The organism is Cupriavidus alkaliphilus, assembly GCF_014191175.1.
GTDB classification, from domain to species: domain Bacteria; phylum Pseudomonadota; class Gammaproteobacteria; order Burkholderiales; family Burkholderiaceae; genus Cupriavidus; species Cupriavidus alkaliphilus.
The window spans coordinates 222,976-280,319 of record NZ_JACHWE010000002.1; the positions used below are offsets into that span (position 1 = coordinate 222,976).

Annotated in this window: 47 protein-coding genes and 1 pseudogene (1 of these 48 running past the window's edge); 27 read left to right on the forward strand and 21 right to left on the reverse strand. The window is 65.3% G+C overall.

Going from position 1 to position 57,344, the window contains the following annotated elements:
• Positions 1–149: 149 nt before the first annotated feature.
• The gene (locus tag FHX60_RS07665) at positions 150–824 is read right to left on the reverse strand and encodes an SOS response-associated peptidase (protein ID WP_183282977.1); all 675 of its coding nucleotides are present in this window, start codon (positions 822–824) and stop codon (positions 150–152) included.
• A gap of 233 nt (positions 825–1,057) precedes the next feature.
• Here FHX60_RS07665 and FHX60_RS07670 point away from each other — a divergent pair, with 233 nt between their 5' ends.
• Entirely contained in the window at positions 1,058–2,722 is a 1,665-nt protein-coding gene (locus FHX60_RS07670) for an AMP-binding protein (RefSeq protein ID WP_183282978.1), read from the forward strand.
• A gap of 178 nt (positions 2,723–2,900) precedes the next feature.
• Positions 2,901–3,632, forward strand: a complete 732-nt coding sequence (locus FHX60_RS07675; protein ID WP_112775149.1) for a BON domain-containing protein — start codon at positions 2,901–2,903, stop codon at positions 3,630–3,632.
• A gap of 18 nt (positions 3,633–3,650) precedes the next feature.
• On the opposite strand, the gene FHX60_RS07680 is transcribed toward FHX60_RS07675, so the two are convergent.
• On the reverse strand, positions 3,651–4,751 hold the full coding sequence (locus FHX60_RS07680) for a GlxA family transcriptional regulator (protein ID WP_183282979.1): 1,101 nt from the start codon (positions 4,749–4,751) through the stop codon (positions 3,651–3,653).
• Positions 4,752–4,935: 184 nt separating this feature from the next.
• On the opposite strand from FHX60_RS07680, the gene FHX60_RS07685 reads away from it, so the two are divergent.
• Together FHX60_RS07685 and FHX60_RS07690 are read left to right on the forward strand one after the other, a co-directional pair.
• Positions 4,936–6,195, forward strand: a complete 1,260-nt coding sequence (locus FHX60_RS07685; protein ID WP_183282980.1) for a M20/M25/M40 family metallo-hydrolase — start codon at positions 4,936–4,938, stop codon at positions 6,193–6,195.
• A 125-nt stretch (positions 6,196–6,320) separates the two neighbouring features.
• A complete protein-coding gene (locus FHX60_RS07690) occupies positions 6,321–6,584 on the forward strand; it encodes a hypothetical protein (protein ID WP_092312685.1) in 264 nt (87 codons plus the stop codon).
• Between the two features lie 26 nt (positions 6,585–6,610).
• On the opposite strand, the gene FHX60_RS07695 is transcribed toward FHX60_RS07690, so the two are convergent.
• Entirely contained in the window at positions 6,611–8,188 is a 1,578-nt protein-coding gene (locus FHX60_RS07695) for a phospholipase D family protein (RefSeq protein ID WP_183282981.1), read from the reverse strand.
• Positions 8,189–8,608: 420 nt separating this feature from the next.
• On the opposite strand from FHX60_RS07695, the gene FHX60_RS07700 reads away from it, so the two are divergent.
• Positions 8,609–9,607 (forward strand): isopenicillin N synthase family dioxygenase, encoded by a 999-nt coding sequence (locus FHX60_RS07700; RefSeq protein ID WP_183282982.1) that lies wholly within the window; start codon positions 8,609–8,611, stop codon positions 9,605–9,607.
• Between the two features lie 67 nt (positions 9,608–9,674).
• On the opposite strand, the gene FHX60_RS07705 is transcribed toward FHX60_RS07700, so the two are convergent.
• Positions 9,675–10,247: a superoxide dismutase family protein gene (locus tag FHX60_RS07705; protein ID WP_112775154.1), complete on the reverse strand. Its 573-nt coding sequence runs from the start codon at positions 10,245–10,247 to the stop codon at positions 9,675–9,677.
• Positions 10,248–10,418: 171 nt separating this feature from the next.
• Positions 10,419–11,354, reverse strand: a complete 936-nt coding sequence (locus tag FHX60_RS07710) for a LysR family transcriptional regulator (RefSeq protein WP_092312674.1) — start codon at positions 11,352–11,354, stop codon at positions 10,419–10,421.
• A gap of 418 nt (positions 11,355–11,772) precedes the next feature.
• Here FHX60_RS07710 and FHX60_RS07715 point away from each other — a divergent pair, with 418 nt between their 5' ends.
• The 7 genes from FHX60_RS07715 (at position 11,773) to FHX60_RS07745 (ending at position 20,941) form a co-directional block, all read left to right on the forward strand.
• On the forward strand, positions 11,773–12,681 hold the full coding sequence (locus FHX60_RS07715; RefSeq protein WP_112775252.1) for an alpha/beta hydrolase: 909 nt from the start codon (positions 11,773–11,775) through the stop codon (positions 12,679–12,681).
• Positions 12,682–12,927: 246 nt separating this feature from the next.
• Positions 12,928–14,169: an efflux RND transporter periplasmic adaptor subunit gene (locus tag FHX60_RS07720; RefSeq protein ID WP_112775155.1), complete on the forward strand. Its 1,242-nt coding sequence runs from the start codon at positions 12,928–12,930 to the stop codon at positions 14,167–14,169.
• Positions 14,170–14,365: 196 nt separating this feature from the next.
• On the forward strand, positions 14,366–17,551 hold the full coding sequence (locus tag FHX60_RS07725) for an efflux RND transporter permease subunit (protein WP_183282983.1): 3,186 nt from the start codon (positions 14,366–14,368) through the stop codon (positions 17,549–17,551).
• 92 nt (positions 17,552–17,643) lie between these two features.
• Positions 17,644–19,161: an efflux transporter outer membrane subunit gene (locus FHX60_RS07730; RefSeq protein WP_112775156.1), complete on the forward strand. Its 1,518-nt coding sequence runs from the start codon at positions 17,644–17,646 to the stop codon at positions 19,159–19,161.
• A gap of 106 nt (positions 19,162–19,267) precedes the next feature.
• Positions 19,268–19,834 (forward strand): SRPBCC family protein, encoded by a 567-nt coding sequence (locus tag FHX60_RS07735; RefSeq protein ID WP_183282984.1) that lies wholly within the window; start codon positions 19,268–19,270, stop codon positions 19,832–19,834.
• Between the two features lie 72 nt (positions 19,835–19,906).
• Entirely contained in the window at positions 19,907–20,386 is a 480-nt protein-coding gene (locus FHX60_RS07740; RefSeq protein ID WP_112775158.1) for a YbhB/YbcL family Raf kinase inhibitor-like protein, read from the forward strand.
• 87 nt (positions 20,387–20,473) lie between these two features.
• Positions 20,474–20,941, forward strand: coding sequence for a DUF2127 domain-containing protein (locus FHX60_RS07745; RefSeq protein ID WP_183282985.1), 468 nt, complete (start codon positions 20,474–20,476; stop codon positions 20,939–20,941).
• On the opposite strand, the gene FHX60_RS07750 is transcribed toward FHX60_RS07745, so the two are convergent.
• The gene (locus tag FHX60_RS07750; RefSeq protein WP_183282986.1) at positions 20,893–22,704 is read right to left on the reverse strand and encodes an ExeM/NucH family extracellular endonuclease; all 1,812 of its coding nucleotides are present in this window, start codon (positions 22,702–22,704) and stop codon (positions 20,893–20,895) included. The two genes, FHX60_RS07745 and FHX60_RS07750, sit on opposite strands and share 49 nt — an antisense overlap.
• Before the next feature lie 164 nt (positions 22,705–22,868).
• Here FHX60_RS07750 and FHX60_RS07755 point away from each other — a divergent pair, with 164 nt between their 5' ends.
• Complete coding sequence (locus FHX60_RS07755; RefSeq protein WP_025581601.1) at positions 22,869–23,159, forward strand: antibiotic biosynthesis monooxygenase family protein; 291 nt, start codon at positions 22,869–22,871, stop codon at positions 23,157–23,159.
• A gap of 9 nt (positions 23,160–23,168) precedes the next feature.
• Positions 23,169–23,807 (forward strand): CDP-alcohol phosphatidyltransferase family protein, encoded by a 639-nt coding sequence (locus tag FHX60_RS07760; RefSeq protein WP_183282987.1) that lies wholly within the window; start codon positions 23,169–23,171, stop codon positions 23,805–23,807.
• Positions 23,808–23,819: 12 nt separating this feature from the next.
• On the opposite strand, the gene FHX60_RS07765 is transcribed toward FHX60_RS07760, so the two are convergent.
• Together FHX60_RS07765 and FHX60_RS07770 are read right to left on the reverse strand one after the other, a co-directional pair.
• Positions 23,820–25,124, reverse strand: coding sequence for an MFS transporter (locus tag FHX60_RS07765; RefSeq protein ID WP_112775162.1), 1,305 nt, complete (start codon positions 25,122–25,124; stop codon positions 23,820–23,822).
• A 109-nt stretch (positions 25,125–25,233) separates the two neighbouring features.
• Positions 25,234–25,827, reverse strand: coding sequence for a TetR/AcrR family transcriptional regulator (locus FHX60_RS07770; protein ID WP_112775163.1), 594 nt, complete (start codon positions 25,825–25,827; stop codon positions 25,234–25,236).
• A gap of 276 nt (positions 25,828–26,103) precedes the next feature.
• Between FHX60_RS07770 and FHX60_RS07775 the strand changes: the two genes are divergently transcribed.
• Positions 26,104–27,444, forward strand: a complete 1,341-nt coding sequence (locus FHX60_RS07775) for an MFS transporter (RefSeq protein WP_183282988.1) — start codon at positions 26,104–26,106, stop codon at positions 27,442–27,444.
• A 21-nt stretch (positions 27,445–27,465) separates the two neighbouring features.
• Here the strand turns inward: FHX60_RS07775 and FHX60_RS07780 are convergent, their stop codons facing one another.
• Positions 27,466–29,304 (reverse strand): bifunctional metallophosphatase/5'-nucleotidase, encoded by a 1,839-nt coding sequence (locus tag FHX60_RS07780; RefSeq protein WP_221209944.1) that lies wholly within the window; start codon positions 29,302–29,304, stop codon positions 27,466–27,468.
• A 127-nt stretch (positions 29,305–29,431) separates the two neighbouring features.
• Here FHX60_RS07780 and FHX60_RS07785 point away from each other — a divergent pair, with 127 nt between their 5' ends.
• Positions 29,432–29,863, forward strand: coding sequence for a hypothetical protein (locus tag FHX60_RS07785; RefSeq protein ID WP_260163719.1), 432 nt, complete (start codon positions 29,432–29,434; stop codon positions 29,861–29,863).
• 485 nt (positions 29,864–30,348) lie between these two features.
• Here the strand turns inward: FHX60_RS07785 and FHX60_RS07790 are convergent, their stop codons facing one another.
• The 12 genes and pseudogenes from FHX60_RS07790 to tssJ all read right to left on the reverse strand — a co-directional run bounded on the left by FHX60_RS07790 (position 30,349) and on the right by tssJ (position 43,339).
• Positions 30,349–31,350 carry a PoNe immunity protein domain-containing protein gene (locus tag FHX60_RS07790; protein WP_183282989.1) on the reverse strand — a complete coding sequence of 334 codons (1,002 nt, stop codon included), beginning with the start codon at positions 31,348–31,350 and terminating at the stop codon, positions 30,349–30,351.
• 321 nt (positions 31,351–31,671) lie between these two features.
• On the reverse strand, positions 31,672–31,842 hold the full coding sequence (locus FHX60_RS27975) for an Imm72 family immunity protein (RefSeq protein ID WP_375790533.1): 171 nt from the start codon (positions 31,840–31,842) through the stop codon (positions 31,672–31,674).
• Between the two features lie 152 nt (positions 31,843–31,994).
• Positions 31,995–32,354: pseudogene (locus tag FHX60_RS27980) on the reverse strand (Imm71 family immunity protein); the annotation flags it as partial.
• A gap of 126 nt (positions 32,355–32,480) precedes the next feature.
• Complete coding sequence (locus FHX60_RS07800) at positions 32,481–33,560, reverse strand: Imm71 family immunity protein (RefSeq protein ID WP_183282991.1); 1,080 nt, start codon at positions 33,558–33,560, stop codon at positions 32,481–32,483.
• Between the two features lie 126 nt (positions 33,561–33,686).
• Positions 33,687–34,496 (reverse strand): PoNe immunity protein domain-containing protein, encoded by an 810-nt coding sequence (locus FHX60_RS07805; protein ID WP_221209945.1) that lies wholly within the window; start codon positions 34,494–34,496, stop codon positions 33,687–33,689.
• A 236-nt stretch (positions 34,497–34,732) separates the two neighbouring features.
• Positions 34,733–34,927 carry a PoNe immunity protein domain-containing protein gene (locus tag FHX60_RS27680; protein WP_311728733.1) on the reverse strand — a complete coding sequence of 65 codons (195 nt, stop codon included), beginning with the start codon at positions 34,925–34,927 and terminating at the stop codon, positions 34,733–34,735.
• Positions 34,928–34,984: 57 nt separating this feature from the next.
• The gene (locus tag FHX60_RS07815) at positions 34,985–36,007 is read right to left on the reverse strand and encodes a PoNe immunity protein domain-containing protein (RefSeq protein ID WP_260163721.1); all 1,023 of its coding nucleotides are present in this window, start codon (positions 36,005–36,007) and stop codon (positions 34,985–34,987) included.
• A complete protein-coding gene (locus FHX60_RS07820; RefSeq protein WP_183282993.1) occupies positions 36,004–37,431 on the reverse strand; it encodes a hypothetical protein in 1,428 nt (475 codons plus the stop codon). The genes FHX60_RS07815 and FHX60_RS07820 overlap by 4 nt, the downstream gene beginning before the upstream one ends.
• The gene (locus tag FHX60_RS07825; RefSeq protein WP_260163723.1) at positions 37,428–40,394 is read right to left on the reverse strand and encodes a type VI secretion system Vgr family protein; all 2,967 of its coding nucleotides are present in this window, start codon (positions 40,392–40,394) and stop codon (positions 37,428–37,430) included. Before FHX60_RS07825 ends, FHX60_RS07820 begins: the two co-directional genes overlap by 4 nt.
• 78 nt (positions 40,395–40,472) lie before the next feature.
• Positions 40,473–41,267, reverse strand: a complete 795-nt coding sequence (icmH, locus tag FHX60_RS07830) for a type IVB secretion system protein IcmH/DotU (RefSeq protein WP_183282994.1) — start codon at positions 41,265–41,267, stop codon at positions 40,473–40,475.
• A complete protein-coding gene (tssK, locus tag FHX60_RS07835; protein ID WP_092312620.1) occupies positions 41,264–42,610 on the reverse strand; it encodes a type VI secretion system baseplate subunit TssK in 1,347 nt (448 codons plus the stop codon). The genes icmH and tssK overlap by 4 nt, the downstream gene beginning before the upstream one ends.
• 39 nt (positions 42,611–42,649) lie before the next feature.
• Positions 42,650–43,339, reverse strand: a complete 690-nt coding sequence (gene tssJ / locus FHX60_RS07840; protein WP_260163725.1) for a type VI secretion system lipoprotein TssJ — start codon at positions 43,337–43,339, stop codon at positions 42,650–42,652.
• A gap of 302 nt (positions 43,340–43,641) precedes the next feature.
• Here tssJ and FHX60_RS07845 point away from each other — a divergent pair, with 302 nt between their 5' ends.
• The 11 genes from FHX60_RS07845 to FHX60_RS07895 all read left to right on the forward strand — a co-directional run.
• Positions 43,642–44,232 carry a tetratricopeptide repeat protein gene (locus FHX60_RS07845; protein WP_183283419.1) on the forward strand — a complete coding sequence of 197 codons (591 nt, stop codon included), beginning with the start codon at positions 43,642–43,644 and terminating at the stop codon, positions 44,230–44,232.
• A 36-nt stretch (positions 44,233–44,268) separates the two neighbouring features.
• Entirely contained in the window at positions 44,269–44,784 is a 516-nt protein-coding gene (tssB, locus tag FHX60_RS07850) for a type VI secretion system contractile sheath small subunit (RefSeq protein ID WP_012355842.1), read from the forward strand.
• Positions 44,777–46,267, forward strand: a complete 1,491-nt coding sequence (tssC, locus tag FHX60_RS07855) for a type VI secretion system contractile sheath large subunit (protein ID WP_062803262.1) — start codon at positions 44,777–44,779, stop codon at positions 46,265–46,267. The genes tssB and tssC overlap by 8 nt, the downstream gene beginning before the upstream one ends.
• A 94-nt stretch (positions 46,268–46,361) precedes the next feature.
• Positions 46,362–46,865, forward strand: a complete 504-nt coding sequence (locus FHX60_RS07860) for an Hcp family type VI secretion system effector (protein ID WP_012355844.1) — start codon at positions 46,362–46,364, stop codon at positions 46,863–46,865.
• 60 nt (positions 46,866–46,925) lie between these two features.
• Entirely contained in the window at positions 46,926–47,399 is a 474-nt protein-coding gene (gene tssE / locus FHX60_RS07865) for a type VI secretion system baseplate subunit TssE (protein ID WP_012355845.1), read from the forward strand.
• 89 nt (positions 47,400–47,488) lie between these two features.
• A complete protein-coding gene (tssF, locus tag FHX60_RS07870; protein WP_183282995.1) occupies positions 47,489–49,336 on the forward strand; it encodes a type VI secretion system baseplate subunit TssF in 1,848 nt (615 codons plus the stop codon).
• Complete coding sequence (gene tssG / locus FHX60_RS07875; protein WP_183282996.1) at positions 49,300–50,391, forward strand: type VI secretion system baseplate subunit TssG; 1,092 nt, start codon at positions 49,300–49,302, stop codon at positions 50,389–50,391. The genes tssF and tssG overlap by 37 nt, the downstream gene beginning before the upstream one ends.
• A gap of 80 nt (positions 50,392–50,471) precedes the next feature.
• Positions 50,472–53,201: a type VI secretion system ATPase TssH gene (gene tssH, locus FHX60_RS07880; RefSeq protein WP_183282997.1), complete on the forward strand. Its 2,730-nt coding sequence runs from the start codon at positions 50,472–50,474 to the stop codon at positions 53,199–53,201.
• A gap of 40 nt (positions 53,202–53,241) precedes the next feature.
• On the forward strand, positions 53,242–56,031 hold the full coding sequence (locus FHX60_RS07885) for a type VI secretion system Vgr family protein (RefSeq protein WP_183282998.1): 2,790 nt from the start codon (positions 53,242–53,244) through the stop codon (positions 56,029–56,031).
• Between the two features lie 7 nt (positions 56,032–56,038).
• The gene (locus FHX60_RS07890; protein WP_183282999.1) at positions 56,039–56,968 is read left to right on the forward strand and encodes a DUF4123 domain-containing protein; all 930 of its coding nucleotides are present in this window, start codon (positions 56,039–56,041) and stop codon (positions 56,966–56,968) included.
• A gap of 2 nt (positions 56,969–56,970) precedes the next feature.
• Positions 56,971–57,344 carry the beginning of a toxin VasX gene (locus FHX60_RS07895; RefSeq protein ID WP_311728176.1) on the forward strand. The gene runs 2,866 nt beyond the window's last position, so only the first 374 of its 3,240 coding nucleotides appear in the window; it begins with the start codon at positions 56,971–56,973; the stop codon falls past the right edge of the window.

The following is a 57,344-nucleotide window of genomic DNA, read 5'->3' on the forward strand; positions in this document are numbered from 1 at the left end:
GGCGCAAAGAATCGAGCCCCCGGCCGGGGTGGTCGGGGGCCCGATCAGCAACCAGACGCCCGTCGGCGTCCAGCAACGAGTGTAGTCCGGAAAATCGCCATGGCAAGGGCAGCGGCGGATCGGGCATGCCGCCGCTTGCGCCCGTCGTGCTAATCCGCGTCGGGAATGGGCGCTCCCTGCACTTTGGGCGCCGGCTCGGACTGCATGGCATGGGCCGGCAACAGGCGCAGGAAGGTGCGTGCGATCTCCGGGTCCCGGCACGTCAGCCAGTCGTCCCACTGTGCGCGCGGCACGATGACCACGGCGCGCTTCTCGTCGCCCGGCTTGTGGAAGCGCTGCAGCAGCGGGTGCTGTGCCGAGCTGACGGTCAGCATGGTGAAGGACAGCGCCTGGTCCGGCCAGCCGCGCCACAGCCCGGCAATGCCGAAGGCCGGCTCGCCGGGCAGCCAGACGCGCCAGCGCACCGGCTTGCCCGGCGCCGCACCGTCCGCCGCATCGTCGGGGTACGCAAACTCATAGAACGCCGTGGCCGGTATCAGGCAGAACTGGCCCTGGCGCCAGTAGCGCGCGAAGGCGGGTCGCTCGCCCACGGTTTCGCTGCGGGCATTGGTGGTGTCGTAACGCCGTGCGCCCGGTGGAATGCGCGCGCGCGGCACCATGCCGAACGAGGCCAGGTCGGCGCTGCGTGCACCGCCGTCATCGGCGCGCACGATCGGCGCTGCATAGTCGGGGTAGGTCTCGGCCTTGTACACGCCCGCGGGTGGCTCAACGCCGAAGATTTCCCGCAGGATGCGGCGCTGGACCGGGGCATAGTTGGTGCACATGCGCTGTCTCCCGAAGGTGATGCCCGTATCGTGTGGGGCCGGGGGCGCCGCGTCAAGGTCGCTGCGGCGCCCCGTTGATCCGCATGGCAGGGATGGCAAAAACCGTCAGCCGCGCTGGCGGAATCGGTTATTGCCGGATCGGCGCGCCGTGGCGCACACTCTTGCGGCAGCCGTGGCGCGGCCACCGCGCACGGCCACCGACTACAAGGCACAAGCCGGATTCAGGAGACTTCATGCGCGACTACGCCCAAGCTTTCGACGGATTTTCCTATGACGACGCCGTGGCCCGGCAGCTGCACGGCAGCCTGGCGGCGATGAACGCCTGCGTCGAATGCTGCGACCGGCACGCACAGCCCGGCCGCATTGCACTGAACTGGGAAGGGCGCAACGGCGATGCGCGCAGCTGGACCTTTGCCGAACTGCAGGCGCTGTCGGCACAGTTCGCTGGCTTCCTCAAGGCGCAGGGCGTGCAGCCGGGCGACCGCGTCGCGGGCCTGCTGCCGCGCAACGCCGAACTGCTGGTGACGATCCTCGGCACGTGGCGCGCCGGGGCCGTATACCAGCCGCTGTTTACCGCCTTTGGCCCCAAGGCCATCGAGCACCGGCTCAATGCGTCGGGCGCAAAGGTGGTGGTCACCGATACTGCCAACCGGCCCAAGCTGGACGAGGTCGCGGGATGTCCTGCCATCGTCACCGTGGCCGGCACCCAGGGCGGCACGGCGCAACACGCCGTGAGCGCGGGCGATTTCAGCTTCTGGGCGGAGTTGGCACGCCAGCCGGCATCGTTCGCGCCGGTGATGCGGCGCGGCGACGACCCCTTCCTGATGATGTTCACCTCCGGCACCACCGGCCCGGCCAAGCCGCTGCTGGTGCCGCTCAAGGCCATTGCGGCGTTTGCCGGCTATATGCGCGACGCGGTCGACCTGCGCGACGACGACGCGTTCTGGAACCTGGCCGACCCGGGCTGGGCCTACGGCCTGTACTACGCCGTCACCGGACCGCTGTCGCTGGGCCATGCCACCACGTTCTACGACGGCTCGTTCACCGTCGACAGCACTTGCCGCGTGATCCGCAAATACGGCATCACCAACCTGGCCGGATCGCCCACGGCGTACCGGCTGCTGATCGCGGCGGGCGACGCCGTGTCCGGCCCGCTGCGCGGGCAGCTGCGCGCCGTGAGCAGCGCCGGCGAGCCGCTCAACCCCGAAGTGATCCGCTGGTTCGCCAGCGAGCTGGGCGTCACCATCCATGACCACTATGGCCAGACCGAGCTGGGCATGGTGCTGTGCAACCACCACGCCCTGGCCCACCCGGTACGCATGGGTGCGGCCGGCTTTGCCAGCCCCGGGCACCGCGTGGTGGTGGTCGACGACGCACTGCGCGAACTGCCGGCCGGCCAGCCGGGCACGCTGGCGCTGGACCTGAAGCGCTCGCCAATGTGCTGGTTCGGCGGCTACCACGGCACGCCTACCAGCGCCTTTGCCGGCGACTATTACCTGACCGGCGATTCCGCCGAGCTCAACGACGACGGCAGCATCAGCTTTATCGGCCGCGCCGACGACGTCATCACCACCTCGGGCTACCGGGTCGGGCCGTTCGACGTGGAAAGCGCGCTGATCGAGCACCCGGCGGTGGTCGAGGCCGCGGTGATCGGCAAGCCAGACCCCGAGCGCACCGAGCTGATCAAGGCCTTCGTGGTGCTGGATCCGCAGCACCCGGCCTCGCCCGAACTGGCCGAGACCCTGCGCCTGCACGTGCGCCAGCGCCTGGCCGCCCATGCCTACCCGCGCGAGATCGAGTTCGTCGCCGAACTGCCCAAGACCCCCAGCGGCAAGGTCCAGCGCTTTATCCTGCGCAACCAGGAAGTCGCACGCGCGCGCGAGGCCGCGGGCGCCTGAGCCTTGCCGTACCGGCTGGCGGGGGCAGGGCCCGCCGGGCCCGCGGCGGACCGCTTCCTATAATGAGGAAGCGGTTGCCGGGGTCCCGGGGGTGAAGGAGGCCGCGGCGCCGCTCCCGCGCGCCTGCAGGCAGGGGCGCGCATCCCTCCATCTCCAGACCAACCGGCGAGGCGACAACATGCAGAGTAGCGAAGCGGTGCTGACGCAGGCGCGCGCAGCCCTGGCCCATGTGCCCTATCAGGGCCATGTCCTCCATCCCACCATCCATCTGCGGCTCTCGGACGGGGCGCTGATCCTCGAGGGCGAGGTGGCCGATATCGTCGACAAGACCCGGGCCGCGGCGACGCTGCGGCGCGTGGACGGCGTCACCAGCGTGATCGACCACCTGCGCGTGGCCGACGGCGGCGCCCCGGTCGGCGACGGCGAACTGCGCGACGCGGTTTGCGAGCGCCTGCTCAATGCCGTCGAATTCCACAATTGCAAGATTTGCGCGCGCGTCAAGGGCAAGCCGGAAGCCATGCGCGAACCGGTGAACGAACGCAACGGCTGGATCGAGGTCGCGGTGCAGGACGGCGTGGTGACGCTGTGGGGGCAGGTGATCAGCCTGTCGCACATGCGCCTGGCCGGCGTACTGGCATGGTGGTCGCGCGGCTGCCGCTGCGTGGTCAACGAACTGGTGGTGGCGCCCGCCGAGACCGACCGCGACGATGAAATCACCGAGGCGCTGATGCTGGTGCTGGAGACCGATCCCTTCGTGAATGCCGCCCAGGTCAGCGCGCATACCCAGGACCGCGTGGTAACGCTGGAGGGCTGCGTCAACAGCGAGCGCACGCGCCGCCAGGCCGAGCGCGATGCGTGGTACGTGCAGGGCGTCGAGGACGTGGTCAACCACATCTCGCTGCGCCCCTGAGCGCGGGCGCGGGACCGGCTACCGGTGCGCGCCGCGCTGCGCGGCGGTGTCTTCCATGCGCCAGTAGCGCCGCCGCGCCCGCAGCGCGAAGCGGGCGCGGTAGTCCGACATCGACATGCCGGTGGCGCGCTGGAACAGCCGGCGGAACGCCGCGGCGTCGCTGTAGCCGCACGCCTCGGCAATGGCATGGGTGCCGTGCAGCGTGACTTCCAGCAGCATGCGTGCGCGTTCCACGCGCAGCGTGTGCAGGTAGTCCAGCGGCGTCATGCCGGTGACCTGGCGGAAATGCCGCAGCAGCGTGCGTTCGCTGACCGCCGCCGCCTGTGCCACCGCGGCCAGCCGGTAGGGCTCGGACACATGGTCGCGCAGCCATTGGATGGCGCGGTAGACCGGGCTGTCGGCGGTGCGGCCGAGCCAGCGTTGCGACGCCAGCGCCGGCACGCTGCGCTGGCGCTCGGGCTGGTACAGCATCAGCCGCGACGCCGCCTGCGCCAGGTCAGGGTCGTGCAGGTGTCCCAGCACGCGCAGCATGAATTCCACCTGCAGCGCGGGCGCCACGCAGGAAAACACTTGCCCATGCACGCTCATGGCTGCGTCGCTGGCCAGATCGCAATGCGGGTACTGGCGCGCCATCCAGCTCTGGAACATCCACGGCGCCCCCACGCTGGCGCCATCCAGCAGGCGCAGCTGCAGCGGCAGGGCCATCCCCGATGCACAGGCGGCAATCCAGCCGCCGGCGCGCGCATGGCGCTCCACCAGGCGCAGCGCCGCGGCATCGCGCAGCACCAGTTCGCCCAGCTGCGGCGCATTGCTCGCCAGCAGCGCGGGAATGACCAGCAGCGTGCGGCTGCCGGGCGCACGCGCGCGCCGCGTCGACGACACCAGCCCGGGCAGCTCCGTGGCCAGCGTGCGGCCGTTGGCGCCGCACAGGTGCCAGCTCAGCGTCGGCGCGGCGTCGGGGCGCTGCAGGCTGGCCACGCCTGCCACCGTGCGCAGCACGTCGAGCGTGGTGAACAGGCTGCCGGGCATGGCTTGCGGCAGCCACAGCAGGCGCACGTGCAGCGGGACGTTCTGTGACGATGGCGCGATGGAGGTGGCGGAGGCGGTGGGGGCTGGCATGCCTTAGGGCGGTTCGCATGGTTGGGGGTGGCCGGGGCGGCGGGACGCCTTGGCGGGATCGGCATCCGGATTGGCGATATTGAACCTCCCCATAGTGGCTGGCAAGGACTAGCATCGTGCCGTTGTGCCGCGGCGAACGGCCAGGACCGCGGCGCCCCCAACAAGACCACACCGAGGAGATTCCATGCCGTTTTCCGTTCGCCACGTTGCCATTGCCGCTGCCCTGACGCTTGCCGGGGCCGGCACGGCGGCCAGTGCCGCGCAGCCCGATGCCGCGCTGCTGTCGGCCGCGCAGGCCGCACAACCCAGGGTCGTGCAGTCGCTCAAGGAGATGGTGTCGATCGAATCCGGCAGCGCCAATGCCAGGGGGCTGGCGCAGATGGCCAGCTATACCGAGAAGCGCCTGCAGGCGCTGGGTGCAAAGGTGGAGCGCCTGCCCGTGACCAAGGGCCCGGGCACCATGGTCAAGGCTACCTTTACGGGCACCGGCAAGCGCCGCGTCATGCTGATTGCCCACCTTGACACGGTGTACCCCGACAACACGCTGGCGACGCAGCCGATCCGCGAGGAAGGGAACCGGCTCTATGGCCCGGGCATTGCCGACGACAAGGGCGGCATTGCCGTGATCCTGCATTCGCTCGAGATCCTGAAGCAGCAGGGCTGGCGCGACTACGCGCAGATCACGGTGCTGTTCAACCCGGACGAGGAGGTCGGCTCGGTCGGTTCGGCCGAAACCATCGCCACGCTGGCGGCGCAGCATGACGTGGTGCTGTCGTGCGAGCCCACCGCGGCCAAGGACGTGGTCAAGGCCGAGGCCCTGCTGCTGGGCGCCTCCGGCACCGCCACCGCCACCATGCAGGTCAAGGGCCGCGCCTCCCACGCCGGCGCCGCGCCGGAGCGCGGCCGCAATGCGCTGATCGAGCTGGCCCACCAGCTGCAGCAGACGCGCGACGCGGCCAGCCTGGTGCCGGGCTCGCAGCTGAACTGGACCCAGGCCCAGGCCGGCACGGTGCGCAACCAGATCCCGGAAAGCGCCGTGGCCTACGGCGACGTGCGCACCACGGCAGCCGGTGCCGCCGAAAAGCTGAAGGTGGCGCTGCAGGACAAGGTCAAGTCCAGCCAGCTGGTACCCGACACCCACACCACGGTGACGATGGAAGAGGGCCGCCCGCCGTTCGTGGCCGACGCGCGCGGCCGCGCGCTCGCCAAGCGCGCGCAGGAAATCTATGCCGAACTCGATGGCCGCACGCTGGCGCTGGCCGAGGGCACCGGCGGCGCCACCGACGCCAGCTACGCGGCCCGCTCGGGCAAGCCCGCGGTGGTGGAAAGCTTCGGCCTGGCGGGCTTCGGCTACCACGCACGCGACGAATATATCGAACTGGATTCGATCGTGCCGCGCCTGTACCTGATGACGCGGATCCTGCAGGATATTGGCCGCAACTGAGCCGTCGCCACCGAGCCCGCCCCCGGGCTTTCCCCCATCCCGGCAAAGGCCAGCCACAGGCCTGCTACAGTGTCATGGCCGCCTGCCTGGCGGCCATGACAAAAGAGCATCCGGGGAGACAGCAGATGAATCGCAAAGGCCTGGTCGACGCCGCCATGGCGCTGGAAGACCTGGCGGCCGGCAACACGCCCGCGCCCGCCCAGGTGGCGGCGGGCGCCGCCGCACTGGAGAAGATCCATGCCGATTTCCCGGCCTGGCGCGACGTAGGCGATGCGCTGTTCGGCCTGAAGGCGCTGGCCGGCGGCAGCGGCATGGGGCTTGACGCGAAGGGGCGCCAGCGTGCCGGCCGGCTGGCCGATGTGGTGCGCAGCCTGATCGACCAGATCTGACCGCCCGCACCTGAGCGGCCGCGCGGCTACAGCATCGACTCGATCGGCAGGATCGACAGGAACCAGATGCCGAGACGGCGCCACCAGCTGGTGTTCGGCTCGGTATCGTGGCGGATGACTTCATCGCCGCGCCGTTCCAGCCAGTAGAGCTGGCCGGACTCGTCCAGCCTGACCTGGTAGGCCGCTTGCGGGACCACGCTGGCGAAGGTGGATTCGATCCGGCCCGCCAGGTCTGGACTGTCGATGATGAAGCCGAGTTCGGTGTTGAGCATGGCCGAGCGCGGGTCGAAATTGAACGAGCCCACGAAGACCCGGCTGCCATCGACCGCAAAGGTCTTGGCGTGCAGGCTGGAGCCCGAGCTGCCGAAGGGTCCGGCGCGCTCTTCCTTCTTGCGGGGCGCCGCCGCGCGCCGCAGTTCGTACAGGTCCACGCCGGCCTCGAGCAGGGCCTTGCGCCGCTTGGCATAGCCCGAATGCACGGCGGCCACATCGGTGGCCTCCAGCGCATTGGTCAGCACGCGTACCGCGACGCCGCGCCCGGCCATATCGGCGAAAAAGGACGTGCCGCCGGTCGACGGCACGAAGTAGGGCGAGACCAGGTCGAGCTCGCGCTGCGGCTCGCCCAGGATTTCGCGCAGCTGGTGCGCCACCAGCGTGCTGCGCGAGGCCTCGCCCAGCGCCTTGGCGGGGTTGTCGCTGACCATGCGCGTGCTTGCCCACTGGAACTGCAGCGTGCCGTCCAGCATCCGCTGTACGTCGGGCAGTTCGCGCACCGCGGCCAGGTAGGCCGCCGCGGCCGGGTTGCGCTCGACCTCGCGGGCGTGCCCGGCCAGCGCCTGCAGCCGCTCCACGCTGACCGGCGGCAGCAGCCGGTCGACCGGGTAGGCCGACGCGCTCGACCAGTAGCGGTCGAAATCCTGCGCCACGTCGCCGGCCGCGGGCCCGACGGCGATCACGTCGAGGTCGGCGAACAGCACGCCGTCGGTGGCGCCGAAGTATTCGTCGCCGACATTGCGCCCGCCGATGATGGTGGCGACGCCGTCGGCGGTGAACGACTTGTTGTGCATGCGCCGGTTCAGGCGCCGGAAATCGGTCAGGAAATTGAGCGCCTTGGGGTGGCGGATCACGAACGGGTTGAAGATCCGCACTTCGACATGGGGGTGCGCATCCAGCGCGGCCAGCAGTTCGTCCATGCCGGCAATGCCGTTGTCATCGAGCAGCAGGCGCACGCGCACGCCACGATCGGCGGCCTCGTGCAGGGCCTCGAGCAGCAGCGTGCCGGTCAGGTCATCGCGCCAGATGTAGTACTGCACGTCGAGCGTGCGCTGCGCGGTGCGTGCCAGCTGCACGCGCGCGGCAAAGGCGGCGTAGGCGTTCTCCAGGGGGTGGATGCCGCTCAGCCCCGGATGCCGCGCCGCTTCGCCGGCCAGCGCCTGGCCCAGCGGCGTGGCCCGGGCTTCGGCCGGCGTCAGCGCAGACGATTCGGTGCGGGGATCGAGCGGTGGCAGCGCGCAGCCGCCGAGCAGGGCGGCGCAGCACAGCATCAGCGAACTGGCGCGCAGGCGGCGGTGGGGGACGAATGCGGCGTCGGTCGGCAATGGCATTGGGCGTCGGGGCGGCCCCGTTGCGGGGCCCTGGGGTGGCGGCGATGGCGCCATGTTGCCATGGCGCGCCGCGCGCGTCGCGATTCCGGCAGTCGGAATGCGGCTGCGCCATGCACCAGTCTGCGCCCTGGCGTGCGCCATGGCGAAGCATGGCAGGGCAAAAGCCGTCGAGTCGTGGGGTACGGCGCTGGCCCGGAACCTGCATAAGCCGCGGCAAGAGTAGAAGCGTTCACCAGCCGCGTGCCAGATCGACGCGCATGCGGGCTGGCCGGGAATTGCTCTTGAAGTCCGTGCCCCGCGCCGTTGCGCAGGCTGGCACCGTCGACCTCAGGAGCGCGCTGTCCCGGCGCGCATTGTCGTTGGCGGCCATGCCTGGGCCGGCGCGGGGCCACTCCTGACCCGCCTGCCACTAGGAATGCCATGACCCAGCCAGACCAAGCCAGCACCCTGGACGAACTCCGCCGCGAATCGCGCATGGGCGCGTTCGGTTCCGAAACCCGCCAGCGCGAGATCCGCCGCATCGACCTGTCCGACTACGCGCGGCGCAAGCCGCAGATTGCCGACGCGCTGTGGCAGGCATCGGTAGACGTCGGCTTCTTCCAGCTCGCCAACCACGGCATCGACCTGGCCAGCGTGCGCCATGCCTTTGCCATGACCGAGCGCTTCTTTGCGCTGCCCGATGAAGTGAAGGCGCAATACCCGCTGCAGAAGGCCAACAACGCCGGCTGGGAAAGCCGCGCGCAGGTCCGGCCCTCCACCGGCACGCCGGACCAGAAGGAGTCCTACCAGATCACGCGCCCGCACATGGACGGCCTGTGGCCGGGCGAGGACGAACTCGCGGGCTTCCGTGAGACCATGCTTGCCTTCGAGGCGCAATGCTGGGAAGTCGGCATGAAGGTGCTGTCATGCTTTGCCGACAAGCTGGGCTTCGCCAGCGACTTTTTCACGCAGGCGCATGATCCGCGCGCGCCGGACTACCAGAGCACCTTGCGGCTGCTGCACTACTACGCGATCCCGCCCGAGCTGCGCGACGGGCTGGGGCTGTGGCGCGCCGGCGCGCATACGGATTTCGACTGCCTGACGCTGCTGTTCCAGCGCCCGGGCCAGGGCGGCCTGCAGGTGTGCCCGGGCAAGGAGATGGCGGCGCAGGCATGGACCCCGATCGAGCCGGACGAGACCGTCATCACGTGCAATATCGGCGACATGCTGATGCGCTGGAGCGATGACCAACTGCCGTCGAACTTCCATCGCGTCCGCAATCCCGCGCCGGGCGAGTACATGGGGCCGCGCTACAGCATGGCCTTCTTCTGCCAGGCCAACCGCGGCGCAACGATCGCAGGGCCGGCCGGCAAGTATCCGCCGATCAGCGCAGGGGATTACCTGCGCCAGCGGGTCAATGCGAACTTCAAGGGGTATTGAGGAGCGCGCGGCAGCGCGGCGAGCCCGGACACGCGTGGTTCAGGCCCGCCCGCCCGGCGCGCGGCGCTCAGGACGCCGCCACCACGCCGCAGGCAATGCGGCCGCCGGCATTGCCGGTGGGCTGCGTCTTGTAGTCGTCCGGATCCTTGTGCACCACCACCGCGCGGCCGATCACGCTGTTGGCGCCCGTGCCCACCGACAGCGACGGCAGCAGCATGCTGACGCGCACGTTGCCGCTGGCATCGGCGGTGACGTTGTTCATGTCGCCCGCATGGTGGTCCGGCATGGTCATCTGCCCGTGGGGCTTGCCGGTCGGGTTGAAATGGCCGCCCGCGCTCATGGCGTCAGGCGCGGAACAGTCGCCTTTCTCGTGGACGTGGAAGCCGTGGACCGAATTGGGCGGCAGCCCGGTAATCGCGGCGGTCATCATCACGCCGCCGGGCTGCTGCTGGAAGGTGACGGTGCCCGCGGTGTTGGAGCCGCTCTTGGGCTGCAGCGTGGCCGACGCCCGGGCACCGCTGGTGGCGCCGGTGGCGGATGGCTGGGCCGCGGACGACGAAGGCATGCCGGAGCCGGCGCAGCCGGCCAGTGCCAGGGTTGCGGCAATGCACGCCGCCAGGGGGAGAAGCACTTGTTTCATCGGAATCCTCTTCTTGTCGTGATTTCGGAAGAAACAGTATAGGTCGGCGGCCGCTGAACCGATTTCCGGTTTTGTCCTACATGCCGCCAGGCATACGCGCCGCTGGCGAATCGCGCCAGCGAAGCGCAGAGGCTCGGGCCAGCCCCTCAGGACAGCCCCTCAGACAGCCCCTCAGGCCGCCACGGGCAGCGGCTGCTGTGCCGCACCAAAATGCGGATGGCGCGAGAACAGCTCGGCCGCCCAGTTCACGAATACCCGCACCTTGGCCGACAGGTGCCGGTTCTGCGGATACATCGCCGAGATCGGCAGTTCATCGGTCTGCCAGTCGGCCAGGATTTCCACCAGCCGGCCGCTGGCCACATAGGGCTCGGCCATGGCGCGCGAGATGCGGGCGATGCCATGGCCTTCCAGCGCGCAGCCGAGGTAGACATCCGCGTCATTGGTGGAAATGGCGGAGGGCAGCAACACCTCGCCGCGCTCGGTGCCGCGCGCCAGCGGCCACGGCATTTCCCGGCCGGTGCGGTTGGACAGGAAATTGACCGCCTTGTGCTGCGCCAGTTCGGCCAGGTCGCGCGGCGTGCCGCTGCGCTTCAGGTAGATCGGCGAGGCGTAGAACGCCAGTTGCACATGGCCGATGCGGCGGGCCACCATGGCTTCGTCCAGCGGAATGCCGACGCGCAGCACTACGTCGACACCCTCCTGCAGCAGGTCGATCGGCTTGCCGTTGATGGTCAGCTCCAGCTTCAGGTCCGGATAGGCCTGGAAGAATTCATGCAGGTGCGGCACCAGCACCAGTTGCGCCAGACCGGCGGTGGTATCGACCGACAGCGTCCCGCGAGGAGAATTGTTCTGGCGCGTGAGCGACTGCTCGGCCTCCTCGACATCGGCCAGGATGCGCACACAACGCTCGTAGTAGGCGGCGCCGTCGTTGGTCACGCTGATGCGGCGCGTGGTCCGGTGCAGCAGCTTCACGCCGAGGTGGGTCTCCAGGTTCTGGATCAGGCGGGTCAGCGTGGCCTTGGGCAGGTCCATCGATTCGGCGGCACGCGCAAAGCTGCCGACGTCGACGACCCGGGTGAATGCCTGCATTGATACGAGACGGTCCATGATGAGGTTCCGACGATAGATCCGAACGGCGTGCCGCCCGCGCTCGTGGCGCACGCGGCCTGTCTTGTTGTTGTGATGGGGAGTCTGCCGGCTGCTGGCACTGATGCGCGCTGGCTGGGCGCGATGCCGGCCTGAATTCAGTCAGGCGTCCGGCGCCGCGGGGAGTCCAACCGGCGGGCCGGGCGCGCAACGGCCTGGCCAACCGCCGCGCGTGCCGAGAGCGGGAGTGAATCACAAAATCCAAGACCTTGTCATGCGTGGGGATTTCGTTTTGCAGACGGATGACAGGCCGGTTTGCGATTATTCCAATCCCGGAACAGTGCATTGGCGATCTCTCGCTTTATCCCATCCTCGTCAATCACCATAATCCGTTGCATCGCAACACTCAAGCGCATTGTCCATGCCGTGCGCCGATGCCATGTCACAGAAGCCAGGCCAACGCTCCGCAGCCGCCAGCGCCGCCACTGCCCCCACGGCAGCCGGGCCGGGACAGGCGCGCGTGGCCGAGCACACGGTGACCAGCGACGGCCGCGAGATCCTGGTGCGGGTGTGCTATCCGCCGGGTTACCCGGCACCGGGCATCGACAGCGCTGCGCTGCTGCCCTGGCTGGTGTACCTGCACGCCGGCGGCTTCGTCGACGGCGGCCTGGAGCACGCCTGCCACCTGGTGCAGGACCTGGCCACGACGGTGCCCGCGGTGGTGGTCACGCCGGCGTATTCGCTGGCGCCCGACCACCCGTTCCCGGCGGCGCCCGAGGACGCGCACAGCACGGTGCAATGGGTGTTGCGCAATGCCCGGCGCCTGAAGGTCGACAAGACCCGCTTCGCGCTGGTGGGCGAGGAAGCCGGCGGCAACCTGGCGATCGCGCTGGCGCAGATGCTGCGCGACCGCGGCACCGCGCAGCCGCGCGGCCAGTGGCTGATCCGCCCGGTGACCGACCCGTGCCTGCAGCATGCCTCCTGCGCGGGTTTTGGCGGCGGCACGGTGCCGATGGAAACGCTGCGCCGGCTGGCCGACAACTATCGCGACTACCTGCCGACGCCGGCCGATACGGTGCATCCGTACGCCGCCCCGGCGCTGGCCTCGCGCCTGGCCGGGCTGCCGCCCACGCTGGTGCAGGTGGCCGAACACGACGCGCTGCGTGCCGAAGGCGAAGCCTTCGCCGGGCGCCTGGGCAAGGCCGGTGTGCCGGCCCAAGCCATGATCATGCCCGGCGCCTGCGGCGACGGCGTGGAAGAGGCCCATGACAGCTGTCAGGCATGGGTCGACGAAGGTGCGCGGTTCCTGCGGCGATGTCTGGCCGTGGCCGACGCTACCTCACCCTGACTGAACGCCGCGCTGGCGCCAACGCCAGCCGGCCTGGAGCCAAGCCCGCCGGCTGAGCCGCTCCAGACAACCGCCAGCCGGCTCTGTTTCGGCCAGAGCCAGGACCGCAGCGCGCGCCGTGATGCGCGCGGTCCCAAGTCCGACCATCAGTTTGACCATGGTTCCGATCCGCCCGCGCGGACCGGCAGGCGGCGTTCGGCCATTTGCTTTTCCGGTTGAAGAAAACCCGATCCAGGAGTTTGAGAAATGCAGCAGCAGAAGCGACGTACCCTGATTGCCCTCGCCATCGTCGTAGTGCTCGGTGCCGGCGTGGCCGGTTCGATCCTGCGCCCTTGGCACAGCGGCGAAGCGCACGCCAACACGCCGCCGCCGGCGCCCGCCATCGAGGTGGCCGCGGTGGTCGGGCAGACCATCACCGAGTGGGATGAATTCTCCGGCCGCCTGGAAGCGGTGGACCGGGTGGAGATTCGCCCGCGCGTCGGCGGCACCATCGATGCCGTGCACTTCCGCGAAGGCGCGCTGGTGAAGAAGGGCGATCCGCTCTTCACCATCGACCCGCGGCCTTATGCCGCGGAGGTGGCACGTGCCGAGGCCGCGCTGGCCGCGGCGCAGGTGCGCGCGGCCCACGCCAAGAGCGAGGGCGAGCGCGCCCAGCGCCTGCTGGACGACAACGCGATCTCGCGGCGCGAGTTCGACGAGCGCATCCATGCCGCGCGCGAAACCGGCGCCAACGTGCGCGCCGCGCAGGCGCAGCTGGAAACCGCGCGCCTGAACCTGGCCTACACCCGCATCACCGCACCGGTGTCCGGCCGCGTGTCGCGCGCCGAGATCACGGTGGGCAACCTGGTGGCGCCCGGCGTGGCGACGCCGCCGCTGACCACCGTGGTGTCGGTGTCGCCGATCTACGCCAGCTTCGAGATCGACGAGCAGAGCTACCTGCGCTACACCGCTCCCGGCGCCGGCGGCGGACAGGCCAACCTGCCGGTCTTCCTGGGCCTGGCCAATGAAGACGGCCATCCGCACCAGGGCAAGATCCAGTCGGTCGACAACCGGCTCGATACGCGCAGCGGCACCATCCGCGTGCGCGCGGTGTTCGACAACGAAGGCGGCCGCCTGCTGCCGGGCCTGTACGCCAAGGTCAAGATGGGCGGCGGCGCGCCGCATGCGGCGGTGCTGGTCAACGACCGGGCGGTTGGCACCGACCAGGGCAAGAAGTTCGTGCTGGTCGTCGACAAGGCCAACAAGCTGGTCTACCGCGAAGTCGAACTCGGGCCCAACTATGAAGGCCTGCGTGTGATCCGCAAGGGGCTGAAGCCGGGCGAGAACATCGTGGTCAATGGCCTGCAGCGTGTGCGCCCGGGCGACACGGTGCAGCCCAAGGTGGTGGCCATGGCATTCCGCAGCGAACTGGAGCCGCGCGGCACCGCCCCCGACCGCAAGCAGGCCGCGAGCGAGAAGGGTGAGGCAGACATGAAGCCGGTGAGTTAAACCATGCGCACCGATGGCTTGCTCCCCTCTCCCGCTGAGGGGAGCGGGGGGCCGCCTGAGCGATGTCTGATCGCGTCGTGAATGGCAACCACCTGAGCCCGCACACCCAGCGCCCCTAGTTTGCATCGTTTCCCAGGCTGTTGATGGTGCCCGCCACAAGCGGGCCGCCAGGGGAGCGCTTTTAGCAGAGACCAAGATGAATCTCTCAAAATTCTTTATCGACCGCCCCATCTTCGCGGGGGTGCTGTCGGTGCTGATCTTCCTGATCGGCGCCATCTCGATGTTCAAGCTGCCGATCTCGGAGTACCCGGAGGTGGTGCCGCCGTCGGTCGTGGTGCGCGCGCAGTATCCGGGCGCCAACCCCAAGGTGATCGCCGAAACCGTGGCGTCGCCGCTGGAAGAGCAGATCAACGGCGTCGAGGACATGCTGTACATGTCGTCGCAGTCCAACAGCGACGGTCTGCTCACGCTGACCGTGACCTTCAAGCTGGGCACCGATCCGGACAAGGCGCAGCAGCTGGTGCAGAACCGTGTCTCGCAGGCCGAGCCGCGGCTGCCGGAAGACGTGCGGCGCCTGGGCATCACCACGGTCAAGAGCTCGCCGGACCTGACCATGGTGGTCCACCTGGTCTCGCCCAACGACCGCTATGACATGACCTACCTGCGCAACTACGCGGTGATCAACGTCAAGGACCGGCTGGCGCGGCTGCAGGGCGTGGGCCAGGTGCAGCTGTTCGGCTCGGGCGACTACGCCATGCGCGTGTGGCTCAACCCGGAAAAGATGGCCGAGCGCCAGCTTGCCACCGGCGACGTGATCAAGGCCATCCGCGAGCAGAACGTGCAGGTGGCGGCCGGCGTGATCGGCCAGTCGCCGTCGCTGCCCGGCGCCGACCTGCAGCTGTCGGTCAATGCGCAGGGCCGCCTGAGCACGGTGGAAGAGTTCGGCGATATCGTCGTGCGCACCTCCGCCGACGGCGCCGTGACCTACCTGAAGGACGTCGCCCGGATCGAGCTGGGCGCGTCGGAATACGCCTTGCGTTCGCTGCTCGACAACAAGCCCGCGGTAGCGATTCCCATCTTCCAGGCGCCGGGCTCCAACGCCATCCAGATCTCGGATGACGTGCGCAAGACCATGGAAGAACTGAAGCAGAACTTCCCGGACGGCATCGACTACAGCATCGTCTATGACCCGACGCAGTTCGTGCGCCACTCGATCGAGGCGGTGACGCACACGCTGTTCGAGGCAATTGCGCTGGTGGTGCTGGTGGTGATCCTGTTCCTGCAGACCTGGCGCGCATCGATCATCCCGCTGCTGGCGGTGCCGGTGTCGATCGTCGGTACCTTCGGCCTGATGCATCTGTTCGGCTTCTCGATCAATGCGCTGTCGCTGTTCGGGCTGGTGCTGGCGATCGGCATCGTGGTCGATGACGCGATCGTGGTGGTGGAGAACGTCGAGCGCAATATCGAGGAAGGGCTGACGCCGAAGGAGGCCACCTACAAGGCCATGCGCGAGGTCAGCGGCCCCATCATCGCCATCGCGCTGACGCTGATCGCCGTGTTCGTGCCGCTGGCCTTCATGACCGGCCTGACCGGGCAGTTCTACAAGCAGTTCGCGCTGACCATCTCGATCTCGACCATCATCTCGGCGTTCAACTCGCTGACGCTGTCGCCGGCGCTGTCGGCGCTGCTGCTCAAGAGCCACGACGCGCCCAAGGACTGGCTGTCGCGCTGGATGGACCGCGTGTTCGGCGGCTTCTTCAAGCGCTTCAACAAGTTCTTCGGCCGCAGCGCCGAGAGCTATGGCCGCGGCGTGAAGGGCGTGATCCGCCGCAAGGGTTCGGTGTTCGGCGTCTATGCAGTGATGCTGGCGCTGACCTGGGGCGTGTTCCAGCTGGTGCCCAAGGGCTTCGTGCCGGCGCAGGACAAGCAGTACCTGGTGGGCTTTGCCAAGCTGCCTGACGGCGCCACGCTGGACCGCACCGAAGACGTGATCCGCAAGATGAGCGACATCGCGCTCAAGCATCCGGGCGTGGAATCGGCCGTCGCCTTCCCGGGCCTGTCGATCAACGGCTTCACCAACAGTCCGAGCGCCGGCATCGTGTTCGCCACGCTCAAGCCGTTCGAGGATCGCAAGAGCGCCGAGCTGGGCGGCGCAGCCATCGCGGCCGAGCTGAACCAGAAGTACGCGGCGATCCAGGATGCCTTCATCGCGGTGTTCCCGCCGCCGCCCGTGCAGGGCCTGGGTACCATCGGCGGCTTCAAGCTGATGATCGAGGACCGTGCCGCGCTGGGCTATGACGCGCTGTTCGAGGCCACCAACGCGTTCGCCAACAAGGCGCGCGCCACGCCCGAGCTGACCGGCATCTTCAGCAACTACCAGGTCAACGTGCCGCAACTCGACGTCAAGCTGGACCGCGTCAAGGCCAAGCAGCTGGGCGTGCCGGTGACGGACGTGTTCGACACGCTGCAGACCTACCTGGGCTCGGCCTATGTCAATGACTTCAACAAGTTCGGCCGGACCTACCAGGTCAAGGTGCAGGCCGACGCGCCGTTCCGCGCCCATGCCGAGGACATCCTGCAGCTGAAGACGCGCAACGCCGCCGGCGACATGGTGCCGCTGTCGTCGCTGGTGCAGGTCAAGCAAGGCTTCGGTCCGGACAGCGTGGTGCGCTACAACGGCTTTACCGCCGCCGACATGAACGGCGGGCCCGCGCCGGGCTTCTCGTCGGGCCAGGCGCAGGCCGCGGCCGAGCGCATCGCCGCGGAAACGCTGCCCAAGGGCATCAAGTTCGAATGGACCGAGCTGACCTATCAGGACATCCTGGCCGGCAATGCCGGGATCTGGATCTTCCCGCTGTGCGTGCTGCTGGTGTTCCTGGTGCTGGCTGCCCAGTACGAGAGCCTGACGCTGCCGCTGGCGGTGATCCTGATCGTGCCGATGAGCCTGCTGGCCGCAATGACCGGCGTGTGGCTGACGCAGGGCGACAACAACATCTTCACGCAGATCGGCTTCATCGTGCTGGTGGGCTTGTCAGCGAAGAACGCCATCCTGATCGTCGAGTTTGCGCGCGAGCTGGAGCATCACGGCCGCACCGTGGTGCAGGCCGCGATCGAGGCCAGCCGCTTGCGCCTGCGCCCGATCCTGATGACGTCGTTCGCGTTCATCATGGGCGTGGTGCCGCTGGTGATCTCCACCGGCGCGGGCGCCGAGATGCGTCATGCGATGGGCGTGGCGGTGTTCGCGGGCATGCTGGGCGTGACGTTCTTCGGCCTGTTCCTGACGCCGGTGTTCTACGTGGCGCTGCGGCTGCTGGCGACCCGGGGCCAGCGCCGCGCGCAGCCGGCGCCGGTCGAACACCAGGCCGTGGCTTCGGCTGAATGACGCATGCTTTCCGCGCTCTCCCGCGAGCGGGAGAGCGCGGCTACCTCGGCGGGGGTGCCCCCGCCCGAGCACAGAACAATGAAGGAAAGAACATGATTGCCCAGATCTCAAGGCAGTTGCCCCGTATCGCCACGCTGGCCGCCGCGCTGGTGCTGGCCGGCTGCTCGCTCGCGCCGACCTACAAGGTGCCGGAGACGGCCACCGTGCCGGCCTTCAAGGAAGCCGAGGCCGCCCAGGCCGAAGGCGCCCAATGGAAGACCGCGACGCCGGCCGAGGGCCAGCATCGCGGCGAATGGTGGAAGATCTTCGGCGACGCCGAACTGGACCGCCTGATCGCAGCGGCCGGTGAATCGAACCAGGATCTCGCCATCGCCGCGGCCCGCCTGAAGCAGGCGCGCGCCTTCACCGGCGCGACCGAGGCGGACCTTTATCCGCAGCTGAGCGTGGGGCTGGACCCGACCCGCTCGCAGCCGTCGGCGGCCTCGCAAGGCCTGCCCGACGGCACCCGCGTGCCGCCGCAGACGGTGCTGAAGGCGCGCGCTTTCGCCAGCTATGAGCTGGACCTGTTCGGCCGCGTGGCGTCCAGCGTCAATGCCGCCCGCGCCGAAGGCGAGGCTGCCGAAGACCTGTACCGCTCGGTGCAGCTGGCGCTGCAGGCCGACGTGGCGCAGGCGTATTTCGCGTTGCGCACGCTCGACAGCGAGCGCGACCTGCTCAACGCCACCATCAGGCTGCGCGAGGATGCGCTGTCGCTGCTGAAGAAGCGCTATGACGCCGGGGAAACCACCGACCTCGATCCCGCCCGCGCCGAAGCCGAACTCGGCACCGCGCGCGCGGACCTGGCCGGCATCGAGCGCCGCCGCGCCAACCAGGAGCATGCCCTGGCGGTGCTGACCGGGGTGCCGCCGGCGGCGTTCTCGCTGTCGTCCAGGCCGTTCGATGCCGCGCCGGTGGCGATCCCCGCCGGGCTGCCGTCCGAGCTGCTGGAGCGGCGCCCGGACATCGCCGCGGCCGAGCGCCAGATGGCGGCGGCCAACGCGCGCATCGGCGTGGCCAAGGCGGCGTTTTTCCCGCGCATCACGCTGACCGGGTTGTTCGGCTTTGAATCGGCCGATCTGTCCAACCTGTTCAAGTGGTCCTCGCGCACCTGGATGCTGGGGCCGCTGATCGGATCGAGCATCGCGCAGACTGTGTTCGACGGTGGCCGCAACAGCGCCAACCTGGCCGGCGCCCGCGCCGCCCACGAGGAAACGGTGGCAAGCTACCGCCAGACCGTGCTGGTGGCCTTCCGCGAGGTGGAAGACAGTCTCGCGGACGTGCGCTGGCTCAGCCAGCAGGCCGGCGCGCTGGACAGCGCACTCGGCGGCGCCAGGCGTGCGGCACGCATCTCGCGCAGCCGCTATGACGCGGGCGCGGTCGACTACCTGGCGGTGATCGATGCCGACCGCACCGTGCTGCAGTCGCAGCGCGAGGCCAACCAGGTTGCCGGACTGCGCGCGGCCGCGACGGTGTCGCTGGTGCGGCGGCTGGGCGGGGGCTGGGGCCCGCTGCCGGCAGCCGTGGCCGCGGCGCCTGCGGCCGAGGGCGCCGCCGCCCCGGTGGCGCGCTGAGCCACGCAGGGGACTGGCGCGATGCCGGGCAGTCACTACACTGTAAGCATCGCGCCATGCGTACGGGATGCACGGGTGCGCCCCGGTTGCGTCCTGTCCCGCCGCCATGCTTGTCCGACACAGGAAACTGCTCTGGGGATTCGTCTTCGCCGCGCTCACCGTGGGCGCGCTGGTGGCACCGCTGCCGGGACTGGACCGCACCGCCATCCATGACGAGGTGGTGATCGCGCGCCCGCCGGCGCAGGTCTTCGACTTTGTTGCAACGCCGCGCCACTGGCCCGCCTGGCATCCGGCGTCGCTGGCGGTGGCGGGCGCGACCGACCATCCGCTCGAGCGCGGCGAGCGCGTGGCCGAGACCTTCATGCTGGCCCGGCGCGGCGGCGTGGTGGTCTGGACCGTGATCGAAAGCCACCCGCCGCGCACGTGGTCGATCGAGGGCGTGGCCGCGGGCCAGCGCGTCGGCACCATTACCTACCGGCTGACGCCCGCGATGTCGCCCTCGCTGACGCCATCGGCCGAACGCACGCGCTTCGAGCGTGAGTTCCGCTACCGCTCGCCGACGCTGCTGTTTGCCCTGATCAACCGTCTGATGCTGCGGGACCAGCTCCAGGCCGAGTCCACCGAAGCCGTGCGCCGGCTCAAGGCATTGCTGGAGACCCAGCTGCCGTCATAGCGCGACGCCTTGCGCGAGGCACCGATCCGGCCTAAGTTGGAGCCATCCCTGCGTGCGTCCAGCGAGGTCCGTATGCCATTCCAGCTGCAATCCACCGCATTCGCTCCCGGGGGCGAGATCCCGGCAGAGCACACCTGCGAAGGCGCCGATATTTCCCCGCCGCTGGCCTGGACCGGCGTGCCGCCCGGCACGGCCAGCCTGGCGCTGATCGTTGACGACCCCGATGCGCCGGACCCCGCCGCGCCGAAAATGACCTGGGTCCACTGGCTGCTCTACAACCTGCCGGCTCATGCCGGTGCACTGCCAGCGGATATCGCCAAGTCCGGGCTGCCAGCCGGCACCCGTGAAGGCTTGAATGACTGGCACCGCAACGGCTACGGTGGCCCGTGCCCGCCGATCGGCCGGCACCGCTACGTCTTCAAGCTCTATGCGCTGGACGTGGCGTTGCCCGACCTCGGCACGCCAGACAAGGCGGCACTGGAGCGGGCCATGCAAGGCCACGCGCTGGCCAAGGCGGAACTGGTCGGCACTTACCAGAAGCTGCAGCGATAGCCTGGCGGTGCGCAGGCACCGGCCCTGGCGTTTGCCGCTGTTGCACAATACTGGCTTTGCAATCCTTGCATCGACCGGAGATACCGCATGGCAAAGCAGGGCGCACTGGGCCTCCGGGGCATTGCGTTGTTCGAGGCCGCCAAGGGACTGCTGGTGATCGTGGCCGGGCTGGGCCTGGCCGCACTGCTGCATCGCGATGCCCAGGAACTGGCCGAAGCCATCATCCAGCGATGGCATGTCAATCCGGCCAGCCGCTATCCCACCATCTTCCTGTCACTGCTGGAGCATCCCGACAATGCGCGCCTGTGGGCCATCGGCGGATCCGCCGCGGTCTATGCGCTGATGCGCTTTGCCGAGGCCTATGGGCTGTGGCGCGGGCTGGCCTGGGGCAACTGGCTCGGGGTGTGGTCGGGCGGCATCTACATCCCGCTGGAGCTGTACGAGGCCTTGGTTCATCCCAGCTGGCTGCATGGCGGGCTGGCCGCGGCCAACCTGGCCATCGTGCTCTACCTGGCGCGCGGGCTGCTGGCAAGGTCGACCACCAGGGGGTCGTGATCCGACGAGCGGTAGGGGCCGGGCGCATAGAAGTCCGCTGCGCCGGACTCCGGGCGCGGGGCATAGGAGAAGACCGCGGGCTCGTCGGCATTGATATGCCACGCATGGACGGCAACGACACGCGCCGCGGCGCTGGCGTCGGCCAGCACGTGGTCCAGGTACCCTGCCTGGGCGTCATAGACATAGCTGTAGGCATGCGGCCCGGCAAAGCGCGCGACCAGATCGGCGTAGCCGTGCCGCGCCAGCAGGCGTATCGGATCCTCCATCGCGTAACTGTTCAGGTCGCCGATCACCAGCACGCCCGCGTCCGGGATGCCGGTCGGCGCGGTGGCCAGCCAGCGGGCCAGGGTGTCGGCGGCCTGCACGCGCGCGGGGTTCCAGCAGCCCTGGCCGTCGCCCTGGTCCGCCTGCGCGCCGGCCGCTTCCACGCAGTTCTTGGATTTGAAATGGTTGACCACCACCGTTACCGGTGCGCCGCCCGCCGCGGCACGGAAGGTGGCCGCGAGCGGCTGGCGGCTGCGCTCGCCCAGCCATGTGGTGGCGGCCCGCCCGGCGGGCAACGCGGTGCGCGCGTTGTACAGCAGCCCGACCGCGATGGCATCGGCGCCTAGCGCTGGGCTGCCGGGATCGGTCACGCGCCAGTCCGGCCCCAGCATTGCGGCCAGTTGGCGAATCGCGCCGGTCGGGCCGTAGCCATTGTTCTGGAGCTCCATCAGGCCGATCACGTCGGCGTCCAGGCCGCGCAGCGCGGCCACCAGCTTGGCCTGCTGCCGCGCCAGCGCTGCCGTGTCCTGGGCGCCGCGGTTGCCGGGCGCGTCGAGGCCACCGCCCTGGCCGTCGCCGTTGAAATAGTTCTGCAGGTTGAAGGCCGCCACCCGCAGCGCGGTGGCGGGATGGCGTGGTGGTGCGGCGCCGCGCGGGTTGGCGCGCTGGTAGACCGGTGCCCCAGCGCCACGCACCGGCTGCAGTCGCCACCGGCCGTGGCGCTGTTCCAGCACGCCCTGCACGCCGGTGACGGTGTCGCCCGCGCGTACCGGATGCTCTGCCGACAGGCGCGGGGGCGGGTAGGGCACCACGGCGGGAAACTGGCGCGCCGAACCATCGTCGAGCCACAACCGGTTGCGGGCATTGGCCGTCGCGGCTTGCCTTGCGGCCGGGCCCGGCAACGCCTGCTGGGTGGGCGCGATCGGTCGCCCGTGGCTCAGCACCACCGTGCCATAACGGCCAAGTTCATGCGTATCGCTGACGGTCAGCGTCTGCGGCAGGCGCACCAGCATCCCTTCCATTGCAGCCAGGTCGGACTCGCTGCCCAGCGTCAGCGTCTGCGGCGTGACGGACAGGCCCTGCGTGCATACCACTGGGGAGCCGGCCAGCGCCAGCTGCGTTTGTCCGAATTTTTCCTCGATCCTTCCGGACACGCGAACCATGTCGCCCACCTTGGCGCGGGTGCGTGGCGCATAGACGAACAGTCCCTCCGAACGACCTGGCCGATGCACGCGCTGCGCATCCGCTGTCTGCAGGAAGAAGCCGCGCAGCCCCCCGTCGCCGCTGAAATCTGCCGTGACGATGGCCTGCAATTCGACCATCCGTCCCGCAAGAGGCGAGGCCTGGCCGGGGACGCGCACGTCGGCCAGCGCGGTGGCGGGGCTGCCGCATGGCTGCATTGCAGCATCGGCGCCGGACGGCAGGGCCAGCAGACCGGCCAGGCACAGGGCGGACAGTGCATTGAGGACAATGCTGCGTTCAGGAAGGGGCAGGCGCATGGCGGTTTCGGCAGGTCGTGGCAGGGTGGACGATGCTAACCCCCGCGTGTAACGGAATGCTTGCCGCGGGCATGTGACGCCGCGATCGTGCTAAGGTAGTAAAGACCCGCCGGTACCCGACCGGCGCCGGCATCCACTGCATCCACTTCATCGCCTACCACGTCATGATCAAGGAAATCGCGCAAATCACCATCAAGCCCGGCATGGACAAGCAGTTCGAGCATGGCGTGAGCCAGGCCACGCCGCTGTTCCTGCGCTCGCACGGCTGCCACGGCGTGCAGTTGTTCCGCTCGATCGAGCAGCCGGACCAGTACACGCTGGTGGTGGACTGGGAAACCGTGGACGACCATATGGTCCTGTTCCGCGAATCGCCTGAGTTCCAGCAATGGCGTGGCTTGGTGGCGGAGACCTTTGCCGCGCCGCCCAACGTGCACCACGAGTCCAAGGTCCTGTAAGCCCGCGCCATGAACACCCGGCCCGATCGTCCCCGCCATTTCTCGATGCTGCGCGAACTGCAGCTGGCCGATGTCTTCACGCTCGGCAACGCGGCCTGCGGCATGGGGTCGGTGTTCTTCGCGATGTTCTTCGTCGCGGACCAGCAGCTGTCGCATTTCTACACGGCGGCGGCGCTGGCGCCGCTCGCCTTTATCTTCGACGTGCTCGACGGGCGCATCGCGCGCTGGCGCCACGCGCATTCGGCGCTGGGGCGCGAGCTGGACTCGCTGGCCGACGTGATCTCATTCGGCGTCGGCCCGGCCACGCTGGCCTTTGCCGCCGGCATGCGCGGCGGCTGGGACCTGGCCATACTGATCTACTTTGTCTGCTGCGGCGTCAGCCGGCTGGCGCGCTTCAACGTCACCGCCGAATCGCTGGCGGCGGGCAGCGACAGCGGCAAGGTGGCCTACTTCGAAGGCACGCCCATCCCCACCAGCGTGCTGCTGACCGCCGTGCTGGCGTGGTGCGCCTCGCAGGGTCTGCTGGGCGGCGAGCTGCCTGGCGGCGCATGGGTGCTGGGTCCCGCCGTGCTGCATCCCCTGGTGCTGCTGTTCGCGCTGTCGGGCACGCTGATGGTCAGCAAGACCCTGCGCATCCCGAAGTTCTGAAGGCGCCCGCCATCATGCGGCCGCAGGCTCCGTCCGTTCGGCCGTACGCGTGCGGCTGACCATCAACGCCATCAGCGCGGCCACCAGGCACGCCGCCCCCGCCGCGTAGAGCGCCGGCGTATAGGTCAGCAGCAGCGTGCGGCTCAGTCCCGCGCCGAACGCCGCCACGGCCGCGCCGATCTGGTGGGCCGCGAAGATCCAGCCGAACACCATCGGCGCGCGCTCGCGCCCGAAAGCGGTGGCCGCCAGCTTGACCGTCGGCGGCACCGTGGCGATCCAGTCGAGGCCGTAGAACATCGCAAAGATCGACAGCCCGTACAGCGTGAAGGTGGAGTGCGGCAGCCAGAACAGCGACAGGCCGCGCAGCGCGTAGTACCAGAACAGCAGCTTGCGGCTGTCATAGCGGTCGGAGAGCCAGCCCGACAGGATGGTGCCGACAAAATCGAACGCGCCCATCATGGCCAGCGCCGACGCGGCCGGCACGGGCCCCATGCCGAAGTCGCCGCACAGTGCGATGAAATGCGTCTGGATCAGGCCGTTGGTGCTCAGGCCGCAGATGAAGAAGGTGCCCGCCAGGATCCAGAATGTTTGCGTCCGCGCGGCTTCGCGCAGCACGCGGAATGGCCCGCGCAACGTAAAGGGCGCGGCCGCAGGGGCGGCGGGGAGCGTGGCCGGATGCGACGGCACTTCGCCGAACGCCGCCAGGCCGACATCGGCGGGCCGGCTGCGCATCAGCCCGAACACCAGCAGCGCCAGCGCCGCGCAGGCTGCCAGCACCGGTAGCACGGCCACGCGCCAGCCCATATGCTCGATCAGCCAGGCCGCCACCGGCAGGAATGCCAGTTGCCCGGTGGCAGCGCTGGCCGTCAGGATGCCGATGACCAGGCCGCGCCGCGCGCTGAACCAGCGGTTGGCCACCACGGCGGCCAGCACCAGCGCGGTCAGCCCGGAGCCGACCCCGAGCATCAGGCCCCATGCCACAAAGAGCTGCCACAGCTCGGTCGACACGGTGGCCAGCGCCATGCCGCCGGCAATCAGCGCCAGCGCGGCGCAGACCACGCTGCGCACGCCGAAACGATCCATCAGCAGCGCCGAGAACGGCGCCATCAGCCCGAACAGCGCGAAGCGGAACGCCAGGATCGACGAGATCTGGTCGGTGTTCCAGCCCATCTCCCGGCTCAGCGGCTGCAGGAAGGCCCCGGGCAGGCCCAGCGCGGCCGAGGTGGTCAGCATCACCAGGAAGGTCAGGGCGGCAATCAGCCACGCGTAGTGGATGCCGCGCCGGTCGAGCCGGCTGGAAAGGGCTTGCGCGAACATGGAGTTCTCGTGGTCTCGGTTTCGGTGCGGGTCGGAGAGGGCAAAGGAAGGGCATCCCGCTGCGTGCAGCCGCGGGTTGCCGGTCAGTCTTCAGGAAAAAAGCTCGGTACTAGCCGGTGCTGCCCAGCAGGTGAGCCCGCACCGCGCTCAGCATCTGGTCGGAGAGCGGATCGCCTTCGGTGGCGCGCGCCAGCGTCAGGGCGCCGACCAGTAACGCCATGCGCACCAGCGCCTGGTCGTGGCGTTCCTGCGGATCGTCAGACGCCACGGTCTGCGCCATGTCATCGATCATCGTTCGCAGCCCTTGCGCATAGGCCTGGCGCACGGGCTTGCCGGCGGGCTCGCGGGCGACATCGACGGCCAGCGCGGCGGCCGCGCAGCCGACCCCTGGGTTGGCGCAATGCGCGGCGGTCAGGTAGGGCTCGACCAGATTGGCGAGCATGGCCTTGCGATCCCCGCCGGCCCGTGCAAGGCGGCGCTCCCAGCGGGCGGTCGATTCCTCGAACGCGCGCTTGCAGGCCTGTGCGGCCAGCGCGTCCTTCGAGGCAAAGTGGCCATAGAAGCCGCCATGGGTCAGGCCGGCACCCGCCATCAACTCCGCCACGCTGACGCCGTTGAGGCCGCGCTCGCGGAACATCCGCGACGATGCCTGTTCGATCGCCTCGCGGTTCTTGTCGGTTTGCTCGCGTGATGCGCGTGCCATCTGCAGACCTCGTTGGGAATTTAGCTCCCTCGAAGCTTAGATGACGCTCATCATTTATTCAATAGATGTTGGGCATCATTTATTCTGCTTTCCGGATAATGTGCATACATATGAATGCGTCTTCAGCAAGCTGAAGGGTTTTCCCGTATCGTCTTGCCTGAATGATCGCCCCCGGCCTGCAGTGCCCCCCCGCACCGCCGAATCCGGCCATGGCGGCAACCGGTAAAGACAGTGTCCAGCACAGCCCCTCTCCAGACCGCCTCCGCGGCGGACGCCATGACCTCGCGCGAGCGGCGCGGCATGGCTGCCATCCTGATTGCAGTCGCCCTTGCCACCCTCGATACCGCCATCGCCAATACGGCGTTGCCATCGATTGCGGCGGACCTGCGCGCCACCCCGGCGGCCTCGGTCTGGGTGATCAACGCCTACCAGCTCGCCATGGTGGCGACGCTGCTCCCGTTCGCGGCGCTGGGCGGCGTGGTTGGCCACCGGCGCATCTACCTGGGCGGCGTGCTGCTGTTCACGGCGGCTTCGGTGGTGTGCGCGCTGGCGTGGTCGCTGCCGACACTGGCGGCGGCGCGGGTGCTGCAGGGCATCGGCGCGGCGGCCATCATGAGCGTCAACACGGCGCTGATCAGCGCGATCTTTCCCACGCACCGGCTTGGCCGCGGGCTGGGGTTGAATGCGCTGGTGGTCGGGGTTTCGTTCGCGGTGGGGCCGACGGTGGCGTCGGTGATCCTGTCGTTCGGCACGTGGCCGTGGCTGTTTGCCGTGAACCTGCCGATCGGCCTGATGGCGCTGGCGATCGGGCGCGGCTCCCTGCCGCAGACGGCACGCAGCACGCACGGTTTCGATCGCGTTGCAGCGGTGCTCAGCGTGGTTGCTTTCGCCGCGCTGATCCTGGCGCTGGGCGAGGGCGCGCAGCGCGCGCCGCTGCACCTGTCGCTGGCCGCGGCGGGCATCTTCGCGGTGGCGTTCGCGCTGCTTTTGTGGCGCGAGCGCGGCCATCCGGCGCCGATGCTGCCGGTGGACCTGTTCCGGCGGCCGATGTTCGCGCTGTCGACGCTGACCGCGGTGTGCTCGTTCGCCGCGCAAGGCCTGGCCTTTGTCTCGCTGCCGTTCTACTTCCAGCACGTACTGGGACGAGGGCAGGTGGAGACCGGTTTCCTGCTGACGCCATGGTCGGTGGTAGTGGCGCTGATCGGGCCGCTGGCCGGGCGCTTGTCTGACCGCTACCCGCCGGCCGTGCTTGGCGGCGTGGGGCTGGCGGTGCTCAGTGCCGGCATGCTGTCGCTGGCGCTGCTGCCAGCCAACCCGAGCACGCTCGATATCGGCCTGCGCATGTGCCTGTGCGGCGCCGGGTTCGGCTTCTTCCAGTCGCCCAATCTCAAGGCATTGATGACCAGCGCCCCGCGTGAGCGCAGCGGCGGCGCCAGTGGCGTGGTGGCCACGGCGCGGCTGCTGGGACAGGCCACCGGCGCGGCGCTGGTGGCGCTGTGCTTTGGCCTGGCCGGCGACCACGGCCCCGGCATGGCGCTGGCATTGGGCGCGGCGTTTGCCGGCGCCGGCGCCGTGGCCAGCTGGATGCGGCTGGCCGCCGCCGACGCGCGGGCCTAGGCGGGGCGGCCCGGATGCGTATCAGTTCAGGCGTGTGATCCGGTTCGCCGCGCTCGGGCTGACCGGCGATCTTGCCTTGAAGTAGTCTTCGAAGACATCGATGTCGACGGGCCCGGCCTGCTGGTTCGTGCCTTGCTTCAGCACCGTGAAGTTGTCACCGCCCGAAGCCATGAAGTTGTTCACCGTGACGCGGTAGGTCTTGGCCGGGTCGATGGCCACGCCGTTGAGCTTGAGAGAGGCCGGAACGACACGGTTGCCCTGGCCCGCGGCGGCGCCTGCCGGCTTGCTGGCGTCCCAGGTATAGGTGAAACCGCTGGAAACCTGCAGCACACGCCCGCCCGCAGGTTGCGGCGCCTCCCATTGCTGTTCCAGCAGGCGCAGGATCTGCGCGCCGGTCAGGTTCATCGTCACCATGCTGTTGCCGAAGGGCATCACTGCGTAGAGCTGCCCGAACGTGGTCTGGCCGCTGGTGGCGGCGTCGTACACCAGGTTCTGGCGCAATCCGCCGGGATTGGTGAATGCGATCACGGCCGGCCCGAACGACGCATCGGAAGTGCCGGCCAGGTAGGCGTCCGCCACCAGGTCGCCCAGTGCCGACTCGCCCGCTGCCGTCTGGGTGCGATCGATGGAGGCGGTAATGGCGCCGACCACCGCGTTCTTGATCGGCGCGGTCAGTTCCACGTAACGCCTGACCATCGCATCGACGGCACTGTCTTTGGCAAGCGCGGTGTAGCCGGCAGGCAGCGCGATCGGATTGCCGTTGTTGTCCTTGATCACCAGATCATTGACCGCGACACGGTTGTTGGCCGCCTTGGACGAGACCTTGCGCGTCGACGGATCGATAGTGATATCGATTTCCGAGGCCAGCCGGCCGTAGAAGCCCGTCTGCGTCAGCAGCTTGCCGTCCGGCCGGGCGCAGACATATTCCTGGTGGGTATGGCCGCTGATCACGATATCTACGGCGGAATCCAGCTTGTCGACGATCGACACGACAGCACCGTTCAGTCCGGGGCAGCTCTTGTCGTTCACCGTGCCCGCCGTCGTCGATCCGCCCTCATGGAGCAACACCACGATCGCATTGACGTTCTGCTGCCGCAATTCAGGAATCAGCTTGTTCACCGCGTCCGCCTCGGACTCGAAGGTCAGGCCCGCGGTACCCGCCGGCGTTACCACCGACGGCGTATCCTTCAGCGTCATGCCGATAAAGGCAACCTTGGCCCAGTCAAAGGTCTTGATCCGGTAGGCCGGCAACAGCGGCTTGCCGGTCGCCTGGTCGATGACATTGGCAGCCAGGTACTGGAACTTCGCCCCGGCGTAGGCGCCGTTCGTCATGCACGTGTCCACGCCGACAATGCCGCGGCGGCCGTCGGCAGACCGGGGAAAGCAGCCGCCGTGCTGCAGCCGCAGCAACTCATCGCGACCCTTGTCGAACTCGTGGTTGCCCACCGACGAAATCTCCAGGCCCATCTGGCCCAGCACATCGATCGCCGGCTCCTCATGGAACGCCCCGGAAACCAGCGGCGAAGCGCCGACCATGTCCCCGGCCGCCACCACTACGTTGTTCGGGTTCTTCGCTTTCAGGCTCTGGATCAGCGAGGCCAGATACGCGGCACCGCCCGCCGAAACGCGGGTGCCAGCCGGGTTGGCCGCATCCTGTACCACCACGCTTCCGCCCGGCGCTTCCAGATTGCCGTGGAAATCATTGAGCCCGATGATCTTGACCGATACCGGCGCGTCCGCGGCCGGAGCCGGGCTGGGCGCCGCCGGATTGCCCTCGTCACTACCGGAACCGCAGGCGGCAACGATGCCTGCAAGAGCGAGCGCACCCAGGCTCGCGACGACATACCGTTTGCGTGTCATGTGGCCAATCCTTTGGGAAGCGGCTGCAGGCAGCCACTCTATGGGCCCATCGTGACTGCTTCATGACGCGGGGATGTCATGCCATGGCGCTAACTTGAAACGCCATAACGCCATGAACCTAATGCCAATGCATCGCTACCTGATCGCCTGCACGCTTGCCGGTTGCGCGGGAATTGCCCAGGCCGCCACCGCGGAACTGCCACCAGCCGTGACGCAGGCAAGCCGGCATGCCAGGGCGGCTTGCCAGGAATTCATGCATGACGATGCGGACGAATACCGGTCCTGCATCGACGCCGTCGCCCGCGAGATGCCACGGGGACGCAAGGATACGGCGGCGCGGTTGCTCGGGCATTACTACTATGCGTGGATCGGGGCCAATAGTTCGGCGCGTTTGTCGTTGCCTGGGGCCGAGGCGGCGGCGCAGGTCTACCTGCGGGAATTTCGTGCTTTGCAGCGCCAGCTTGGGGTGGATGACAAGACGTTGTGCAAGGCGGTGCCGGGGGACTGTGGGCAGCGGGTGGGGGTGATTGAGAAGATGGAGGGGGAGAAGGGGCGGTGAAAGGGTAGGCAAATTGCTCGGCGCGAAAGTTGAACGCTGCTAGTCGCTGTAGGCCCGGAGCAGGTTTCGTATCTCTTCTTTGGTCAACTGGCCAGAGGCGAGCGCAGCCGAAAAGTCTTCCTTCGCCAGCGGAAAGCGCGCGAGCAGCGAGTGAAGGCTCTCTTTGTCCAAGGGCGTAGCAGTCAGCGGATCCAGCTAGAATTTCTCCGTTGCTTCCCGAGTGTCCAGCTTTGTGCCCTCCACATTGATGTAGACCTTGTATCGGACAAAACCCTCAGGGAAAGCGCGATCAACATACAGAGATGTGCCCCGGGGCAGGATAGCGGCAGGGCTGTCTGAGCTGCCCCCACTGAGCAGCAATGGATACTGCAGCTTGTGTACCCTGGGGACTTCTTCGTGCTCGAGCTTGTGTACCAGGGATGCGCCAGCTATGGCTCCGATGATTGCGGAGAGGATCGGGGTTATTAGGCGCTTCATGGTGCTGTCTATTCCTGCAGGAACGCGCGGTCCTGATCAATATCCCATTGCCATATGGTTGCGTCGACGTCGCTGTCTTTGATGTCAGGCATTGTCTCGTCCTTCAAAAACCAACGCCGACTTTTTATCTTTGCAGGGGTCATCCACCAGCCAGCTTGTGGACACGGCTGGCCCGCCTTGCATCGTAGGCGACTAAGGGGATAATCGCTTGAATCAAGCAGTACGTTGAAATCGCTGGTAACGGTATTTCTTTCGCGAAGCTGCCTGCCGTAGGCTACGAGATCTTTGGGATAGACTATATGATCGATGGTGCTGTCATCGATATCTAGTAAATAGCTAGTGGCGCCAGCCTCGAAAGCCCAATATCCATAGTAAAACGATTCGTCATGTTGGATATTCTTATGCGCATCGTACCATCGAGCGCCATCCTGATTTCGGTACCAGGCTTTTAGGTAATTTTCTATAAGTCGGATTGATTCCGTGGGGTCTTGTTGAAAGTAAGCCTCGACGAGGGTCGCGTAGGGATCCTCAAATATCACTTCGTCCATGTCGTCCTGTGGATCAGGAACAAAGTCAACGATCAACTGCTCATACAAAGCATCACGATAGCGATTGCTTGCCATCGCTGCGATGATTCTCTTGATGGAACGCCCGTCTCGGATGAGGATAGCAATGCTTAATAGTTGTAGTGCATTTTCATATTCGATCTGATTGGAGAAATCCACCGAGCAAATTGTCAACTCTGTGTCGCCGCGGTCCTTGAACTTTTCTTTCAAATAGAGGCGGTACGGGATGTTAAGTTCGTTCCATCGGCAAAACTCTTCAACAATTGAAGCGAATTGCTTTGCAAGAGAGTCGAGGTCGGCGCCAGCAGTGTAGTCGAGCATCCATAGCCAAAACATTTCCTCGTAGAGACCGCCTTGCGCATCCCTAAGGTAGCCCGGATGCGGGTGTGTCTGTTTCAAAAGAACGTTGTTCTTTGAGCATTCAATGCCTTCGATCAGTCGCATGCGTGTATTGCTATACAGCGACTGGCTTAGAAGTTGTTGACGAGGATTTGACATGGCCTTTGGCAATTGGAGTGAGGTAGCAATGTTCAACACCATTGATGAAATGCAGGCATGCTCCTCGGACCATCTCAAGACGGGCGGCCACATTTGCGCAATCTGTACTATCGGCGCGCCGGCTGAGTATTGCATGCTCATCCAATCAAGTGCATTCCACAAGCGCTGCTGAGTCGAATGTTGAAAGCGTGCCGGGTCTGGCCTTTGCTGCATGCTCTGGTAGGTCCTTTTCGGGTCGGCCAGACGTCGCCCAAACGATAGTGTCACTTATGTCTTTCGAAATTGCCGTCCTTTTTGAAATTCTTTGTCTCGGGGCATCAAAAATCGGTAGCAATTTTCTTCATCAGGAAACAATCCGTCCTCGTATCGCGAATCGCGCCAAAGAAGTCGCCACGTTGCAGGAAGCCCCTTTTCCTCCCTTCCCAGATTCCTGAGCAGGGGACCATCCTTCCCGAGCGCACGAAGGTATTATTTTCAGGATCTGGTACTTCAGGAAATGGCAAAGAATACCTCATTTTCTGTAATGTACTCTTTAGATCCTCGTTGTAGAACGTGTGCGATTCTGCGTTGGCATCCCAGGGCTCAAGTACATCTGGCGCTATTTCGCCCCATGCTTCGGAAAGCTCTAGAAATTCCCTGTGGAAATCGGTCCACCCAGGGGTGTCTTGTTCGCTGATAGAAGGATGCTCGCCCCACTCAATTCTGATCAAATATTTGTCCCAGTACGTTAGGGGGCGATCCGCCATTGCCAAATCACCATTGGAATCGAATTTGAATACTCGCTTGTCTCCTGACCTAAGGCGAAGAACGCCATCCTCGCAATGCGCAAATCCTTTCAATATGGTGACATAGTCGGAGGCAGACACTCTCGAGGTGTCATCACATCCCGTCGCGTTCGCCATTCGCCGGCAGTTCTCAGCGGCATCCGCCCACAATCTGTAATAGAACAGGACTCTGTTTCACGCAGTGTATGAGCTGATTTGCTTCAGCCACAAGAACAGGGTCTTTCGATCGTCGACTGACAATGGATGCCGCCCCGGCGGTATCATCGACCTCTGACGCATGCTTTGAAGCGTCTAATTGGAGGCAAAGACCCAGCGGGTCGAGCGGCCTCGATGCATAGGCAACTTTTCGCCGGCTTGCACAACGATGCTAGCGGAGAGGTCATCTTCTGGAAGCCAACGTCCCGCTTTAGGGGCGGGTTGGCCTGTTTCGAACCAAATCATGGTGCTATCCGTTCCGCTTGTCGCAGAAGGAGTATCGGTAGGTCCATTTGGACTCTGGAAGACATATTCGTCTTCCTCCGCAGGGATGGAACCATCTTCGTAACGCGCATCCTCCCATAGCAGACGCCACGTCACAGGTTCTGAAGAACTTTCATCCTGATCTTCGTGCCTCGCCGCTGGGGCTGGCGACCCCGCGTGCAAGTAGTTCATGCAACCGCTGATCGGAAATGGCCCTTTGGGTTCTTCTTTCTTCCTGAATAGCGAAAATCCACTTGAATTCGTAATCTCAGCCGGTTCCCAGATGCCGGAACAAGGAATGGTGCTTCCGGTGGGGATGAGCACTGGTACCTTGGGATCCGGTACATCGACTAGCACATCGGGGAAATGCATGCTGGCCAGTTGGTCTCGCAGCCAGCTACCAAAACTATATGGGGCGGCGTCATCAAGCCATTTGCTTTCAAGTATATCGGAACACTCTCCCCAAGCCTGCGAGAGATCACTAAAGGTATTGAGGAATCTGTTTGCCCCTGGGCTGCTAGTCTCCACGATTGCAGGATTTTCTCGCCATTCCACACGAGTCAGGTAATTTCCCCAATACGAGCGAGGTCGATCCGCCAGTGAGAATAGACCGTTAACGTCATATTTGAAGACTAGCTTGTCTCCATCTTTAAGTCGGAGTACCGCGTCTTCAAAGTGGGCGAGCCCTTCCAGAGCATCGATATAGTGAGATTCGGTAATTTTAGAAAAATGTTCCTTACCTGATTCGCTGGCCAACCGCCTGCAGTTTTCGATAGCGAGCGTCCAGGCCTCGTAGTATCCAAGAATGCGTTTCCATGCTGTGTACGAACTGATTCGCTTGAGCCAATGAAAGGTTTTTCGACGTTCATCGTCGTTCGGTAGGTGGAGGTTTTTAACGGGGCTCGGCTTCATGTTTTCACCAATACTTGCCGGTTTTCCTTCGTTGCTTTTTCGCGTGTACCAAGCCGATGGCGATGTTCAAGCGCATAGGTTATGGCTAGTGGTGGATCACTTCAAACGCAGCATCTGCTCTAAACTTCACAGCGCTGGATCTGACTGATCGAGATCCCACTGCCAGAATGTGGAGCCGTAATCCGTTCCCTTGACTTCAGCGAAAATCTCGCCAGCTTTGAAGAAGCGGCGAGAAGCAGACTTGGCTGGCGTAAACCACCAGCCGTCACGTGGTGCAGGCTCACCTGCAGCAATACTTCCGGAGTAATTACTTGTGTCGGTTTCTCTATGCAGCCTTCCAAAATCGACCCAATCTTTTGGATAAAATGGTAAATCTCGATAGCTTGAGTCGTCAATATCAAGCACTACAGTAGTGGCTGCCGCTTCCCACGACCAATACCCATAAAACGCGACATCTCCTTCGCCGTGTTGATCGATATAAGGCTCGTGTCTACTCGCGTGATACCACTCGTCGAGGTAGGTGCTCATCAACGGCGGACGGTGTTCAGGATCAGCGGCAAATGCCTTAAATAATTTGCGGTAAGGTAGATGGCGCGTGGCTTCATCTGGCGGCTCTCCACGTCCCGGACTAGACGGCGCCACGAGGCGCTCCAGTAAGCCGTCGCTAACGCCCATTTCTACGTTGCCATAATCTAGGAATGCCATCACCCTCGGCATCATCGGCGTGTATCCGCTGAGAAGCCCGAAACACACCATACGCAGTGCGACGATCCAGTATTCCTCATCGCGTAGGGTCACATGCGGTGTTAAATATCCTTCGAATTCCGGCGTGGTGTGATAATTTTCATGGAATGCAGCATACTCCTCAGCCCATCTCAAGACGTATGGCCAAATTTGTGCAATCTGTGCTACCGGCGCGCCGGCTGAGTATTGCATGCTCATCCAATCCAGTGCACTCCACAAGCGCTGCTGAGTGGATGTCGAAAGCGCGCCAGGTTTAGCCTTTGCTGCATGCTTTGGTAGGTCCATTGTGACCATTGCGATGCCACCAAGCTTGTCATTGAATCGCTTGTCATAAGTGCTGTACCGTAGGCGCGGCTCTCGTCTACATTCGAACCTGTCGGGAGGGATCTTCCAGGCAAACCAGCGATCCCAGTCGATTCGATTTTGCCTCATGTTTGTCTGTGGCTGGGGCATCGGTGCACGTCGGTACTGTCAATTTGTACGGCGCCCAAAGTCTGCGAGATCCGCCGGATAAAGGGCTTGTCGCGGAACTCGGCATCATCGATATCAAGAATGATTGAAATGGCCGCCGCCTCGAAGCTCCAGTAGCCGAGGAAATTGTGAAACGTCCTTGCGTGTGGGATTCATAATAGGGCACGCACGGCTTCGAGCCGTCGATTGCTTCTCGTTAAGGCGTTTCATCAGAGCTTTGGATCCGCCTGGTCGATGTCCCATTGCCATATTGTGCTGCCATAATCAGACGAAGCACCGGGCATGCTCTCGCCCTGCACGAAATACCGCCGAGATCCCCTTTTTGCGGGAGTCATCCAGTAGCCGGTCTTGGGACAAGGCTGCCCGGCGTCGCAGCGTAGGCTCGTCGCTGTCGTCGCACTTTGTACATTCTCGAGATTGGAATGTGTTTTTGCCCAAGCGACGAGATCCTTGGGATAATAAAGATAGGGGTGGAGGCTACTGTCATCCTCAATATCAAGCAGAAGTACTGCCGCTGCCGCTTCAAATGACCAATATCCATAGTAGCCGCCCGTCCGACCTTCGGCATCAGGCTTGTGTGCGTTGTGCCATGGCGCTCCTGCGAGATCCTTATACCAGCGTTTAAGGAATTTCTGCAGATGTCGTAGTGCATCTTCATTGTCGGTGCTATCCATCGCATCGGCCAATGATTCAAATGGTCTCGTTGCGAGTAGTGTATCGCTCTCGTAGCGATCCATGGGCGCATATGAGAGAAAATCTTCAATCAGAAAATCGGCGCCAACATTTGTTTTATCAGGGCCATCCAAAAGCTCAGCAATTCGTGGAAGTAAGTCTCGTCGATGCAGTAAGAAGCAGAGGCTTATCAAACCAAGGCAAGGGCAATATCCATCGAAAGAATCAATCTGGAAGCCGATCGCGTTTGGGTCTTCGTAGTACATACGAAGTTGCTTGGTGGCCCGTTCGTGTGCCACCACGACTTTTTCCAACTCGGCGCGCATGGGTTCGATGGGCTCCCCCCCTGTGTATCTCAAAACGAGGAGATTGAAGAGGTCGAAAGCCACCATGCGATATGATATCAACCAGCCTTCCGCCTCGGAGCTTCCGGAGCCAGCCGGCGTCGATTCGAATAAATCAATTCCCTTTGGTATTTCTTCGAGAGAGCGTTGATAGTTACTTTCGCTCAAAAATTGCTGGCGGCGTCGTTCGTGAAAATTCACAGATTGTTTCATCATCTTTTGCGTGCCACACCGGTCAACCCCAGCCGACCATCAGCGAGCTTCTGGATCTGATTGTCGGTCCACTCTCGAGTTGCTTGGTGGCCAGAGTGCATGGATACATCGACTTTTTTGTCAGCCAAGTGCATGAGAAGGGATTGAGCATGGCTGACAGCTTGAGGAACGGAGAAAAAGAGAACGTGTCGTGTATAGCCTTTGAGGATAATGGTTCTAGCGAGAAGAGGGCTTCTCACGGCATTCGCAATGCGGTGTTCAATCCAGTATTTACTCATTGGCGTTCGGGACGGAGCTTGGGCGGTGGCCGCTGCGGCGCCACTTCCAGGAGCAGGCTGCTTGCTTTGCCTACGGCCTGATCGGGAACTCGAACTACTTTCTGCATCTTTTCCCGTTTTGTCGCTCAAATCCCGTAGTAATGATGCTAAGGTTTTGGTAGGGTCGTAGCTGGCCTTCGCCTCAATAATCGCGTACGGCTTGTGGCCATTCGATTTCCAAACCGCATCGATGCCGCGACCCCGAACCTTAAGTGGCCACAACTGCACCAGTTCGGAACCGTCATTTAGCTTAGCTTGGTTTTTTTTGCCGTTGTCATGTTTGGCTCGCTCACCCCAACATTTGACTTCTTGGCAATGATAGTCCGCCATGTGCTCACCGAGCACTCCGAGCGCCTTCTGCTTCAATTGTCCAAGCGTGCGGCGTGCCAACTCGGACGATTTCGTTTGATTTGTGTGCGTTGCGTCGTTAGCGTCGGCCTTGGTCTTGGTTCCGCCCTTGGCTTCGGTGCGTGGCTTGGCGGGGGGCGTGGTCTTGTTTGGCTTGATGGCAGGGGCTTCGGCAGAAGTCTTCCGGCCTCGCGTAAGCCACCCGTCTATTTCCCGCTTAAAGGCACCAAACTGCTTTGTGAGGTTATTACGGATGCTGTCCAACTGACGTTGGGAGCTTGGGCTCAATTGGCGCCTAAGGGCGGGGTTGTTGAGCATGTCGTCCAGCAGCTTCTGGAGTTTGCTCGGATCCATCATTTCGCGGAGAAACTTTTCCGGATCACCTTTGCCAAATTTGCGCATCAGATCCAGCAAGCTGTCAATGCTGGCCGTACCGCTTTTTATCGCACGTAAGCTGCGCTTTGTGGCATCTCCGCCCCCGGGGACTACACCGATAAGTGCCGTGATAAGGTTGAACCAAGCTGCGGGCGATGCAGGTGCACCGGAAACTTCGACGAGGCCCTTGATGATGTCACGGGCGTCGATGACCTGCCCGAGCACCGGCACGCATCCGATCACCGTTTCGGCAAGAATTGCCCATGGAGCATTATTGTCGCCCTTAAAAAAGCTCACGGCTTCGTCCGCAAGGGAGTCGAACCATCCCTTTCGCTGAGAGCGCGCTGTTGCCCGCCCTGCGCGCGGCAAGGTAGTTACTGTGTTCATCCTTTTATCTCCCCGTGCAACTCTTGCTCCATGGCCTGCTGTTCTTGCCCATCAAGGTAGTTCCACAGATTCTCGCCGGTAGCTTCGTCGGAGTCGTTGACCAGTGCAAGGAACTCGCGTTGCTCTGAGGATGCCTGTGTCGCCCAGAAGTCGTCTGCGGCTAGGAGATATTGCTCGATGTTTGCGATAGCCTCGTCGTTCGTAGTCGATCCGGTCTTAATCGTGTTCTTCGGCAATTCTACGTCTAATATGAACTCGCGAGGATCCTCCCCGTAATAAACGCGGGCAGCGCTGTTCGGTACGTTTTCGACGCGCGCGAAACCCTTGGCATCCAAGTTTCCCTCTAAAACTGTCCCGTCTTCAAAAATAAGCTTATATGGCGCGCCCGGCACAGGCGATAAGTCATCGTAGTGATAATTTAACTCGATGAAGTGTGGTGCTTGATTAATCGCCCCAACCGGCAGCGCCGCCAACTCCGCCGGACTTCCCCCAGCCCCCACCAACGGATGCCCAGCCCCCTTCACCGAGAACAACCCCGGCGTCTCAAACGTAATCGCATTCCCATCCAGCACGATCCGCGACGAGCCGCCGTGCAGCACTACCTTCTTCTGCGCCAGCACCTCGATGCCGTCGGTCGATGACGTCACCGTCACGGCCTTGTCCGCCATGACAGCCAGCGCATCGGTATGCGCCTGGATGGAAACCGGTCCGCCGGCCGCAATCGCGCGAATGCCATGGTGCTGGCTGAACAGGCTCACGCCCTTGGCTGCCGCCGCGGCGACGGTGTTGCCGGCGCCGACATGCCAGTCAGCCTGTGCCAGGCCCAGCAGGTGCCTTCCGGCAAAAATGCTGGTGGTGGCCTGCGTGGCCAGTGCGATCGAACTGGGCGATTCCGCGATAAGCCACGGTTGCCCGAAGCGCTCGGCAGCGGTGCCCGTATCCGGGCGCTTGGCGTCCTGGTCGTTGACCCGGTCCGGATAGCTGCCGTCCTGCTGCGGGTCGATGGCCTTGGTCAGCGGCTCGAAGGCGGCGACGGCGCCCAGCGGCAGCGCCTGTTGCGAGGTGGCGGCGTCGGACAGGCGCTGTGCGGTACGCTCGGCGGCAGTCATCTGCCCGCGCGCCTCGCGGATGTCGAGCATGGTGCCGCCGGCCCTGGCCTGGACGGTGGTCGACAGCAGCAGCCCGTTGCCGGCGCGCACAATGGCCCAGGCGTCGGTGCGCAGTTCGGCGCCGGTGCCGCGCCAGGCGCCGCGTTCACCGCTGGCCGGCGGTTGCGCGATCACGTAGCCAAGGTTGAGTTGGGTATCGGCCGCGGAACTGGCCAGGCGCATGCGCAACTGGCCGGTGTTGTCGTCGACTACCCACTGGTTGTAGCCGCCGTCGGCGAGGTTGTGCGAATGCCAGCCGGACAGGGCAGTGTTCAGCGGCGCCTCGCTGGCGGGCCAGGGCAGGGCGTCCTGCTCGTTGTGCAGTTGCGCCACCACCATCGGGCGGTCGATGTCGCCATCGAGGTAGGTCAGCATGACCTCGGTGCCGGCGCGGGGGAGGTGATGGGCACCCCAGTTGGGGCCGGCCGCGGCGGTGGCCACGCGCACCCACGCGGTGACCTGGGTCAGGTCGTCCTGGGCCGGGTCGGCGGCGGTGTCGGTACGCGGATCAGCCATGGGCGCGCGCAGCCAGGGCAGGCGCACGCGCACGCGGTGATCGCGCTCGGTGGTCAGCGGGGCGCCGCCTTCGGCGATGACGACGGCAGGCTGGCCTTCGGGGGCGGTGGGCTTGGGCGCGTACACCGGCACGATCGGGGCATCGGCGCGCACGGCTTCGAAGCGGTTGCGGTAGCTGCCGGCTTCGATGTCGGACAGGCCCAGCAGCAATGCTACTTCGGCACCCAAGTTGTTGGCGGCTTCATGGCGCACGGCCAGCGTGACGAACTCGTTCGCGGCGGTATCGAAGTGCCCGGTGAGGGAAAAGCGTTCGCCGGCGCCCAGCGCGCGGACGCTGCCTTCGCCCGCATAGCGCAGGTAGCGGCTTTCATGCGCTTGCACCTGCAACTGCGCGGCGCGCCGGGCCGCGTCGGCGTCAGGAAAGCGATAGGTGCCGCGGGTCTCGAAAGATTCCAGCGTCGGCCATTCGCCCAGGCTCTCGCTGCTGCCATCGCCCGCGGTGGCGGCCAGGGACTTATAGTCCCACGACGCAACCGTGACGGCATTGGTGCCGGTGGCTGCCAGCAACGACCAGTGATCGATGGCGTCTTCGCGCTCGGTCGCGTCGCTGCGGTGGAAGCGGATGCTGGCCTGCGCGCAGGCGGGGCGTTCGGCCTGGGTGTCGAAGATCACCAGGCAATGGCGGGACTGGGCCTTGTCCTCCTGGCCGGACGTTTCGGCGTCGTCCTGCTGATGCTCGAAGCGGTACGACAAGCCTTCCTCGGCCAGCAGGCGCGTGACAAAGGCCAGATCCGTCTCGCGATACTGGCAGCAGATGGAGCGCTTGCGCATCGACTGGCCAACTGCCATGCGGAATTGAGCGAGCGGGTAATCTGCCAGGACGTCTTCGATGATCTCCAGTGCGGTCTTGTCCTGGTAGACATAGCAATCCGTGCGTGCGCACAGGCGATCGAACCAGGTGCCCACCGTCAGGCGGTAGCGGGCCAGGCCACCGTCGCCGCCGATGGCCGCGCAGGTCTGCACATAGCCGTGCCAGGCGCGGCGCGTGCCGTCGGCAAGCATCAGGCGCAGCGTGATTTCCTCGGCGGCCAGGCGCGCAGTGTCCAGGTGTGCGGACGGGCTAAGGCAATCGATCTGCAGCTGGAAGGGCGTGCAGACCCCCTCCTGCGCGACGAAGCGCTCCACGACCAGGTCGTCTGCGGTAAGCGCCGTCTCCAGGGTGATCTGGCGCGTGCGCTGGCCAAGAAGGCCGGACAGCGCGGCCATCGCGGAGGATGGGTAAGAGGACAAGGGCTTCATCGGAGCATCGTCGCGCTAGAGGGGACGGTAGGCGGTCAAGCAGGCGGCAAGACCGTCATCGATGGCATCAACGCGGCATCAGGGCAGCGAGATGGTCAGGTGCGAATAGCGCGGGCCCAGCTTGATCACCTGCGAGTAGCCCTGCAGCGTGTCGCTGGTCTGCGAGCGCAGCGTAGTCGACAGTCCAAGGAAGGCCAGCAGGGCGATCAACGCAAAGACCGCGCCGAAGATCCACAGCGGGGTTTCGCGCTTGAGCGCGTGCGAGATCTTGTCCGGGATCGGCCATTGCGGGGCGAAGGCGGCACGCTTGCCCTTGATTGCCGAGATCTCGTCGCCCAGGCGCGCGGTCAGGTAGGCCAGCTTCTCCGGCCCCTCCAGGATGTACTTGCCGCGGAACCCCAGCAGCAGGCACATATGGAACACTTCCAGCGCCTGCAGGCGCGGGGCGCCCTGGGCGCGCAGTTCTTCCAGCTTGGTGAAAAACCCTTCGCCCGCCAGCTGCTCGCCGAACAGCACCAGTTGCAGCGGACGCCGCTCCCACGTGCTGCGGATGCTGAAGCTGGACGCGAGGATGGTCTCATCGATGGCGGCGCAGAACGCGTACTTGGCATCGAAGATGTCTTCGGCCGAGACGTTGAGCCGCTTGGCGCCACGCTCGAAGTCATCGAGGAAGTCGCGTACCTTCTGCAGAAACTCCTCGGCGCTGCCCGGTTGCTGGCCGTTGCGCAGCAGGAACAGCATAAAGAAGCCGTCGTAGAGCAGGTCGAGCAGGGTGCGCGCGTGCATGGCGCCGTCGGCGGAGCCTCCGGCGGCAGGGGAAGACTGGCCGGCCGGCGCAGCACCGAACAGCGAAGGCGTGGAGGTAGCGCTCATGAAGTCACCGCAATCAGTTCAAGTTTGAGTTCCCGGATGCCGGCCGGGGTGTAGATGGTGATGGTCTGGGCCTGCAGCATGCGGTCGTAAAGCGCGCCGCGCGCCTCGATCGCGAAATAGCACGCGCCCGGACGCACCGGGATGGCGGGCGGCACCTGCGGCGTGTAGCTCAGCGGCACGCCCGGCATCGACGACAGCACCAGCTTGTCCACGTCGTCCGGAGCCCCGACCTTGAAGCGGCTTGGGATGGCCTCGACCAGCTCGGCCACGGGCATGTCGGCGCTGACCGACAGGTAGAAGCTGGTCTTGTCATCGATCTTGCCGGAATCCAGCCGACCCAGATGGAACGAGGGGCGGGTCTCGTCCAGCGCGATCGAGAAGTAGCGCGTGGAGATGACGGTATCGAGCAGGTCGCGGATGATGCTGTCCAGCCGCGCAAAGACCGGGCCCGGACTGTCGTGGTCATAGACCGGAAGATCGGCCAGCGTGTGGCTCTTCGAAAAGGTCATCAGCGCGCCGGCCAGGCGCAGCATTTCCTGGAAGAGGCGCTCGGGATGCAGCTCGGGATGGTGGAACAGGTGCGCCAGCGCAGCGAAAGAAGCGTTGGCAGTGTGCAGCAGCCAGAACGACGCGATATCGCCCGAGCGGAATTCGATGATGTTCTTGGTGGGTTCGCGATGGAAGCCGTACAGTGCATTGACCTTGGCCTGCAGCGCGTCGATCAGCCGCCGCAGGCGCAGGTACAGCACGGCCGATGCATTGATCGACAAGCTGGGGGCGACAAAGGTCTCGTCCAGTTCGAAGCCGCCGGTCGCGGTGCGCCGGATGCGCACGACCGGCAGCGAGATGAACTGGTCGCGCGGCTCGGTCTCGGCCACCAGCCGTACCGCCTTTTTCAGGTAAGTGATGGCTGCCGGTTCCGCCTCGGTGAACAGGTCCGACGTTTCGGTCTGCAGGCCGACATAGCGGGACGACAGCGATCCTTCCGCGTCGTCGCGGTAGTTGCCACCGGCGTCGTGCAGCGGCTGCAGGGCCAGGTAGAAGGTCAGTTCCGAAGTGCCGGCGGGGATGGCGTCAAGCACCACGGGTGGCGGCAGTTCGTCGGCCTGGGGCGCGGAATACAGCTCGCCGTCGGGGAAGAACAGCGACAGCTCGGTCACGCGCAGCACCCCGCTGGCGAGCGCATCCGTGTCAAAACTGGCATTGCGCACGCCCCAGCCGTAGGGCTGGATCACTTGCGCGGTGGCGTGCAGGCGCGACTCATGGTATGCGTCCTGCCGCTGGAAATGCTGGGGCCGCAGGAACAGGCCTTCGCCCCACAGAATCTTGGCGGAATAACTCACGTTTGCCTTTGTTGTCCTTGTTGGTGCCTGGTCGGTAGTTCAGGTGCGGCAGCCGGCTGCCGAGACGAGGTTCAGATTGCTGCTGGCTGCGGCACCCGCCGGCGTGATGGCATCGCCGACGGTCAGCGTCATGGCGCAGGCGTGCAGGCCGATGGTGACGCCGGACTTCTCGCTCTTGGCAGTGTCGAAGGCGAACTTCCAGCGCTGCGGGGCAGGGCTGCGAAACAGCGCCACCACGCCGAACGTTCCTGCTTCGCGCGTGACCTTTTCCACGATTTCATACCGCTGGCCAGGAATTAGAGTCATCTCTCTAACCTGGACCAGGTCAGCGCCCAGTGTCTTCTGTTCTCGTTGCGGGTCGATGAAGGTATCGAACGGCGCCTGCAGGAAGCTGGTGGGATCCTTCAGCTTGTAGAGCCGCACCACGATGGCGGCCGGCCGGTTATCAGCTGCCGCATTCAGGTTGTTGCCGGCGTACAGCTTCAGCGGGACTTCGCGCGGCGGCTTCTGGGATTCCGGCACGTTGGACGGCTTGAGGCCAACGGCTTCCAGCGCGCCGCTGGCTGCGCCCGCCAGCAGCGTGCCGCCGACCGAGCAGCCTGTCAGCGCCGCAATGCAAACGGCCGCTGCCAGCGCGCCCAGCCCGGCGCGCTGGCCCGTGACGTGGCGGCGCGGGGCGCGAGCGGCTGGGTCGCTGTACGGCTCCAGACTGAATTCAATTTGTCGCATGACAGAAGTAAGAACTATCTAATTCAGCAGACGGAGACTTATCCGACAAAACAGTAGAGAACTACCAAAAAGTACTAATGCTGACAATATCAGCCGATCTGTTGTCAGCCGTAAGCGGCAGAGTGTACTATTCCGGCCAATTCGGGTTCAACACAGTTCTGACATTATTGGCATTTGGCACTTTTTCCCAAACGGATCTTGCCAGGGCCAGGCCCGAATCGCCCCGCCGCAATCTTGAACTTTCACAGAGACTCGCCGTGAACGACTACAAGCCCAAGTCAGGAATCCATCGCACCCTGGTGATGCTGGCCAGCACCGTCGTGCTGCTCGCTGGCTGCGCAACCTCCAATCCGGGGCCGCAGAGCGATGAGTCGTTCAAGCAAAGCATGTCCGAGGCCGAGGCGGCCCTGACCAGCGGCCAGCGCGAGCAGGCCCTCAGCCTGTTCGAGCAGATCGCCAAGAACAATCCGACGCGCGAAGAGCCGTGGTCGCGCATGGCGCAGATCCAGTTCGGCGCCGAGCACTACCCGCAAGCGATCGTCGCGGCCGAAGAAGCGCTGCAGCGCGACGCCACCGACCGCAAGGCCAAGAGCGTGCTGGCGGTCAGCGGCCTGCGCGTGGCGCGCCGTTCGCTGCAGGAACTGCGCGCCGACAGCGCCCTGGCTGGCGACGTCCGCTCCGATGCCCAGTTGCTGGCCCAGATGCTGCGCGACACGCTGGGCGAGCAAGTGCTGTTCCCGCGCGACAAGAATGCCGCGCCCGCGGCCAAGCCGGTGCCGCGCCGCCGTGCTGCGCCTGCCAAGCCGACGGCCGCCGCAGCGCAACCGGCGCAGGCGGCACAGCCCGCGGCTTCGGGCGGCGGCAGCGCAGACCCGTTCGGCGCCCTGCGCTGATTCTCAGACCGGATTCCGCCAGATCGGAGAGTAGTGATGGCCAAGAAAGAAAGTGTCCAGAAGCGCCTGCAGAAGGTGCGTCCCCCGCGCGTGCAACTGACGTACGACGTCGAGAAGGGCGATGCCATCGAGCAGAAGGAACTGCCCTTTGTCGTGGGCGTGGTGGCTGACCTGTCGGGTCAGTCCGAAGTGGCCCAGCCCAAGCTGCGCGACCGCAAGTTCGTCAATATCGATCGCGACAACTTCGACGACGTGATGGCCGGCATCGAGCCGCGCGCGGCGTTCCAGGTACCGAACACGCTGTCCGAGGAAGGCGGCAAGTTCGGCGTGGACCTGAAGTTCCATTCCCTCGAAGACTTCAATCCGGAAGCCGTGGTCGAGCAGATCGAGCCGCTGCGCAAGCTGCTCGAAGCCCGCTCCAAGCTGGCCGACCTGCGCAACAAGCTGGCAGGCAACGACAAGCTGGAGGACCTGCTTTCGGAGGTGCTGACCAATACCGAGTCGCTGCAAAAGCTCGGTGCCAATGCCAGGAACGGTGGCGACGATGCTTGATAACCAGTCCGCTGCAGTTGCCCAGCCCGGTGCGGCTGTCGGCACGTTGAACCTGCTCGACGAGATCGTCGAGCAAAGCAAGGTGGCGAAGTCGGATTCCGAGCATGCGCGCGCCAAGGACATCATTGGCGAGCTGGTCAGCCAGGTACTGGACGGCACCGTGGTGGTGTCCGACAACCTGTCGGCTACGCTGGATGCGCGCGTGGCCGAGCTGGATCGCCTGATCTCGGCCCAGCTCAGCGCCGTGATGCATGCGCCGGAGTTCCAGAAGCTGGAGAGCACGTGGCGCGGCCTGTCGTACCTGGTCAAGGAGACGCAGACCGGCACGATGATCAAGATCAAGGCGTTGAACGCGACCAAGCGCGACCTGGTGCGTGACTTCAAGACCGCCATTGACTTCGACCAGAGCGCGCTGTTCAAGAAGGTCTACGAAGAAGAGTTCGGCACCTTTGGCGGCGCGCCGTTCGGCGCGCTGATCGGCGACTACGAAATCACCCGCCAGCCCGAGGACGTCTATTTCATCGAGCAGATGTCGCACGTGGCCTCGGCCTCGCACGCGCCGTTCATCGCGTCGGCGTCGCCCGAGCTGCTCGGCCTGGAGACCTTCGCTGACCTTGGCAAGCCGCGCGATCTGGCCAAGGTGTTCGATACGGTCGAATATGCCAAGTGGAAGTCGTTCCGCGAATCCGAGGATTCGCGCTACGTCGGCCTGACCATGCCGCGCTTCCTCGGGCGCTTGCCGTACAACCCGAAGGACGGCACCACGGTCGAGGGCTTTAATTTCGTCGAGGATGTGGACGGCACCGACCATGGCAAGTATCTGTGGTGCAACGCAGCCTGGGCTTTCGGCGCGCGTCTGACCGCGGCCTTTGAAGATTTTGGCTGGTGCGCAGCCATCCGCGGCGTCGAAGGCGGCGGCCTGGTCGAGGACCTGCCGACGCATACCTTCAAGACCGACGATGGCGAAATCGCACTCAAGTGCCCGACCGAGATTGCCATCACCGATCGCCGCGAGAAGGAGTTGAGCGACCTCGGCTTCATCCCGCTGGTGCACTGCAAGAACTCGGACTATGCCGCGTTCTTCGCCGCCCAGTCGGTGCAGAAGCCCAAGAAGTACAACACCGACAGCGCGAACGCCAATGCCGTGCTGTCGGCCCAGTTGCAGTACATCTTCTCCGTGTCGCGCGTGGCGCATTACCTCAAGGCCATGATGCGGGACAAGATCGGCAGCTTTGCTTCAGCGCAGAACGTGGAGAGCTTCCTGAACCGCTGGATCTCCCAATACGTTCTGCTGGACGATAACGCCAGCCAGGAGCAGAAGGCACAGTTCCCCTTGCGGGAAGCCTCGATCCAGGTGTCGGAGGTACCCGGCAAGCCGGGCACCTACCGCTCCGTCGCCTTCCTGCGCCCGCACTTCCAGCTTGACGAACTTTCGATCTCGCTGCGGCTGGTTGCGGATTTGCCGAAAGCGGCAAACTCCTGACCGTGATCCCTGCGGGGGAATGCGGGCGCAGTACCTAGCAATGCCAGGAAACTGGCAAGAAGCCTAAATAGCGATTTTCATCGAGGGTCTTTCCATGAAGGATATCTACGTCAAGTTCGGCAGCCCGGCAATCAAGGGCGAATCGCAAGACAAGGACCACAAGGACTGGATCGAGGTCAACACCTGGAAGCACAGCATCACGCAGCCGCGTTCGGCAACCGCGTCCACCGCGGGCGGCCATACCGCCGAGCGCTGCGAACACGGCGAGATGGTGTTCACCAAGGATCTGGACGTGGTCAGCCCGCTGCTGTACCAGCACGTGTCGGGCGGCACCACGTTCGACGAAGTCACCATCGACTTCCTGCGTGCCGACGGTGAAGGCAAGCGCGTCAAGTACCTGGAAATCAAGCTGAAGAACGCCATCCTGGGCGCGGTGTCGGCCAACGTGGTTGCCGAGGGCATCCCCAGCGACAGCTTCACGCTGAAGTACGCTGCCGTGCAGTGGAAGTACACGCAGCAGAAGATCGGCGGCAACCAGGGCGGCAACTCCCAGGGCGCCTGGAGCCTGACCAAGAACGACAAGACCTACTCGGTCTGACGTTCCTGCAGTCAAGCCTTGCCGCGGCAGCGTTGCCGCGGCATTTGCTTGTTCGCTCCCATGAAAGGCTTTGAGCCCAGCCTGCTCGACAAGCTCTTCGACGACGAGCCGCACGCGCCGCTGCCCAGCGCGCTGCGGCAATTGTCGCTGGAGGAGCTGAAGGCGACTGTCGCACGCGATATCGAGTCGCTGCTGAACACGCGCATCGTCCATGAGGATGCCGACTTCAACGGCTTGCCCGAATGCCGCCGGTCGCTGCTGACCTATGGGCTCAATGACTTCGCCGGGCTGAGCCTGGCCAGCTTTGATGACCGCCAGTACATCTGCCAGTCGTTGCGCAATGCGATCGAGCGCCATGAGCCGCGCTTGCAGAACGTCAACGTCGCACTGTCGGTCAACGAGCGGGCCACCAGCGTGCTGTGCTTCGGCATCAGTGCAGTCCTGCTGGTGGGGCCCGCGCGCGAGCCGGTCAGCTTCGATGCCATGCTGCAGCCATCGACGCTGCAGTACTCGGTCACGCGAGGGCGGGGCTGAAGCGCGGCGGCGCGTCAGGTTGGCTATCGGAGCCAAAGACCTCTATCGCTGCGTACCTGCCTCACTAGTGTCACCACCGGCCACACAGAATGGAAGACTTGCTGCCATATTACGAACGCGAACTGGCCTTCCTGCGCCGGTATTCGCGCGACTTTGCCGAGCGCTATCCCAAGATTGCGGCGCGCCTGGCAATGTCGGCCGATGGCTGCGACGACCCCCACGTCGAGCGAATGATCGAATCGTTCGCCTTCCTGTCCGCGCGCATCAGCAAGAAGCTCGACGACGAGTACCCCGAATTCACCGAAGCGCTGCTGGAGGTGCTGTATCCGCACTACCTGAGCCCGTTTCCGTCCTGTTCGATTGCGCATTTCGACGTGGCCGGCATGGCGGCGCAGTTGAGCGCGCCGGTCAAGGTACCGCGCGGCACGTTGCTGACGACGCGCCCGGTACGCAAGGTTGAGTGCCGTTTCCGCACCGCCTATGACGTGACCTTCCTGCCGTTGCGGGTCGCTGCCGCCGGCTTTGAGCGGGCAGTGTCTGCCCCGTCGACGGTGACCTTGCCGAAGGGCGCCACGGGCGCCATTTCGATCGAGCTGGAGTACCTGGGCGAACAGGGCGGCTTCGATGCGTTGGGCCGGCAGGCGGTACGCGTGTACCTGGACGGCGAGCCGTCATTTGTGGCGGCGCTGGGCGACGCACTGTTCCTGCACGTGGCCGCGGCATATGTGGAAGAGCGCCCGGGTGTGTGGAAACGCCTGCAGCGGGTGCCGGTGCGCGAGGTGGGCTTCGGCGCGGACGAGGCGCTGATCGACACCCCTGCGCGCTCGCATCCGGCCTACCGCCTGCTGAGCGAGCATTTCGGCTTTGCCGAGAAATTCAACTTCTTCGACCTTGATCTGGATCCGGTTCAGCGGGCACTGCCGCCCGGCGGCGCCGTACGCCGCGTGACGCTGCACCTGGTGCTGACCGAGGTCCGCAGCGACAGCAACACTGCGCGCCTGCTCGAGGGCCTAAGCGCTGCCCACCTGCGCCTGCACTGCACGCCGGTGGTCAACCTGTTCCGGCAAAAGGCCGACCCGATCCGCATCGAACATACCGCCACCGCTTACCCGGTGGTGGCCGACAGCCGGCGCGCACACGGTTTCGAGATCTATTCGATCGACCAGGTACAACTGGTGCGTGAAACCGCCGCCAGTCACGACGTGGTGGAATTCCGGCCGTTCTACTCTCTGCACCACGGCGAAGATCCTGGCAGCGCCGGCCACTACTGGATCGCCCGCCGCAATGCCCTGGTAGCGGAACGCAGCCCGGGCTTCGAGACCGAAATTTCCATCGTCGATTCAGACTTCGACCCCGCCAGCCCACGCACGGAAACGCTGAGCCTGAGCGTGACCTGTACCAACCGCGACCTGCCCGCGTTGCTGGCGTTCGGCCAGCCCGATGGCGACCTGGCCTTGGAGGGCAGCTCGATCGCCCGCCGCATCAGCTTCCTGCGCAAGCCGACGCCGTCGATGCGGCTGAGCAGCGGGCGCTCGTCGCAGTGGCGGCTGGTGTCGCTGCTGGCGCTGAACCACCTGTCCTTGGTGCAGAACGGCCTGGCCACGCTCAAGGAGATGCTGCGCCTGCATGACCTGCCGCGCAGTGCGATCTCGGCGCGGCAGATCGAAGGCATCGTTGGCCTGGACTACAAGCCGACCACGCAATGGCTGGCCGGCAAACCGTTCGCCACCTTTGTGCGCGGGCTCGAGATCCAGCTGACGCTCGACGAGGATGCCTTCGTCGGCACCGGCCTGCATCGCTTTATCCGGGTCATGGATCATTTCTTTGGCCTCTATGTCCACCTGAACAGCTTTGTGCAGCTGGTCGCGGTCTCGCGCCGCGGCGGCAAGGAACTGGCAAGATGCGCACCCCGCAGCGGCGAATCGATCCTGGTGTAATCCGCACGCTGCTGCGGCAACCCTACCGCTATGAATTTTTTCAGGCGGTGCGGTTGCTTGAGCTTCACTATGCGCGCGAAGGTGCCGGCACGCCGGAGCAGGTGCTCGCCACGCGGGTCGCCTTCCGCAATACCCTGTCGCTGTCGTTTCCGCCGAGCGAGCTGCAGTCCATCGAGGCCGCCACGGCGCTGAATGGCGAACTGGAGAGCGATGCGGCATTTGCCCAGGCCCTGGCCGATGGTGCGCTGGACCAGGTCTCGATCACGCCCTCCTTCTTCGGGATGCTGGGCGCGCAGGGCGCGCTCCCGCTGCACTACACCGAGATCGTGGCGGAGCGTGAAACCCTGCGCCGTGACCGCGCCGCACGCGCCTTCTTCGACATCTTTTCCAATCGCGCCACGGCGCTGTTCTACCAGGCGTGGAAGAAGTACCGGCTGCCGTTCCAGCATGAAGTCGATCGCAACCGGCATTACCTGCCACTGCTGCTGTCGCTGGCCGGCATGGCAGACAAGTCCATGCGGCGCAGCCTGTCAGCCACGGCTGGGGTCGTCCATGACGAAGCGCTGGCCGGGTATGCCACCGCCGCGCGCCACCGGCCGGTATCGGCCGCCTATTTGCAGCAGGTGCTGTCCGACTACTTCCAGGCTGAAGTGCGCGTGGAGCAGTTCGTCGGCGGCTGGTATCAGGTGCCGCCGTCACAGTATTCGCGGCTTGGCGGCACCAACAATCTGCTGGGCGCCACAGCACTTGCCGGAGCCCGCGTCTGGCAGCGCGACCTGCGCGTGCGGATCTGGATGGGGCCGTTGGGCCGCGAACAGTATCGAAACTTCCTGCCCGGCGCCGAAGGCGCCCTGGCCTTGCGCAAGATGGTGACGGTGCTGTGCGGCGCGACGCTGGAGTACGAAGTCGGCCTCATCCTGCGCGCCAGCGACGTATCTGGCTGCGCGCTCGGCGCCGAGGGCAGCGGCAGACTTGGCTGGGATACCTTCCTCAGCACCAGGCCCGCGCGCCAGGACCGCAGCGATGCGCGCTACACGCTTGCACCCGTGCATTGAGTACAGCTTTGCTTTCGTCCCGATTTCGCCACTAACGCGCGCCACCAACGCGATTCACACCTACCGGAGCCCAAGCCGCCATGGCCATTCCCCTCAAGACGTTGATCGCCAAACTGAATGCAAGCTGCCGGCAGGCCGCAGAGCGCGCCGCGTCGCTGTGCATGGCGCGCGGCAACTATGAGGTCGACCTGGAGCATCTGTTCCTGGCGTTGCTGGAGAACGCGCGCAGCGATTTCTCTGTGGCCGTGCGCACCAGCGGCATCGATCCTTCCGCGTTGCAGCGCGACCTGGAAGCGGAAATCGCGCGCTTCAAGAACGGCAACACGCGCACGCCGGCCTTCTCGCCCTATCTGCCGAAGCTGTTCGAACATGCGTGGCTGATTGCGTCGCTCGACTCCCAGACCACCCGCATCCGATCGGGCCACCTGCTGCTGGCCTTGCTGACAGAGCCGGCGCTGGCGCCGCTGGCGGTTCGCGGCTCGCATCGCTTTGCCGAGTTCGATGCGGACCGCCTCAAGCATGATTTCGACAAGCTCACCGCCGGTTCCGAAGAGCGGGAGCAGGCGGTGGACATTGTCGATGGCAGTGGCGCCACGGCAAGCGCCAACGGTGCCACGGCAGCGCCCGCGCTGACCGCGACGCCGGCGCTCGACCAGTTCACTGTCGACCTGACCCAATCGGCCCGCGATGGCCGCATCGACCCGGTGATTGGGCGCGATGCCGAAATCCGCCAGGTCATCGACATCCTGATGCGGCGCCGGCAGAACAACCCGATCCTGACCGGCGAGGCCGGCGTCGGCAAGACCGCGGTGGTCGAAGGCCTTGCGCAGCGTATTGCAGTGGGCGACGTGCCGCCTCCGCTGCAGGGCGTGACCGTGCGTACGCTCGACATGGGGCTGCTGCAGGCCGGTGCCAGCGTGAAAGGCGAATTCGAGAATCGCCTGAAGAACGTGATCGAGGAGGTCCGCAAGAGCCCGCAGCCCATCATCCTGTTTATCGACGAAGCCCATACCATCATCGGCGCAGGCGGCCAGGCCGGGCAGAACGATGCCGCCAACCTGCTCAAGCCGGCGCTGGCGCGCGGCGAGCTGCGGACCATCGCCGCGACCACGTGGAGCGAGTACAAGAAGTACTTCGAGAAGGACGCCGCACTGGCGCGGCGCTTCCAGGTTGTCAAGGTCGACGAGCCCAGCGAGACGCTGGCCGCCGCGATGCTGCGCGGCATGGTTCCGCTGATGGAGCGCCATTTCAGCGTGCGCGTGCTGGACGAGGCTATCACCGAGGCGGTGCGTCTGTCGCATCGCTACATCAGCGGCCGCCAGCTGCCGGACAAGGCGGTCAGCGTGCTCGATACCGCTTGCGCCAAGGTGGCGCTGGGGCAGAACGCCACGCCAGGCGCGATCGAGGACGATCGCAAGGCGCTCGAGCGCCTGGCCGTAGAACTGGCCGCGCTGCAGCGCGAGCAACGCGCCGGCGCCGCGCACGCGGAGCGTCTGGCAACGCTGGAAGTACAGCGCGCCGAACTGGAACAACGCGTGGCCGCCGCCGATGCGCGCCTGGCGCAGGAGCGCGAGCTGGTGGCACGTATCCAGGCGCTGCGCACCGCGCGGGAGCAGGGCAACGATGCGGAGGCGGAAGCAGCCGAGCCGGCCATGGCCGCCAACAGCGATGTGGTGGCAATGCCGCGCAAGGGCAGCCGCAAGGCAGCCGCTGCGGCTGCGGAGCCCGACGAACTTGACGGGCTGCTGGCGCAACTTCGTGCGCTCCAGGGTGAGGCGCCGATGGTGCCATTGCAGGTGGACGGTCACGTGGTTTCGGAGATCGTATCGGCATGGACCGGGATTCCCCTTGGCCGCATGGTCAAGGATGAACTGCGCACGGTGCTGAACCTGAAGCCCTTGCTGGCCGCACGCGTGATCGGCCAGGACCATGCGCTGGAGGCAATCGCCCAGCGCGTGCGCACCGCCACCGCGAACCTGGAAGATCCCAACAAGCCGCGCGGCGTGTTCCTGTTCGCCGGCCCGTCCGGCGTTGGCAAGACCGAAACCGCGCTGGCGCTGGCAGATATCCTCTACGGTGGCGAACGCAAGCTCATCACCATCAACATGAGCGAGTACCAGGAAGCGCACAGCGTGTCGGGGCTGAAGGGATCGCCGCCGGGCTATGTAGGTTACGGCGAGGGCGGCGTGCTGACCGAGGCCGTGCGGCGCAACCCCTACAGCGTGGTGTTGCTGGACGAGATCGAGAAAGCCCACCCGAACGTGCTGGAAATGTTCTTCCAGGTGTTCGACAAGGGCGAGATGGACGATGCCGAAGGGCGGCCCATCGACTTCCGCAACACCATCATCATCCTGACGTCGAATGTCGGCTCGTCGGCGATCATGCAGGCCTGCCTGAACAAGTCCACCGAGGAACTGCCTGACGCCGATGCGCTGGCCGAGATGCTGCGGCCGACGCTGTACAAGGCCTTCAAGCCGGCCTTCCTGGGGCGTACCAAGGTGGTGCCGTACTACCCGATTCCGGACGACGTGCTGGTGGAGATCATCACGCTCAAGCTCGGCCGCATCCGCGACCGCGTGGCCGCCAACCACCAGGCGGAATTCCAGTGGGACAACGCGCTGGTCGAGGCGGTGCTGGCGCGCTGCACCGAAGTCGATGCCGGTGCGCGTGCGGTCGACCATATCCTGAACGGGACGCTGCTTCCGGAGATCGCGCAAACCGTACTGGTGCGCATGGCTGAAGGCGGCGGCGTCGACAAGATCAAGGTCACCACGGGCAAGAACGGTGAGTTCAAGTACCGCATCAGCTGATATCGGCATGCGCAGACTCGTGACATCGCGGGAGTAATCCATGGTTTCAGCGACCGACCTGGCCAAATTGCTTGGCGCCGCTTTCTTGCAGGCCAACCGCTTGCTGCGCCTGCAGACGCCCCTTGGGCAAGACGCGCTGATGCCGGAGCAGTTGCAAGCGGCAGAGCAGCTGGACGGCGGCGGGTTCCGCATCGAACTGACGGCGGTGTCGGATAACGCCGGCATCGAAGCGCAAAGCCTGCTGGGCCAGGCCGTGCGCGTCGACCTGCTGACCCAGCGCAGCCGCACCACGCTGCGGCCCTTCCATGGCCACGTCACACGTTTTGAGCGCGTGGGCGCCAACGGCGGGCTGGCGCGCTACCGGATGGTGGTCGAGCCATGGCTGGCGTTCCTGCGCCACCGACGCGACAGTTTCCTGTTCCAGGACATGTCAGTGGTCGAATTGGTGGACAGCGTGTTCGGCGACTACAACGGTCAGGGCAAGCTGGTGCCGGCGTGGCGCTGGGCACTGCGCGACGCCTCGGCATATCCGCGCCGCAGCATCGTCACGCAGTACGAAGAGAGCGACTTCGATTTCGTGACGCGCCTGCTCGCTGAAGAGGGCTTGTTCTATTACTTCGAGCATGAAGCCGCCGACGGCGAGGCACTTGGCACGCACCGCATGGTGATCGCCGATGCCAACGATGTCTTCCAGGACAACGAACAGGCCAGCATCCGCTTCGGCCGCGCCGATGCCACCGCTGCCGAAGACGTGATCGACCGCTGGCAAGGCACGCGCAGGTTGCAGACCAACGCCGTAGCCGTGGCGAGCTGGGACTATCGTGCCAAGGCGGTTCGCAGTGCCGAGGCCGGTGCATCGACCGAGGGCAATTCAGCCGCCCCGTCCTTGCAAGACACCGATTACCCCGGCCAATACTGGTTCGAGGACGGCGAGCAGGCGCAGCGCCATGCCCGGCAACTAGCGGAGGCGCTGGAAGTACGACGTCTGTCGTTCTCTGGCGAAGGCAGCGTACGCACGCTGACGCCTGCCAGCCGCTTCATGCTGACCGGCCATTATGACTACGAACACGTGCAAGGAGACGACGAGCGCCGCTTTGTCGTCCTGGCGGTGGCGCATGCGGCCCGCAACAACCTGAACGAGCGCTTCCGCGGCGTCATCGATCAATTGCTCGGGACAGACCAGGCTGCCGCGGTGCCAGCAGAAGGCGCTACGGCAGCCGCGGACGTGCCGTTCTACCGCAACCAATTTACGGTAGTGCCAGCAAAGGTCCCATACCGCCCGCAACAGCTTGACGGGCAGGGCCGCCAACTGCACCCCCGGCCCACGGTCACCGGCGCCCAGACCGCCGTCGTCATCGGCACGGACGGTCGCGTGCATACCGACCGCGACCATCGGGTAAAGGTCCAGTTCCACTGGCAGCGCGGCGCCCGTTCGGCCAGCCGGCTATCCCATCCCGCCGGCGACGACAACGCCCGCGCCGAAGCCGGGTTGGGCAGCTGGGTGCGCGTATCGACCCCGGTTGCCGGCCCCAACTGGGGCGGTGTGGCGCTGCCGCGGGTCGGCCAGGAAGTGGTGGTTGAATTCCAGCATGGCGACATCGACCGCCCGGTGGTGATCGGCGCCGCCTACAACGGCCGCGGACAGGCCAGCGCCCAGTACAACCAGAACCAGACCGGCGCTGCCAACGCCACCGGCAACGCACCCGCGTGGTTTGCCGGCAGCAACGAGGCCGCCGATGGCAAGCAGGACGGTAACAGCCAGCCCGATGGCCAGCAAGGCCATGCCCACAATGCGGTGCTGTCCGGCATCAAGACCCAGGCGCTGGCCCACAGCCAGGATGGCACCGGCGGCTACAACCAGTTGGTCTTCGACGATACCGCCGGGCAGAGCCGCACGCTGCTGTCGACCACGCAGGCAGCCTCGGCGCTGACGCTGGGCCACCACCTGGACCAGCGTGACAACGCCCGCCAGGCCGCACTCGGCCACGGTGCCGCGCTGGAGACAGCCGACAGCGGCGCCCTGCGCGGCGGCTCCGGCATGCTGCTCACCGCCCACGGCGCGGGCACCAGCGTGCCGTTGCTGGACAGCGAGGGCGCTGCAACGCAGGTGGAAGCCAGCACCGAACTGCTGACCTCGCTGGCCGATGTCGCGCACAAGCAGAAGGCGGATTTACCGGAGGAGCCGGCCCCCGCCGAACTGCCGGCCATCGCCCAGCTGAAGCACACCACCGAAGTGCTGCGCCATACGGAAACGGGGACCGATGGCAAGGCCAGCGCCACTGCCTACAACGAGCCCCACCTGCAGGTCTCCGCCCCCCAGGGCATCGCCGCAACCACGCCTGCCGATGCGGTGCTGGTCGCGGGTACGCAACTGACGATGGCGGCGCAGAAGGATGCCAATGTGGCGGCGGGCGGGAATTTGTCGGTGGCGGTGGCGGACGGGCTGAGTTTGTTCACCCATGGCAAGGCTGGGGGTGAGGCCGGTGCGGGGATTGCCATGCATGCGGCGAGTGGGAAGGTGGGGGTTGCCAGCTTGCAGGGACAGGGACGCATCGCCGCGGAAAAGCTGGTGACGGTGTCCTCGTCTCAGGGGGCGGTCAATGTGCAAGCGAAGGAGCATGTGCTATTGAATGCGGCCGGGGCGCAGATCCGGGTGCTGGGGAACACGATCGAGGTGCATGCGCCGGGGATGACTACGTTTAAGGGGGGGCAGCATTTGTTTGTGGGGCCGGGGGGGAGCGGGGCGCAAATAGATCTGCCCACAGGCAACTACAAGGGCTGCGCCGCGGCGTTAGGTGGTGCCACCCAGGGAGGGGCGGCGTTTGCTTGAATCGGTAATGGATAAAGATGCGCTTCAATTGCGGCTCCGAGATGCGTTGTTCGCTGACCTCGACCAGATGGAGGGGGCAAAACTCTATGTTCTGGTCGACACGGTTCTGCACGATCCTCTGGCTCGAGTGCCTGCGCGTGAAAATGCGGTGACATTGCCAATCTCGTACGCGGGAATTCCTTCTGACCGTCGTCCCTACTTAGCACCGCTTGGCGATATAGGTCGTGACCTTTCGTTAGATGAGAGCCTTAGTATTGCCATCGAGCAGGCACTTCGCGAAGAGGACCGCCGCGAGTTTGGTAGGTCCGTTTGCGGGTGGGTCGCAAGTCATGCCACCACCGAGATACTGGCTAAGCGATTGGCGGAGCGCTCAGTAATGAGTGTCACCTACCAACGTCGGCTTTTTCGCTATTGGGATCCGCGTATCCTCGATCTGCTGTCTTGGGCCCTAACGTTGAAACATCGCGAGAATTTCTTCTCTTGCGTGTCAGCATGGTGGTGGTTGGGCCGAGATGCCAGCTTACGGAAGGTGATTGGTCTCGAGCCGGATTCCGGGTGTTCAAGTCAAGTTGTTTTGGACAACGAACAATTGCAGGTCATGATGCTTGCCGAATCCACCAATCGTACCCTCGATGTATTGCAAGACATGGATCACGCGTCGTCTACGCCGGAACTGCAGCAACGTGTCGCTAAGGCAGTGAGAAAGGCTGTCGAAACGTGGGAACTTGATACGCAGGAAGAGCAAATACGCTATGCGCTGTTTGGCGTCTTGATTGGGCCGGAATTTGATGCGCATCCACTGGTACGCGGAGCTATGTTGAATGCCAAGGAGGAGCGCAGATCGCCCTTGAGTGGTCTTGACGCCTTTACTGATGATTGGTGGACTTCCTTAAAAGTCGAATTGCAAGGTGCGCAGTTGGTACGGGATGGAGGATAAGCATGTCGGACACAGGAATTGCAGCTGCAGTACAAAAGGCGTCGACAAACAGCCGTGCGGGCGGACGAGGTAAGTGTCCGGATTGCGTAAAGGAAGGCCTCGCCGTGCTGCCCACATTGATTGGAGTTCTGCCAAAGGCCGTCAAGTCTGATCCGTTCCCGGTGCTTAGAACCCAGGCAGGCGCTGAGATTGACATGCTAGCGAAAGCTGTAAGTGCTGGGGAGCTCGCCGAAAGCTGGAGCTACCTGCGAGCGGTCCTGGCAGGATACCTTTATGTGCTGAAGCCCGACAAGACGTGGGATGCATATCTCATCGATTCGTCTGGCTTGTTGCGATCGATGCCTGCTTCGGCTTTGCCGGGCAACCCTGGTGAGCG

What these genes read in the sequence shown, in the direction of transcription:
- FHX60_RS07665 (WP_183282977.1), bottom strand. Translation starts at nt 824, where the DNA reads ATGTGCACCAACTATGCCCCGGTCCAGCGCCGCATCCTGCGGGAAATC.
- FHX60_RS07670 (WP_183282978.1), top strand. Translation starts at nt 1,058, where the DNA reads ATGCGCGACTACGCCCAAGCTTTCGACGGATTTTCCTATGACGACGCC.
- FHX60_RS07675 (WP_112775149.1), top strand. Translation starts at nt 2,901, where the DNA reads ATGCAGAGTAGCGAAGCGGTGCTGACGCAGGCGCGCGCAGCCCTGGCC.
- FHX60_RS07680 (WP_183282979.1), bottom strand. Translation starts at nt 4,751, where the DNA reads ATGCCAGCCCCCACCGCCTCCGCCACCTCCATCGCGCCATCGTCACAG.
- FHX60_RS07685 (WP_183282980.1), top strand. Translation starts at nt 4,936, where the DNA reads ATGCCGTTTTCCGTTCGCCACGTTGCCATTGCCGCTGCCCTGACGCTT.
- FHX60_RS07690 (WP_092312685.1), top strand. Translation starts at nt 6,321, where the DNA reads ATGAATCGCAAAGGCCTGGTCGACGCCGCCATGGCGCTGGAAGACCTG.
- FHX60_RS07695 (WP_183282981.1), bottom strand. Translation starts at nt 8,188, where the DNA reads ATGCCATTGCCGACCGACGCCGCATTCGTCCCCCACCGCCGCCTGCGC.
- FHX60_RS07700 (WP_183282982.1), top strand. Translation starts at nt 8,609, where the DNA reads ATGACCCAGCCAGACCAAGCCAGCACCCTGGACGAACTCCGCCGCGAA.
- FHX60_RS07705 (WP_112775154.1), bottom strand. Translation starts at nt 10,247, where the DNA reads ATGAAACAAGTGCTTCTCCCCCTGGCGGCGTGCATTGCCGCAACCCTG.
- FHX60_RS07710 (WP_092312674.1), bottom strand. Translation starts at nt 11,354, where the DNA reads ATGGACCGTCTCGTATCAATGCAGGCATTCACCCGGGTCGTCGACGTC.
- FHX60_RS07715 (WP_112775252.1), top strand. Translation starts at nt 11,773, where the DNA reads ATGTCACAGAAGCCAGGCCAACGCTCCGCAGCCGCCAGCGCCGCCACT.
- FHX60_RS07720 (WP_112775155.1), top strand. Translation starts at nt 12,928, where the DNA reads ATGCAGCAGCAGAAGCGACGTACCCTGATTGCCCTCGCCATCGTCGTA.
- FHX60_RS07725 (WP_183282983.1), top strand. Translation starts at nt 14,366, where the DNA reads ATGAATCTCTCAAAATTCTTTATCGACCGCCCCATCTTCGCGGGGGTG.
- FHX60_RS07730 (WP_112775156.1), top strand. Translation starts at nt 17,644, where the DNA reads ATGATTGCCCAGATCTCAAGGCAGTTGCCCCGTATCGCCACGCTGGCC.
- FHX60_RS07735 (WP_183282984.1), top strand. Translation starts at nt 19,268, where the DNA reads ATGCTTGTCCGACACAGGAAACTGCTCTGGGGATTCGTCTTCGCCGCG.
- FHX60_RS07740 (WP_112775158.1), top strand. Translation starts at nt 19,907, where the DNA reads ATGCCATTCCAGCTGCAATCCACCGCATTCGCTCCCGGGGGCGAGATC.
- FHX60_RS07745 (WP_183282985.1), top strand. Translation starts at nt 20,474, where the DNA reads ATGGCAAAGCAGGGCGCACTGGGCCTCCGGGGCATTGCGTTGTTCGAG.
- FHX60_RS07750 (WP_183282986.1), bottom strand. Translation starts at nt 22,704, where the DNA reads ATGCGCCTGCCCCTTCCTGAACGCAGCATTGTCCTCAATGCACTGTCC.
- FHX60_RS07755 (WP_025581601.1), top strand. Translation starts at nt 22,869, where the DNA reads ATGATCAAGGAAATCGCGCAAATCACCATCAAGCCCGGCATGGACAAG.
- FHX60_RS07760 (WP_183282987.1), top strand. Translation starts at nt 23,169, where the DNA reads ATGAACACCCGGCCCGATCGTCCCCGCCATTTCTCGATGCTGCGCGAA.
- FHX60_RS07765 (WP_112775162.1), bottom strand. Translation starts at nt 25,124, where the DNA reads ATGTTCGCGCAAGCCCTTTCCAGCCGGCTCGACCGGCGCGGCATCCAC.
- FHX60_RS07770 (WP_112775163.1), bottom strand. Translation starts at nt 25,827, where the DNA reads ATGGCACGCGCATCACGCGAGCAAACCGACAAGAACCGCGAGGCGATC.
- FHX60_RS07775 (WP_183282988.1), top strand. Translation starts at nt 26,104, where the DNA reads ATGACCTCGCGCGAGCGGCGCGGCATGGCTGCCATCCTGATTGCAGTC.
- FHX60_RS07780 (WP_221209944.1), bottom strand. Translation starts at nt 29,304, where the DNA reads ATGACACGCAAACGGTATGTCGTCGCGAGCCTGGGTGCGCTCGCTCTT.
- FHX60_RS07785 (WP_260163719.1), top strand. Translation starts at nt 29,432, where the DNA reads ATGCATCGCTACCTGATCGCCTGCACGCTTGCCGGTTGCGCGGGAATT.
- FHX60_RS07790 (WP_183282989.1), bottom strand. Translation starts at nt 31,350, where the DNA reads ATGCGACTGATCGAAGGCATTGAATGCTCAAAGAACAACGTTCTTTTG.
- FHX60_RS07800 (WP_183282991.1), bottom strand. Translation starts at nt 33,560, where the DNA reads ATGAAGCCGAGCCCCGTTAAAAACCTCCACCTACCGAACGACGATGAA.
- FHX60_RS07805 (WP_221209945.1), bottom strand. Translation starts at nt 34,496, where the DNA reads ATGCAATACTCAGCCGGCGCGCCGGTAGCACAGATTGCACAAATTTGG.
- FHX60_RS07815 (WP_260163721.1), bottom strand. Translation starts at nt 36,007, where the DNA reads ATGATGAAACAATCTGTGAATTTTCACGAACGACGCCGCCAGCAATTT.
- FHX60_RS07820 (WP_183282993.1), bottom strand. Translation starts at nt 37,431, where the DNA reads ATGAACACAGTAACTACCTTGCCGCGCGCAGGGCGGGCAACAGCGCGC.
- FHX60_RS07825 (WP_260163723.1), bottom strand. Translation starts at nt 40,394, where the DNA reads ATGAAGCCCTTGTCCTCTTACCCATCCTCCGCGATGGCCGCGCTGTCC.
- icmH (WP_183282994.1), bottom strand. Translation starts at nt 41,267, where the DNA reads ATGAGCGCTACCTCCACGCCTTCGCTGTTCGGTGCTGCGCCGGCCGGC.
- tssJ (WP_260163725.1), bottom strand. Translation starts at nt 43,339, where the DNA reads ATGCGACAAATTGAATTCAGTCTGGAGCCGTACAGCGACCCAGCCGCT.
- FHX60_RS07845 (WP_183283419.1), top strand. Translation starts at nt 43,642, where the DNA reads ATGCTGGCCAGCACCGTCGTGCTGCTCGCTGGCTGCGCAACCTCCAAT.
- tssB (WP_012355842.1), top strand. Translation starts at nt 44,269, where the DNA reads ATGGCCAAGAAAGAAAGTGTCCAGAAGCGCCTGCAGAAGGTGCGTCCC.
- tssC (WP_062803262.1), top strand. Translation starts at nt 44,777, where the DNA reads ATGCTTGATAACCAGTCCGCTGCAGTTGCCCAGCCCGGTGCGGCTGTC.
- FHX60_RS07860 (WP_012355844.1), top strand. Translation starts at nt 46,362, where the DNA reads ATGAAGGATATCTACGTCAAGTTCGGCAGCCCGGCAATCAAGGGCGAA.
- tssE (WP_012355845.1), top strand. Translation starts at nt 46,926, where the DNA reads ATGAAAGGCTTTGAGCCCAGCCTGCTCGACAAGCTCTTCGACGACGAG.
- tssF (WP_183282995.1), top strand. Translation starts at nt 47,489, where the DNA reads ATGGAAGACTTGCTGCCATATTACGAACGCGAACTGGCCTTCCTGCGC.
- tssG (WP_183282996.1), top strand. Translation starts at nt 49,300, where the DNA reads ATGCGCACCCCGCAGCGGCGAATCGATCCTGGTGTAATCCGCACGCTG.
- tssH (WP_183282997.1), top strand. Translation starts at nt 50,472, where the DNA reads ATGGCCATTCCCCTCAAGACGTTGATCGCCAAACTGAATGCAAGCTGC.
- FHX60_RS07885 (WP_183282998.1), top strand. Translation starts at nt 53,242, where the DNA reads ATGGTTTCAGCGACCGACCTGGCCAAATTGCTTGGCGCCGCTTTCTTG.
- FHX60_RS07890 (WP_183282999.1), top strand. Translation starts at nt 56,039, where the DNA reads ATGGATAAAGATGCGCTTCAATTGCGGCTCCGAGATGCGTTGTTCGCT.